This window comes from Streptomyces sp. NPDC048389 (genome assembly GCF_040706335.1).
In the GTDB taxonomy this organism is placed as follows: Bacteria; Actinomycetota; Actinomycetes; order Streptomycetales; family Streptomycetaceae; genus Streptomyces.
The window spans coordinates 113691-169244 of sequence record NZ_JBEZKP010000006.1 but is presented as its reverse complement, the minus strand read 5'-3'; the positions used below and the strand labels follow the sequence as shown (position 1 = coordinate 169244).

The following is a 55554-nucleotide window of genomic DNA, read 5'->3' as shown; positions in this document are numbered from 1 at the left end:
GGGCCGGGCTCCGCTTCCAAAGACGTACGACCTGACGATCACCGCATGCGAACCGACCACGGTGAGCCTGCTCCGGGACGCGTCCGGCCGGGAGCTGACCGTCCGGGTGGACCCCGCCAGGGGAACCGTCCTCCTCGACCGCAGCGCCTGGCCCCGGACCGGCAGGGAAGGGTCCGCCCCGATCACCGTGCACGTACCGAAGGGGCCGGAACTCGCGCTCCGGCTGCTCGTCGACGGCTCGCTCCTCGAACTCTTCGTCGCGGAACGGGCGATGGTCACCGAACGCGTCTACCAGCGCCCCGGCGACATCGCCGAGCTGACGGTCGACGGGCCGGGTGCCCGGGTCACCGGGTGGGCGCCGGTCCCACGGAGGCTCGGCTGACCACCGGGCAGGCCAGACGCCGGACGGTCGCGGGCGGCGTACGGCCGGCGTCGATGGCGTCCAGGAGCAGCCGGGCCGCCGCCTCCCCCATCGCCCGGTGCGGCAGCGCGACCGAGGTGAGCGGCGGGGTGAGGAACGCGGCCATGTGCTCCTGGTCGTCGTAACCGACCACCGACAGATCGGCGGGCACATCGATCCCGAGCCGGGTCGCGGCATGCAGGACGCCCGCCGCGACCCGGTCGTTGTAGCACAGGACGCCGGTGGGGCGGCGGCCCGGATCGACCCCGTCGAGCAGGCGCAGTGCCCCTGCGTACCCCGCGGAGATCTCCCCGCCGCCGCGCACGATCCACTCCTCGGGCACGGTGACGCTCTCGGCGCGCAGCGCGTCCCGGAAGCCGCGGGTACGTTCCACCGAGGCGATGTCGTCCACACCGCCGATCACGGCGAGCCGGCGGTGGCCCGCACCGAGCAGCAGCCGGGCCGCGGTACGGCCGCCGGCGCGCTCGGCGGGGACCACGGCGGGCAGGGAGTCGTCCTCGGGCAGGCAGTTGGCCAGAACGGAGTGGGTGCGGTGCAAGCCCTCGGGGACCCGCACCCGGCGCAGCGACATGGCCGCGTAGATGATGCCGTCCACCCGCCGGTCGAGCAGTTCCGCGACGGCCGCGTCCTCCTTGGCAAGGTCACCGCCGGAGTCGACGGTGAGCACGAGGTGTTCGCTGTCCCAGGCGGTCTCCATTGCGCCGCGCAGCAGCCGACCGGCGAACGGCGAGGACGCGATCTCGTCGGTGACCAGCCCGATCACGGCCGTACGGCGACGGCGCAGACCGCGGGCGACGGGGTCGGGGCGGTATCCCAGCTGGACGGCGGCCTGCCGGATGCGTTCCTGGGTCGCGGGCGAGAGGTTGCCCTCGGCGCGGCCGTTGAACATGAAGGACACCGCGGTGTGCGACACGCTGGCGAGCCGGGCGACGTCCCGCGACGTCGGGCGCCCGGTGCCCGTGCTCCTGCTCTCCTCGGCACCACCCACGCCGTCCTCCGCCCTCGCCCGGCCCGTCCCTGTCGATCACCGTCCACTCTATCCGCGGCGAGGGCCACGGCATACGGGAGATCCCCAGGGCCCCGAGGGGAGCCTTGATCGTCCGGCTTGATCACGGGATTCCGTGGAGGGCGAGGACGGTTTCGGGTTGGGCGTGAGCACGTCGGCCGCAGGCGATGCCGGCCCAGCCGGCCCGGTGGAGGGTGGCGCGGGCCAGGTCGCGCTGGGCGCTCATGACGACCGGGATGCGGGGGCAACAAACCTGGCCGGCGTCCTCGCCGAAGGTGACGTCTTTGGTCCGGTGGACGGTGCTCTCGATGATCCGGTGCCCGCGTGCCCAGGCCGCGGTCTCCTTCGCGATGGCCTGCTCGGCGCACAGGTCGGTGACTGCGTAGGCGGTCTCGGTCTGCCGCTTCTTCCTGCTGATGCCGCGGCGCTTGCGGCGAATGCGCACCATCTGGCGGGCATACGGGAAGAGCAGTGCGCTGACAGTGACGACCTTGACTTCGCGGATCTCCTCTCGGCCGTGCCCACGGTCGCGGGAGCGGTCCGGAACGGGGACCGACTCCAGGGCAGCGTACTCAACTGCCCTGCGGGGATGGCTGGTCGTTCTTCACCGACACCAGGTAGTGCGCTCGGCGGTCTTCAACGAGACAGCGGGCGTGGTCCTTCTGGGCGCGCAGGGCGTCCACCGCGGATTGCGCCCGTCCTGTGGGGAGCCCTGGACTCCGTCACGCGGGCGGTCCTGCGGCGCTACGCGGTGCCGGCTCCCTCCACGGTGGACGGCGTTCCTCCGGATTGCCGCGTCGTCCTTGTGGACACCCACGGCCCCGGCCGCCCTCGGTCGTGAAGTCACGGGGGCATCGGTCGCACCCGTCTCCGGACCGTCCGTCGGACCCGCCGGACCGGAAGGCGGGAGCCCGTCACCTCTCACACCCGTTTCACGACCGGCGTCGACGCACCTGGACCACCATGGTCTGAACCGGTCTACGCGCCTCATGTGGACCACCTGTCGACTGAGCGGGCTTCCTACGGGTTGGCCGTCGAGACGACGTAGACCCACGGATGGTCCGGTTCGGTCAGATCGACCGTGATGTCCTGGCTGGGGCGCGGGTCCTTCTGGGTGTGCACGGTGCCCGCCCACGCGCGGTCCTCGAGCCCGAAGTTCCAGCCGACCACTCCGGCGTCGCGGTCGCCGATGGTGACCTTGCCCGCCTCCAGCGCGCCGCGGCTCGTGCCCACGCCCTCGAGGAAGGCGTCGAGACCCTCGGCGGAGGTGCGGAACTGCACGTACAGCCGGCTGGTCTTCCAGTTGCTGGTCTCGAAGTAGGCGACCCGCGTGGAACCCTCGGGGATCGGCACCTCGAAGATGCGGCGCTTCATCAGGGAGGGCCAGAAATCGCGCAGGCCCTCCGCGGCGGACTCAGCCTGCTTGTCGCGGCCGCTCGCGCGGCTCTGCTCGGCGGAGATCACCAGATAACCGGCCGGGATGCCGATGAGGAGCACGATGACGATCGCGGTGATCCAGCGGCGCACGATCATGTGGCGCCGGCCCTCGGGGGTCGGCGGGGTCTGCGGTGTCGGCCGGCGGGTGGTCAGCGTTGTCATGACGGGGGTTCCTGGGTGAGGCGTGCGGAGCTCGGACTGCGCAGGGCCTGCGCGTAGCGCTCGTAGCGCTCATGGCGTTCCACTCGGCGACGGTTGGTGCGACGGAAGCGGCGCGCCACCAGCCGTGCGAGGTCGGCCGCGCCGACCATACCCGCTTCCGGGCCGAGCTGGGCCTTGGCGATCCGCGCCTCCGGGCGGTAGCCGCGGCCGGTCAGGTGGCGGCGGAACGCGTCCCTTGCGGGTCCGATCAGCAGGTCGTCGGCGGCGCTGACGCCGCCGCCGATGACGAAGCAGGAGGGGTCGAGCGCGGCGGCGAGATTGGCGATGCCGACCCCGAGCCACTGACCGATGTCCTGGAAGAGCTCGACGCACATCGCGTCGCCCTCACGGGCCAGCTCGGTGATCAGCGGTCCGGTGATGTCGCCGACGTTTCCGCCGACCCGCTCGATGATGCCGTACGCGACCGGGGAGTCGGCGGCGGCCAGTTCGCGGGCCTCGCGGACGAGGGCGTTGCCCGAGCTGTACTGCTCCCAGCAGCCGCGGTTGCCGCAGGGGCAGCGGTGGCCGCCCGGCACGACCTGCATGTGGCCGAACTCGCCGGCGACGCCGAACTTGCCGCGCTTGACCTGTCCGTCCTCGAGGATCGCGCCGCCGATACCGGTGCCGAGCGTGATCATGACGATGTGGTCCTCGCCGCGTCCGGCGCCGAAGCGCCATTCCGCCCATGCGGCGGTGTTGGCGTCGTTGTCGACCAGCACGGGAACGGCGAGGCGGGCGGAGAGCGCGTCCCGCAGGGGCTCGTTGCGCCAGGCGAGATGGGGGGCGAAGAGGACCTTGGAGCGGTCCGCGTCGACCCAGCCGGCCGCGCCGATGCCCACGGCGTGCACGTCGTGGCGGTCGGACAGGTCGAGGACCAGCTCGCAGATGGTGTCCTCGACGACCTTGGGGCTCTTGGACTTGTCGGGCGTCTCGGTGCGGACCTTCTCCAGAATGATCCCGTCGGCGTCGACGACGCCCGCCATGACCTTGGTGCCGCCGATGTCGATACCGACCGTGGGGACGCGCGGCGCGGTGAGATGCGAGCGCCGCTCCCGTGTGCCGACCGTCTTGAGGAGGGTGGCGCGTGCGGTGCCTCGGTTCGTGAAGTCGCGGTACGTACTCAAGTCGTCCCTGCGGGTCGTGGTGGCCGGTCCGGGTCCTCGGCGGGTGGGGTCCGGGCGGGTGGGGGTCCGCCCCCTCGATGCTAGTAGGCGGGCGGTCCCTCCCCCGAACCGTGCGTCACCCGGCGTCCCGGCCGCCGCCGGCCGGGTGGCCGCCGAGCCGGGTGGGCTCGGGGGCGCGTTCCAGCTCGTGGCGCAGGTCCTCCAGCTCGCTGCCGCCCGCCATCTGCCGGGTCAGCTCGTCGAGTGTGACGGTCTGCTTGGTGTGGCTCGCCGACATGACGCCGCGCTTCAGCAGCACGAAACGGTCACCCACGAGATAGGCGTGGTGCGGGTTGTGGGTGATGAGCACCACTCCGAGGCCGGCGTCACGGGCGGCGGCCACATATTTCAGCACGACGCCGGACTGCTTCACGCCCAGTGCGGCGGTCGGCTCGTCCAGCACCAGCACCTTGGCGCCGAAGTAGACGGCGCGGGCGATCGCCACGCACTGCCGCTCACCGCCGGACAGCGTCCCGATGGGCTGGTCGACGTCGCGCAGGTCGATGCCCATCCGCAGCAGCTCGGAACGGGTGGTCTCGCGCATCGTCTCGACGTCGAGACGCTTGAAGGGCCCCCTGCCCCTGGTCGGCTCCGAGCCGAGGAAGAAGTTCCGCCACACCGGCATCAGCGGGACGACGGCGAGGTCCTGGTAGACCGTGGCGATGCCGCGGTCCAGCGCCTCGCGCGGGCTGGTGAGCGAGGTCTCCTCGCCCTCGATGCGCAGCGAGCCGGCGTCGTGCCGGTGCAGCCCTGCGATGATCTTGATCAGGGTGGACTTGCCCGCTCCGTTGTCCCCGAGGACGCAGGTGATCTCACCGGCGCGGCACTCGAGCGAGACGCCTTCGAGGGCCCGGATGTTGCCGTAGTACTTGCTGACGCCGTCCAGCTCGACAAGGGCACTCATCAGGTGGTCGCCTCCGCACGCTTGCGTACCCATGCGTTGAGCAGGGTGGCCAGGAGGAGCATCGCTCCGAGGAAGAACTTGAACCAGTCCGGGTTCCACTCCGCGTAGACGATGCCCTTGCTGGTCATGCCGAAGATCAGCGCGCCGACCGCGGAGCCGATCGCCGAGCCGTAGCCGCCGGTGATCAGACAGCCGCCGATGACCGCCGCGATGATGTACGTCAGCTCGTTGCCGACGCCCTCACCCGACTGCACCACGTCGAACGAGAAGAGCAGATGCTGCCCGGAGACCCAGGCGGCGAAGGCGACGCCCATGTACAGCAGGATCTTGGTCCGCTTGACGGGAACGCCCACCGCGCGGGCCGCGTCGGCGCCGCCACCCACCGCGAAGATCCAGTTGCCGAAGCGGGTCCGCAGCAGGATCCAGGTGGCGAGCGCGATGAGTACGAACCACCACACGATGGTCGCCTTGACGGTCGTGTCGCCGACGGTGAACTCGCCGAAGACGCTCGATGCCGACCCGAAGCCCTCCATGTCGCCGATCGCCCTGGTGGAGACCGTGCCGCTGATCAGCTTGGTCAGGCCCAGGTTCAGGCCTGTCAGCATCAGGAACGTGCCGAGGGTGATGATGAAGCTGGGCAGCCCGGTGCGGGTCAGCACGAAGCCGTTGAAGGCGCCGAGCCCGAGCGTGAGCAGCAGCGAGACGAGCGCGCCGACCCAGACGTTGGCGGTCATCTGGTAGCTGAACATCGAGGAGATCAGCGCGGAGCTGGTCACCATGACACCGGCGGAGAGGTCGAACTCGCCGCCGATCATCAGCAGGGCGACGGGCACGGCCATGATGCCGAGCGTCGAGGCCGCGTACAGGACGGTGGCGAGGCTGGACGGCTGGAGGAAGGCGTCCGCGACGATCGAGAAGAAGACGAAGACGGCGAGTGCGCCGACGACCGAGCCCAGCTCGGGCCGGCCCATCAGTCTGCGCAGCGGCGAGGTGCCGAGCAGCCGCTCGTCCTGTCTCTGAGGTGTCCTGTCGGGTGTCGCCGGTGGTGCGACCTGGCTCATCGGGTCCCCCGCTCCGTGTATTCCTGAAGCTCGGCGGCGTCCTTCTCGGTGATGATCTGCGGTCCGGTCAGCACCGGCCGTCCTCCTCCGAGTACGTCGCCGTTGTACCGGTACAGCCACAGCAGGTCCACGGCCTGGTAGCCCTGGAGATAGGGCTGCTGGTCGACGGCGAAGCCGAGCGAGCCCTGCCGCAGTGCCCCGGCCACCCTCGCGTTGAGGTCGAAGGTGTCGATCTCGGCCTTCGACCCGGCGCTCTCCTTGGCCTGCACGGCCGCGTCGGCGAAGGGCGCGCCCAGGGTGACGACCGCGTCGATGGACCGGTCGGTCTGCAGCTTCGCCTCGATGGACGCCTGGACGTCGGGCATGTTGGTGCCGTCGACGTACAGGTTCTGCATCGTGCCGTCGAAGGTCTTCCTGGCACCGGCGCAGCGCTGCTCGTGGCCGACGTTGCCCTGCTCGTGCAGGACGCACAGGGCCTTCTTCCGGCCGCGTGCGTCGAGCTCGTCGCCGACGGCCTCGCCGGCGATGTTCTCGTCCTGGCCGATGTGGGTGAGGGCGCCGTACGCCTTGGACTGCTCGGAGCCGGAGTTCACCGTGATCACGGGGATGCCGGCCTTGCGGGCCTTGGCGACGACGGCCTTCATGGCGTCGGGTTTGGCGAGGGTGACGATGAGGCCGTCGACCTTCTTGGCGATGTAGGAGTCGACGAGCTGCGCCTGCTGCTGTCCCTCGTCGCTGTGGGCGTAGAGGAAGTTGATGTTGTCCTTGGCCGCGGCCTGCTCGGCGCCGTTCTGGACGATGTCCCAGAACGTGTCGCCGTCGCCCGAGTGCGTGACCATGGCGAAGGTCCAGCGGGGGGTGTTCACTGCGGCCTTCCCGGCTGCCGCCTGCGCCTTGCGGGCGTCCTCCGCGCGCTTTCCGCCGGTGCTGCTGCATCCCCCCGCGAGGGAGGCTCCGAGCACCGCCGCCAGCACCGCGCCCAGCGCGCGTACCCCTGTCCTTGCCCTTGCCACGGTGTGGTGCCCTTCTTGCCGTACTCGCCGTGCTGCCTGCCGCGGCCGGCTCCGAGGCGGAGCCGGCCGGCCGCCCAAGTATCGGTCATCGCTGGTCGCGGGGGAGGCGGCGGGGGCGGGGAGGCGGCGGCGGGGGCCGTGCGGGGCACGTCGGCCGCGTGCGTTTCGCGCGTTCACCGCGTGCGTTCGCGCGTTCACCGCGTACCGTCGGCCGTGAGCTTCTCGAGGGCGGGGACGTCCTTCTCCGTGACCAGGGCCGGGCCGGTCAGGACCGGCTTGCCGCCGCCGATCACGTTGCCGTTGACCTTGTTGAGCCACAGCTCGTCGACGGCGAGGTACCCCTGGAGGTAGGGCTGCTGGTCGACGGCGAAGGTGATCTCCTTGGCCTTCAGCCGCTTCACCACCTCGGCGTTGAGGTCGAACGTGCTGATCTCGGCCGTGGAGCCGGCGCCCTCCTTGGCCTTCACCGACGCGGCGGCGAACGGCGCGCCCAGGGTGACGACGGCGTCGATGTCCTTGGCGCTCTGCAGCTTCGCCTCGATGGAGGAGGTCGTGGCGGGCATGTTCGTGCCCTCGACGTTGAGGTTCTCCACCGTGCCGCCGAACGCCTTCTTCACGCCGGCGCAGCGCGCCTCGAGGGAGACGTTGCCCTGCTCGTGGATGACGCAGAGCGCCTTCTTCTTCCCCTGCTCGCCGAGCTCCTCGCCGACGGCCTCACCGGCCACCGACTCGTCCTGGCCGATGTGGCTCAGCGCGCCGAGCCCCTTGGAGAACTCGGCCCCGGAGTTGATCGTGACGACGGGGATACCGGCGGCGACCGCCTTCTTCACCACGGCGCCGACGGCTTCCGGCTTGGCGAGGGTGACGATGATCCCGTCGACCTTCTGGTCGATGTACGTCTGGATCAACTGTGCCTGTTCCTTGCCCTCCGGGTGCGCCGCGTAGAGGAAGTCGACGTTGTCCTTGCGTGCGGCGACCTCGGCGCCGGACTGGACGATGTCCCAGAAGGTGTCGCCCTGACCCGAGTGCGTCACCATGGCGATCTTCATACGGGGCGTCTTCGCGGCTTCGCCGCCGCCCCCGGCCGGCTTCCCGTCGGCCTCCTTGCCGCCGGAACTGCTGCATCCGGCGACGACGGCCAGGGCACATGCGGCGAGCAGGGCTGCTGCCGTGCGGGTGGTACGCATGGTGGGTCCGCCTTCTCTCCCGGCCGCCCGGTTGCGGCTGGGTGAGTTTCTACGGCCGCCCCGCGACCCCGTCAAGACTTTGTCCGAACATTCTTACCCGTGGACGAGGGGTTACGGGCGCACCAGGAGCTGGAACTCGAAGGCGTATCGCGAGGCCCGGTACACATGGGAGCCGAACTCGACCGCCCGCCCGGTGTCGTCGAACGTGGCGCGTTCCATCGTCAGCAGGGGCGCGCCGGCCGGCTCGCCCAGCAGCTCGCCCTCCTCCGGCGTCGCGGCGCGGGCGCCCACCGACTGGCGGGCGCTGTGCAGGGTGATACCGGCGGCGCGCATCATCCGGTACAGGCCGGTGGCCTCCAGCCGCTCGGTGCCGCAGTCCAGCAGGCCGGCCGGCAGATGGTTGCGCAGCCGGGCCATCGGCTCGTCGTGCGCGTAGCGCAGCCGTTCGATCCGCCGGACGTCGCTGCCCTCCGGTACGCCGAGCGCCGCTGCGACCTCGGCGCTCGCGGGCTCGACGAGGTTGTCCAGGACGACGGTGGCGGGCCGCTGACCGGCCGCGTCGAGGTCGTCGTAGAGGCTGCTGAGCTCCAGCGGGCGGCGGACCTGGCTGTGCACGACCTGGGTGCCCACACCGCGGCGGCGCACCAGCAGCCCTTTGTCGACCAGGGACTGGATGGCCTGGCGGACGGTCGGCCGGGACAGGCCGAGCCGGCTCGCGAGTTCTATCTCGTTGCCGAGCAGGCTGCCCGGGGTGAGGACTCCCCGCTCGATGGCCGATTCCAGCTGCTGCGAGAGCTGGAAGTAGAGCGGGACCGGGCTGGTCCGGTCCACGCCGAGCTGGAGCGACAGGGACGGTTCCGTCTCGTGTCTGGGCTGCTTTGGCACGTGAGGGAGCGTAGTCGCACCCCATGTTGACGGGAAGTCGTGAGGTTCGGTTGTCAGGACAAAGCCTTGACAGCGTGGCGGCCTCGCCTCCACCTTTGGGCCATGCGCATCGGACTCATCGGTACGGGCCGTATCGGAAGCTTTCACGCGGGCGTGCTGAGCCGCCATCGTGAGGTGGGTTCACTGGTCGTGGCGGACACCGACGCGGCCAGAGCCGCCGACGTGGCGGACCGCTGCGGGGCCACCGCCGCCCCCAGTGCCCATGAGATCTTCACCTGGGGCGTGGACGCGGTGGTGATCGCCTCGGCGACCTCCTCGCACGCCGAGCTGATCGCCCGCGCCGCGCGTGCCGGGCTCCCCACGTTCTGCGAGAAGCCGATCGCCCTGGACCTGCCGGGCACCCTGGCGGCACTGCGCGAGGTCGAGCAGGCGGGTACCGCGCTCCAGCTGGGTTTCATGCGGCGGTTCGACGCCGGGTACACCGCGGCCCGCGAGCTGGTGCGCTCCGGCCGCCTCGGCAGGCTGCACACCGTGCGGGCCATCACCTCCGACCCGGCGCCGCCGCCCGCCGCGTATCTGCCGCTGTCGGGTGGGCTGTACCGGGACTGCCTGGTCCACGACTTCGACATCCTGCGCTGGGTGACGGGCCGGGAGATCACCGAGGTGTACGCGACCGGCTCGGACGCGGGACACGCCATGTTCCGCGAGGCGGGCGACGTCGACACGGCCGCGGCGCTGCTCACGCTGGACGACGGGACCCTGGCCACGGCGACCGCCACCCGCTGCAACGGAGCGGGCTACGACGTGCGGATGGAGCTGGCCGGCGAGCTCGACCAGGTCGCCGTCGGCCTCGACGACCGTACGCCGATCAGCTCGACCGAGCCGCACGGCCTGCCGCCCGTCGACAAGCCGTGGCCCGGTTTCCTCGAGCGCTTCGCCCCGGCGTACAAGGCGGAGCTGGACACCTTCGTGCGTTTGGTGGCAGGCGAGGCGGAGAACCCCTGCGACGGCCGCGAGGCGCTGACGGCGCTGCGCGTGGCAGAGGCGTGCGAGCTGTCCCGCCGCGAGCGGCGGCCGGTCCGGCTGGAGGAGATCCCGGCGGACTGACTCGGCGCCGCCGTCACCGGGCCTGAAGCGGTCGCGCCGGTGGGTGGGAAGAGGTCATGCCGGCGGGGTGAAAGCGGTCGCGCCGGTGGGTGCAAAGAGGCCGTGCCGGCGGGAGAGGCCGCGCCGGCGGGAGAGGTCACGCCGGCCCGGCGGACAGGACCGTGCCCTGCGCGACGGCGCAGAGGGTCTCGTCACCGTCCGCGCCGGCGGTGAACAGATCGCAGCGGACGACGGCCTGCCGGCGCCCGCTGTGCACGACGGCGGCACGGGCGACCAGCGTGCGCCCGGTGGCGGGCCGCACGTACTGCACGGAGAACCCGCCGGTCAGTACGGCCGGACCGAGCGTCGTACCGGCGGCGAAGGTGATCGCGTTGTCGGCGGCGTAGGCGACCACGCCTCCGTGCAGAAAGCCGTTCTGCTGGTGCAGTTCCTCGCGGATGTCCACCTCCAGCACCGCCTCGCCGTCCCGGAAGGCGGAGATCCGTGCCCCGACCAGCCTGCTGAACGGCTGGCTGTCGAGTACCTTGCGGGCGGTCTCGATATCAAGTCCGTTCATGCGCGCGCTCCTTGGCCGAGTCGGTGCGGGTGGTCCGGCGAGCAGCGTACGCAGCCCGGCGGTTCCCTACCAGCGCACCGGCAGCCGCCGCACGCCGCGCATCAGGAGGCCCGGGAGCCATTCGTACGCGTCCGCCGTCTCGTCCAGCGCGAGGCCGGGACAGCGCTCCAGGAGGGATCGGACGGCGATCCGGGCCTCCAGGCGGGCCAGCGGCGCGCCGAGGCAGAAATGGATGCCGTGGCCGAAGGCGAGATGCCCGCGGGCGTCCCGGCGGATGTCGAAGCGGTCGGGGTCCGGGTGGCGGGCGGGGTCGCGGTCGGCGGCCGCCAGGCTGATCAGCACCATTTCACCCGGCGGTATGACCTGGTCCCCGACGGGTACGGGGGCGGCGCTGAAGCGGGCCGTGGCGGTCTCGACGGGGCCGTCGTAGCGCAGCATCTCCTCGACGGCACCGTCGAGAAGGGAGAAGTCGGCGCGCAGGGCGGCGAGTTGATCGGGGTGGGTGAGCAGGGCACGTACCCCGTTGGAGATGAGGTTGACGGTCGTCTCGTGGCCGGCGATGAGCAGGAGGTAGGCGAGGGCGCGCAGTTCGGCGAGGGAGAGGCGGTCGCCGTCCTCGTCCTTGGTGCGGATGAGGGCGGAGAGCAGGTCGTCCGTGGGGCCGGCGCAGCGCTTGTCCGCGATGAGCTCGTCGAGGTAGGCCCCGAGCCGGCGGACGGCGTCCTCCCCCGTCTCCGGGGAGGTCGGGGCGACGACCTCGTTCGACCAGGTGCGGAAGGCGTCACGATCGGCCGCGGGGACGCCGAGGAGTTCGCAGATCACGACAATGGGCAGCGGGAAGGCCAGCGCGTCGAGGAGGTCGGCCCGGCCGGCCGGGACCATCGCGTCCAGGAGGTGGTCCGTGATCCGCTGGACACGGGGCCGCAGCGTCTGCGCGCGGCGCGGGGTGAACTCCCGGCTGACCAGCTTGCGCAGCCGGGTGTGGTCCGGTGGGTCGACCACGAGCAGGTTGGGGCCGATGACCTGCTCGTCGAGCATGGTCGTGCCCATCGTCGCCGGGGACTTGGACAGCCGCGGGTCGGCGAGCGCGTCCCGCGCCTCCTCGTGGCCGACGATCAGCCAGAACTCCCCGCCGTCGGCACCGCGCACCCGGTGCGCCGGGGCCGAGACACGCAGCCGCTCGTAGTACGGATACGGGTCCGCGGTGAAGTCCGGCCCGTAATCGGCCAGCTCGACGATGGTCATGGCCTCAGGGTACGTCGGGCTCGTCGTCGACCGGCCCGGCGTCGTGCGTCAACAGCGCGATCCGGACACGGTGTTGAGGTCCGGTTCGGCCGGGACGCCGGAGCCGGGCGTCGTGACGACGGCCGCCCTCTCAGGGATGGCGGCGTTCTCCGCGCCGGACCGGCCCCGGCCCACGGCGAGGGCCACCTCCTGCTCGCGGTCGGCGAGCATGGCGAGACGGCCGGACGCGGCCGCTCTCCCGGTGCGAACCGCTGCCCGGCGCCCGAACCGCTGCCCGGTGCGAACCGCTGCCCGGCGCCCGAACCACTGCCCGGTGCGAACCGCTGCCCGGTGCGAACCGCTGCCCGCCATATGCGCATCCCCGGCGGGTGACCGCCGGGGAGAGCACCGGATCACCCGCGGCCACCTTGCGCACCGCCGCGACGACCTCCGCCGGGGCGTGTCCTTCGGCGCGAATCCCGCCCCCCGGCCCGCAGCGCCCGCAGGGCCCGCAGCACCGGGGGGACGGGCGCGGCTTCTCTCAGTAGCTGCCGTACGTCGGCCGGCCCGCCAGCTCGTACGTGTGGATCGCCGCACCGCTGCCGGTGGTGCGCGCCTCGACGTGCGTGAACGCGGTGGGTGTCGCGCCCTCCGGGAAGAGGCGCATGCCCGTGCCGAGCACGACGGGGAAGACGACCAGGTGCAGCGTGTCGATCAGGTCGTGCGCCATCAGGGTCCGCGCGAGTTTGCCGCTGCCGTGCATCTGGAGCTCGCCGTCGGTACGCTCCTTGAGTGCGGTGACCTCCTTGACGAGGTCGCCGCCGATGACGGTGGTGTTCTCCCAGTCGGCCGACTCCAGGGTGGTCGAGGCGACGTACTTGGGCAGGGAGTTGAGCTTGGACGCGACCGGGTTGTCGGGGTCGGTCTGCCGGGGCCAGTAGCCCGCGAAGATCTCGTAGGTGCGGCGGCCGAGGAGGAAGGCACCGACCTTGCCGAAGACCTCGTCGATGAACCGGCCGAAGTCCTCGTCCCCGTAGGGCACGGACCAGCCGCCGTGCTGGAATCCGCCGGTGGTGTCCTCATCGGGGCCGCCGGGGGCCTGGTAGACGCCGTCAAGGGTGAGGAACTGGGTGAGGCTGAGCTTCGCCATGGTTCGGTTGCCTTTCATCGTGTTTCATCGCGTTTCATCGGGTTCCGATGAGTGTCACAGCTCTGACCGCGCCCGGCCCTCGAACTCATCGGTGTGCCGAGCGCGATGTCCGATCACCGCCGGAACCGGGGCGCCGGACCCGGTGTGATGGAAGCCGCAACGACGTGGCGGATGGAGGCTCGATGGACGGCAAGGTGGCTCTGGTGACCGGCGGCAGCCGTGGGATCGGCGCGGCGACCGCGCTGCGGCTGGCGCGCGGCGGCGCCGATGTGGCGATCACGTATGTGGCGGGGAAGGACGCCGCGGACGACGTGGTCCGGCGGATCGAGGCGACGGGCCGGCGTGCGGTGGCGCTGCGCGCCGACGCGGCCGACGCGGCCGAGGCCGCAGAGGCGGTGGCCCGCACGGCCGATGTCCTCGGCGGGCTGGACATCCTCGTCAACAACGCGGGCGTCGGCGTACTCGGCCCGCTGGAGAGCATCACGGTCGTGGATGTGGACCGGGTGCTGGGGGTGAACGTCCGGGGCGTGTACCTCACGTCCCGCGCGGCCGCCGCCCGGATGGGGAGCGGCTCGCGCATCATCACGATCGGCACCTGCATGACCCGGCGCGTGCCGGGCCCCGGCGGCACGCTCTACGCGATGAGCAAGTCGGCGCTGATCGGTCTGACGAAGGCCCTGGCACGGGAGTTGGGCGAGCGGGGCATCACGGCGAACATCATCCACCCGGGGCCGGTCGACACGGACATGAACCCGGCGGACGGCCCGTACGCGGATGCGCAGAAGGCGGACACGGCACTGGGCCGCTTCGGCACCCCGGACGAGATCGCGTCGATGGTCGCCTATCTCTCGAGCGGCGAGGCGGCGTACGTCACGGGTGCGGAGTTCTCGGTGGACGGCGGGCACGCGGCCTGAGAGCCGCACGTCCGGGACGCCGCCCCGGGACGTGCGTGCGGGGCGCACCGTTGCTGTCGGCCGGTGCGCCCCGCAGGGAGGGAGGGTGTCGTACCTCCCCGTCCGTGACGGCTGGTCAGCCGCCGAGCTCCTGGTGGCGGGCGGTGAGACGGGCCGCGCCCTGTTCGGTCGGGGAGCCGAACAGTCGCAGCCGGGAGATGCCGCCGTCGGGGTAGATGTCGATCCGCACGTGGGTGCCGACCGCCGGGGCGTCCAGCACGAACCGGTGGTTGGTGTCGGGCTGCAGCCGGGTGCGTGGCAGGACCTCGCGCCACTCGGAGCCTTCCGCCCCGTCCCGTACGGACAGGGCCGCCCAGCCCGCGCTGTTGCCCTTGAGGTACGCGGTGTCGATCTCGACGGCGCGGATCTCCGAGTGGCCGGCCAGCCGGTAGCGGATCCAGTCGTTGCCCTTGTCGCGGCGGCGGCGGGTCTCCCAGCCGTCGTCCATCTTGCGGGAGCGGCCGGGCTGGACGGTGTTGGTGGCCGGCGAGTAGAAGCGGTCGGAGGCGTCCTCGACCTGGCCGCCGTTCTCCAGGGCGACGAGGTCGAAGGTGCCGAGGGCGGCCAGCCATGTCGGGTCGGGCACGACCTCGCCGTACACCCGCAGGCGGGCGATGCCGCCGTCGGGGTGCTGGTTGACACGCAGGTGGGTGAAGCGCTGCTCGACATCGACGGCGAAGCCGTTGGCGGCGTGGCCGCCGACGGCGGTGCGCGGGACGAGCGTCGTCCACTTCACGTCGTCGCCGAGGAGCTCCTCCGGGGAGGGCGAGCCGGCGACGGACGTGCCCTCGACCGACACGGCCTGCGGGTAGTTGCCCCGGAAGTGCGCGGTGTCGATGACGATGCCGCGCACGACACCGGGGGCGCCGAGGCGTACGAGCGCCCAGTCGTGGTCCTCGGCGGTGGGATGGGGCTGCTCGGCGGACACACCGCGGCGGCGGCGGGTCTCCCAGCCGTCCATGACCTTGCCCTTGTGCCCGAAGTGCTCGGGGTCGAACTCGGCGGGCTCGGGCTTCAGCAGGTTCTCGCGCTCGGCGAAGAACTCGTCGTTGGCGGCCACCACACCGGCGCCGAGGCGGCGGTCGGCGAGGTCGGTGTACCGGGCGAAGGGGAACCCCGACGGACCGGCGGTGCGGTAGTCGGCGTACGGATCGCCGCCGCCGTACGGGCTGGCGTCACCGGTGAAGGAGGGGATGGAGGATGCAGACACGGTTCAGTTGTTCCTTTCGAGCAGCCGGCCCATCGGCTCGGCCAGGTTGCCGTTCTCCATGATCCGCTCGCCGCGCAGCCACGTCGATCTGACGACTCCGTACAGTGTTCTGCCCGCGTACGCGGTCACCTGGTTGCGGTGGAACAGCTCTGCGGGGTCGACGGTGAAGGTCTGGTCGGGCGCGAGGACCGCGAAGTCGGCGTCGCGGCCCGCCTCGATGGCGCCCTTGGCGCTCAGACCCGCCAGGTCCGCGGGGGCCTTCGCCATCCAGCGGACGACGTCGTCGAGGGTGTGGCCGCGCCCCCGGGCCTCGGTCCAGATCGCGGGCAGGCCGAGCTGGAGCGAGGAGATGCCGCCCCAGGCGGATGCGAAGTCCGGGGTCTTGAGGTCGGTGGTGCAGGGAGAGTGGTCGGAGACGATGCAGTCGATGGTGCCGTCGGCGAGGCCCTGCCAGAGCGCGTCCTGGTTGGCGGCCTCCCGGATGGGCGGGCAGCACTTGAACTCGGTGGCGCCGTCCGGGACCTCCTCCGCGGTGAGCGTGAGGAAGTGCGGGCAGGACTCGACGGTGACGGCGACCCCGTCCCGCTTGGCGGCGGCGATCAGCGGCAGGGCGTCGCTGGAGGACAGGTGCAGGACATGGACGCGGGCGCCGAGCCGCTTGGCGTGCGAGATCAGGCCCTCGATCGCGGTGTTCTCCGCGTCCCGGGGCCGGGACGCGAGGAAGTCGGCGTACTTGGGGCCGCTCTGCTGCGGGGCGGCCGCCAGGTGGTGCGGGTCCTCGGCGTGCACGATCAGCAGTCCGCCGAACCCGGAGATCTCCGCCATGGAGCGGGCGAGCTGCTCCTGGTCGAGCTCGGGGAACTCCTCGACACCGGACGGCGACAGGAAGCACTTGAAGCCGAAGACTCCCGCGTCGTGCAGCGGACGCAGATCCTCGACGTTGGACGGGATCGCGCCGCCCCAGAAGCCGACGTCGATGTGCGCCTTGCTGCGGGCGACGTCCCGCTTGGTGGCGAGGTGGTCGGCCGTGGTGGTCGGCGGGAGCGAGTTGAGCGGCATGTCGAGCAGGGTGGTGATGCCTCCCGCGGCTGCCGCGCGGGTGGCCGTCCAGAAGCCCTCCCACTCGGCGCGGCCGGGGTCGTTCACATGGACGTGGGTGTCGACGAGGCCGGGCAGGACGACGTCGTCCCCGAAGTCCTCGAGCCGCGCGCCGGCCGGCACGTCGGCGTCGTACGGCCCCACCGCGGTGATCCGCCCGCCGGCGACGGCGACCGTCGCGGCACGCGTCCCCTCGGGGGTGATCACCCGCGTCGAGCGCAGGACCAGTTCCACTTCCACCTCGGACACGTCGGACACCCGCTCCCCTCACTTCCACTGCTCAGCGAAAATTCAACGAACTGTTGAAGGAGTCTTCCCCTCCGGCGTACGGCCGTCAAGACCCGCCCGATTCGGGCAGTGAGTCTTGTATGTTTCCACAAAGTGGAAGTACAATTCCATTTCAGGATGGTCGCTTCAACCGGATGCAGGCTCGCGCAACACCTCAGACACACGGACAAACATCCCCTGACCGGCCAGTACGCCCCTCGGCGGCCGATGTCCCCCCACACCTGCGCCCGGTAGGCTGCTGACTTGCCCTGCCTGCCCGAAAGGACCGCCGACGTGCCGACGTCCAGCGCCAGCGCCACCGACGCAGCCAAGCCCGCCGCCAGCGGCGGTGTGCAGTCCCTTGAGCGCGCCTTCGACCTGCTCGAACGAATGGCCGACGCCGGTGGGGAGGTCGGTCTCAGCGAGCTTTCCGCCAGCAGCGGTCTTCCGCTGCCCACCATCCACCGGCTGATGCGCACCCTCGTCGCCTGCGGATACGTACGGCAGCAGCCCAACCGCCGCTATGCACTCGGCCCCCGCCTGATCCGCCTCGGCGAGTCCTCGGCCCGCCTGCTCGGCACCTGGGCGCGCCCCTATCTCGCCCGCCTCGTCGAGGAGACCGGCGAGACCGCCAACATGGCACTCCTCGACGGCGACGAGATCGTGTACGTGGCGCAGGTGCCCTCCAAGCACTCGATGCGCATGTTCACCGAGGTCGGCCGCCGGGTGCTGCCGCACTCCACCGGGGTGGGCAAGGCTCTTCTCGCGCACACTCCGGCGGAGGAGGTGCGGGCGCTGCTGGCCCGTACGGGCATGCCGGCCGCGACCGAGAAGACGATCACGACGCCCGAAGGCTTCCTCGACGCGCTCGAGCAGGTCCGCCGGGCCGGCTACGCGGTGGACGACAACGAGCAGGAGATCGGCGTCCGCTGCCTGGCGGTCTCCGTCCCCGACTCCCCCACGGCCGCCGCGGTCTCCATCTCCGGTCCGGCGGGCCGGGTGACGGAGGCGGCGACCGAGAAGATCGTGCCGCTGCTCCAGGAGGTCGCCCGCGATCTGTCGGCGGCGCTGGCGAACACCAACGGTCAGGGCTGACAGGGGCGCGTGGCGCCTGCGGCGGGGTTGTCCCCCCACCCGCCCCTTCCCGAACCGGGTCCGGGCGGAGCCCGGTTCGGGTACCGCCCGGACCGGCTGATTTCGCGCAGCGGAATCCAGCCTCGCCGGGGGCACCTCCCACGGCCGCAAGGCCGTAGGGGGAGATCGAGGCACGGGGGTCCGGGGGCAGAGCCCCCGGTTACGGGAAGGAGCGGGGAGGGCAAACGGCCCGCCGCAGGCGCACCCGCACACGGCCGGGCGGTGTCACCGTCACCCCACCCGCACCCCCAGCACACCGTCCCGCATCGACGCGACCGCGTCCGTCCGTTCCAGATGTGCCCGGTCGTGCGTCACCAGCACCGTCGCCGTCTCCCGCTCCCGGGTCAGACGCACCAGCAGGTCCAGGACCGCCGCGCCCCGCTCATGGTCGAGCGCGCTGGTCGGCTCGTCGACGAGGAGCACCGCCGGATCGTTCATCAACGCGCGGGCGATGTTCACCCGTTGACGCTGGCCGCCCGAGAGCTGGTGCGGTCTGCGGCCGGCCTCGTCCACGAGCCCCACGGCATCGAGCAGTTCCAGGGCCCGGCCGCGTGCGGTGCGCGCGGCGCGACCGGACATGTGGGGCATGACCTGGAGCTGTTCGGCCGCCGTCAGCGCGGGCAGCAGGTTCGGCTGCTGGAAGACGATGCCGATGCGCTCCCGTCGCAGCTCGGCCCTGGCCGCCGCCGTCAGCCCGGCCGTGTCGGTGCCGTCCACGACGACCCGGCCGCTGTCGGGTGTGACCAGGGTCGCGGCGACCGCCAGCAGGCTGGACTTGCCGGAGCCGGAAGGTCCGACGACGGCGGTCAGCGAGCCGGCCGGCACGTCGAGCGAGACCCCGTCGAGCGCGGTGAGCCTGCCCCGGCCGTCGGGGTAGGTGAGGGTGATGCCGTCGAGCAGCAGGGTCATCGGGCGCTCCCGAGTGCGGTCAGGGGGTCGACGGCGGTGATCCGCCGGATGGACAGGGCGGCACCGGCCGCGCCGAGGACGATCATCACGGCGGCGGGCACCAGCACGGTGGGCGCGTCGAGCACGAAGGGCACGTCCGCGCCGCTGATCAGCGCCCCGGCGCCGGCCGTGAGTGCGGTACCGAGCAAGGTGCCGGCGGCGAGCATCACCACGGCCTGCCCGAGCGCGTCACGCAGCAGATGGCGGGTGGAGGCGCCGAGCGCTTTGAGCACGGCGACGTCGCCGCTGCGCTGGATCGTCCACACCGTGAAGAAGGCGCCGACGACGAGCGCCGAGATCACGAACAGGAAGCCGCGCATCAGCTGCAGCGAGCCGTTCTCCGCCCGGTAGGAGCCGATGGCGTCCAGGGCGTCGTCGACGGTGCGGGTCTGCGTACCGATCGCCTCGTCGGCCGCGGCGGTGTCGGCGCCGCCCGTGGTGGTCAGCGCGATCACGGTCGCCGCCGGCCCCTGCGCGATGCGCTGCCAGTCGTCGAGCGCCGTCCACACCACGGGGGTGTGGGAGTACGAGGCGTCTCCCTCGACGGCTGCGACCTCGGCGTCCAGGGTGCCGAGCCGGACGCGGTCACCGGCCCGCAGCCCCAGCTCGTCCGCGGCCGGTTCGGAGAGCACCACCTCACCGGGCCGCACGGGACGCGGCGCGAGCCCGGCCGACGGCTCGCTGCCGAACGCGGAGACGGCGGCCGTACGCCCCCCGGCGGTCGCGTCGAGGGTGCGGATGCCCAGCGGGGCCGCGGCCGTGACGCCGGGGCGCGCCGCCCAGTCGTGCCACTGGCTCTCGGTGACGGCCGAGTGCGCGAACGACACCGGCCGACCGCCCGGCGGCGCGGCGAAGACGATGCGGTCGGCGGGAAGGCCGGTGAGGGCGGAGGTGTTCTCCCCGGCCAATCCGGCGGTCAGCCCCGACAGCAGGCCCACCAGCAGGGTGATCAGCACGACGACCGTGCCCATCAGTGCGAACCGTCCCTTGGCGAAGCGAAGGTCTCTCCATGCGACGAACATGGCTCCCAGCCTGGTGCGCGCGGCGCGGCAGGGCATCGCGCGCCGGTGTGCATCCGTCTCAACCTTTTGGTTGAGCCGCTCGCTCCGCGCCCTGCTTACGCTGGAGTGACCATGGACTCCTCCTCCCGGGCCCTCACCCCCGTCGTGCGCGTGCTGCGCCTGTGCCTGCACGCACTGCTCGCCGGGCTGCTGGCACTGGCTGCCGTACGGGCCGTCACCGGCGGCGCGCCGCAGGCGTACGCGGTGGTGGCCGCCGCCGCGCTCGTCGCCGCGGTGTACGCGGCCGGGGTCCTCACCCCCGCCGTGCACCGCTCGCCCCGCGCCGCCGCACTGTGGCTGGCGGCGCTCGGCGCGACGTGGCTGGCGCTGCTGGTCCTGTCCCCGGAGGCCCTGTGGGTGGCCTTCCCGCTGTACTTCCTTCAACTGCATCTGCTGCCGGTGCGGTGGGGCCCGGCCGCCGTGGCCGCGACGGCCACCGCCGCGATCGCGAGCTTCCTGCTGCACGGGCAGGCCGTGACCCCGGGCACCTTCATCGGACCGCTGCTCGGCGCGGCCGTCGCGGTGGCGACCGTGCTGGGATACCAGGCGCTGTACCGGGAGAGCGAGCGCCGCCGCCGGCTGATCGAGGAGCTGGTCGCCACCCGCGCCGAGCTCGCCGCCGCGGAACGCACGGCCGGAACGCTGACCGAACGGGAACGGCTCGCCCGTGAGATCCACGACACGCTCGCGCAGGGGCTGTCCAGCATCCAGCTGCTGCTGCGCGCCGCCGAGCGCGTGCTGGACGAGGACGCCCCGGCGTCACGGCATGTCCGGCAGGCGCGGCGCGCCGCGCAGGACAACCTGGCCGAGGCCCGCCGCTTCGTACGGGCCCTCTCCCCGCCGGATCTCGAACGCGGCTCGCTGGCCGGCGCGCTGGACCGGCTGTGCGCCGGCGCCCACGGACCGGCGGTGCGGTTCGGCGTCAGCGGCACTCCCGTCGCACTGCCGACGCCGTACGAGGTGGCGCTGCTGCGCACGGCGCAGTCGGCGCTCGCCAACACCGAGCGGCACGCGGCCGCGTCCCGTACGGAGATCACGCTCAGCTACATGGACACCTCCGTGTCGCTGGACGTCGTCGACGACGGCCGTGGGTTCGACCCCGAGGCGACGCCCCGCGGTGACGGCGGGAACGGCGAGGACGGCGGGGACGGCGGCTTCGGGCTGCGCGCGATGCGCTCGCGTGCGAGTTCGCTCGGCGGGACGCTGAGCGTCGAGTCCGCGCCAGGCCAGGGAACGGCCGTCGCGCTGATCCTGCCGCTGCCCGCCCAGATCCCTGAGCGCGCCGCGTGAGCGGCCCCGTCCGGCTGCTGCTCGCCGACGACCACCCCGTCGTACGGGCGGGGCTGCGGGCCGTCCTCGACACCGAGGCCGACTTCGAGGTGGTCGACGAGGCGGCGACCGCGGACGCTGCGGTGCGGCGCGTGGCCGTGGGCGGCGTCGACGTCGTGCTGATGGACCTCCAGTTCGGCACCGGCATGCACGGATCGGAGGCGACGGCGGCGATCAGCGCGCTGCCGAACGGTCCGCGGGTGCTGATCCTCACCACGTACGACACGGACGCGGACATCCTCGCGGCGGTGGAGGCGGGGGCAGCGGGCTATCTGTTGAAGGACGCGCCACCGGAAGAGCTGGCCGCGGCAGTCCGCACGGCGGCGGCCGGCCGGTCGGCGCTGGCCCCGGCGGTGGCGCACCGGTTGATGGACCGTATGCGGACGCCGTCGGCGGCGCTGACCAAGCGGGAGCTGGAGGTACTGCAACTGGTGGGCGACGGCCTGTCGAACCTGCAGATCAGCAAGAGGCTGTTTCTGAGCCAGGCGACGGTGAAGTCCCATCTCGTGCACACCTACGCCAAGTTGGGCGTGGACTCCCGCACGGCGGCGGTGGCCGCGGCAACGGCGCGGAGGCTGATCAGACGCTGAACCCACCGGCCGGAAACCGGCGCCGGGGACCGGCGCGGCCGGGGGCGTACGCCGTCCCAGGCTCGTGCGACGCGATGGGTTTCCGCTCCCGCGGCTCGGGCAGCCGGGTGGATGCAGCCGACGAAAGGACCGACATGAGTGCCGGAGAGAAGGCCAAGGCCAAGGCCGAGCAGGTTGTCGGCAGGTTGGTGCGGAAGGCCGCCCACGCCATGGGCAAGGAGACCACCGCCGCCAAGGGCGCGGCCCTGGAGACGCGGGGCAGGGCGCGCGACGGCAAGGAGAGTGCGAAGCGCGGCTTCAGGCGCTGACCACGTCACCGAGTGCGGCCGTGTGCCCCTGCGGCGCACGGCCGCACTCGGTGAACCCGCCACACCGCTGCCGACACACGGCGTACCGGATCCGTGCGGAGCACGAAGCGGTACGAGGTGCGCATGGTCGCACAGACCGTGGACTCCGACGTGGACGGGTTCATCCCACCGACGGGCGGGGCATCCGTTGTTCGGCCGCACGACGGGGGCGTCCCACCGACCGTGGGGGGCACCCGTCGTGCGGCCGCAAACGGCCGTTCACGGGCGCGCCTCGGACGCCGGAAACCCGGGCACCGACACCGCAGGCTCAGACGCGCTGCTGCGGCGGGACCTCGCCGAAGAGGTCCACGGCCGCGCGGACCTGCATCAGTGCGGGCGACAGTGCGCTGACGGACCCGATCGCACCCGCGATCAGCAGCAGCGAGCGGCGCATCCGGGGGACCTCCGGGTCGCCGGCCGCCACCATCGCCGCCAGTACGGCCAGTTCGTCCTCGGCGATGCCACGGTCGCCGAAATCGGCGGGATGCCCGGCGAGTTCACGCCGGAGCCTGGCGACCGCGGCCCGCAGCTCCGCCGCCCTCGGATCCTCGCCACTGCCTCTGCCCGTCACCCGCGTCTGCCCCACGCTCCGCAACAAAGCCCAGCCCCTCGCACGTCCTTGTGCACGTCCCTCGGTTCCCCCGGGGACGCGTTCGACCGCCCGCGGGGTGCGGGCCAGTTAACGCCATCCGGCCCTCACCGCGCCACCTCGCGGACCTAATTCAGGACTACGGAACGGGGTCCATCGTGTTGCGCCACACCGTCACGTCGACGGTGATGAACCGGCTGGCGTCGTTCTCCGAGGACTTGCCCTGGTACGTCACGAGCCCGACATGACCGGAGTCCGTGAGGACGCAGATCTGGGAGCCCTTGGAGAGCAGCCCCATGTCGATGGTCCTGGTGTAGCGCGTGTCGCTGCGGCAGGTGTCCAGGTCTCCGGTCTGGCCGGTGCGCAGCAGGATCATCCTGGCGTTCTCGGTGTCGATCCGGCTGATGCTGCCCTCGTACTCGAGGTCCGGGTTGGAGTCGTCGTCGAGCGGCTTGACCGGATCGTGGTCGAGGAAGATGTGGTAGTTGTCCACGATGTCGAGCCCGGTGTACGTCTTGGGCTCCGGCGCGGGCACCGTGTCTCCCGGTGCGGTGTCCAGATCGTCGCCGTCCGCATCCGGCGCGGGGGTGTCGCCCGAAGGGGTCTGCTGTTCGGGAGTACCGTCCGCCGACGCTCCGCCCTTGCTCTCGCTCTGGCTCTGGCTCTGGTCGCTGTTGTCCTTGTCGTCGCCGGAGAGCGCCAGGTACGCGCCGGCTCCTGCCGCGCCGCCGACGGCCAGGGTGACGAGGACGGCGACGGCGAGGTTGCGGATCTTGTTCTTCTTCTTGGGCGGCGTGGCGGCGGGGACGGGCGTGGCGACGGTGCCGTACGGCTGCGGGCCGGTGTGCTGCTGCGGGTGCGGCCCCGTCTGCGGGTACCCGTAGCCGGGGGCCGGCTGAGCCGTCTGCGGGTAGCCGTACGTCGGCTGCGTGGGCGGCTGCTGATGTGCGGCGGGCTGCTGCGGCTGGACCGGCGGCTGCTGGTAGGTCTGCGGCGCGGGCCCGAAGCCGGCCGGCGGGGTCTGCGGCGCGGCGTGCGCGGTCGGCGCGTGGGTCGGTGCGGCCGCCACGGGTGCCGGGGCCGCCACGGGCGGCTGACCGCCGGCAGGGGTGGCCGGCGGGGAGGGCGCGGCCTTGCGGGTCGTGATCTCGGCGGCCACGACGCTCGGCAGCCACTCCTCCGGGCGGCGCAGCACGGTCTCGCCGTTGGCGGCCTGGCAGATGGTCAGGATCTCGGCGACCGACGGCCGGCTCTCCGGCTTCTTGGCCATGCAACGGGTCACCAGCTCGCGCAGCTGCTCGGGGAGTTCGGTGAGGTCCGGCTCCTCGTGCACGATCCGGTAGAGCACGCCGTGCGAGGTGCCCTCGCCGAACGCCGCCCTGCCGGTCGCCGCGTATGCCGCGATCTGACCGAGGGCGAAGATGCCGGTGGCCGGGGTGACCTGGCTGCCGGCCGCCTGTTCGGGGGCCATGAAGGAGGGCGTGCCGATGGTGACGCCGCTGCTGGTCAGCGATGCGGCGTCGGCGGCCCGGGCGATACCGAAGTCGATGACGCGCGGGCCGTCGGCGGCGAGGAGGACGTTGGCGGGCTTGAGGTCGCGGTGGACGATGCCCGCGCCGTGGATGATCTGCAGCGCCTCCGCGATGCCGGCGACCAGCAACAGCACCGTCTCGACGGGCAGTTTCCCGTGCTGGGCCACCGCGTCGGCGAGGGAAGGACCGGGCACGTAGGCCGTGGCCAGCCAGGGCTGTTCGGCCTCGGCGTCGGCATCGATGACGGGTGCGGTGAACAGGCCCTGCACGCGCTGTGCGGCCTGGACCTCCTGGGCGAAGCGGCGCCGGAACTCGGCGTCCTGGCCGAAGTCCGGGCGGATCACCTTGATGGCGACCGCGCGTCCTCCGGGCGTGTACGACAAGTACACCTTGCCCATACCGCCGGCGCCGAGGCGAGCGGCGATCCTGTATCCGGCTACATGCTTCGGATCGTCCTCACCCAGCGGCTGGAAGACCGTTCCCCGGTGTGCGCGGCCACTCATCGACTCTTGATCCCCCATGACGAACCTCGGTGTTGACGGTGCACCTTGTCCAAGGCGGCACCCCGCTCTCCACGTCGGACGACCGGCACCGCGGGGCCGGTCGCACGATCGCGCGGCCGGCCTCCGTCCGGCGCAGCGCCGAAGCCGCGCCGTCCGCGTATTCGCCCGCTTTCGGGATAGGAAGTCCTCATGCCGTCTTCTCGGACCTCGTCCGCGCCCCAAGGACCGGCCGTCGCCGGATTGTTGCTCGCGGCGGGCGGTGGCCGACGTCTCGGCGGCCGGCCGAAGGCGCTGCTGGAGCACCACGGCAGACCGCTCGTCGAGTACGCGGTGCGGGTGCTGCGCGAGGGCGGCTGCGATCCCGTGCACGTGGTGCTGGGCGCGGCGGCGGACCGGGTGCGGCGGGAGGCGGATCTGTCCGGGTGCGTGGTGCGCGACAACCCGGACTGGGAGGAGGGGATGGGCTCCTCCTTGCGCGTGGGGCTCTCGTCGCTCGCCCCGCCCGGCCCCGTGGACGCGGCGCTGGTGCTGCTGGTGGACCAGCCGGGGATCGGCGCGGAGGCGGTGGCGCGGGTGCGGGCGGCGTACCGCTCCCGTGCCTCGCTGGTGGCGGCGGCGTACGGGGGGCGGCGTGGGCATCCGGTGCTCTTCGGTGCGGACCGGTGGGCCCGGATCGCCGAGAGCGCCGTGGGCGACCGGGGCGCGCGGAGCTATCTGGCGGCGCACGCCGACGACATCACGCTCGTCGAGTGCGCCGACGTGGCAGAGGCGTACGACATCGACACCCCGGAAGACCTGCGCCACCTTCGGTGAGCGGCGTGGCACGGTGCGCCACCTTCTGTCGACCCGGAGAATCTCGATATCAACAAACCATTGAACTTCCACTATGCGGTAACTACTATCCACTGTTCAGAAGCGCCTGACCGCTCGGACGGCGCCCTCGGCCGTACACCGGAGCCCCTGGCACTCAGTGCCGTCCAGCGGCGAACCGGCGGCCGCACGGCGGGTCCGCGCACAGCCCGTGAAGCTCGCGAAGGAAGTGACAGCTCATGTCCGCACCAGCGCCGTCCCCGCTGGCAATCGTCGATGCCGAGCCCCTGCCCCGGCAGGAAGAGGTCCTTAACGAGGCGGCCCTCGCGTTCGTGGCCGAGTTGCACCGGCGCTTCACCCCGCGCCGTGACGAGTTGCTCGCCCGCCGCGCAGAGCGCCGCGCCGAGATCGCCCGTACGTCCACGCTGGACTTCCTCCCGGAGACCGCCGCGATCCGCGCGGACGACTCCTGGAAGGTCGCCCCGGCGCCCGCGGCCCTGAACGACCGCCGCGTGGAGATCACCGGGCCCACGGACCGGAAGATGACCATCAACGCCCTGAACTCGGGTGCGAGGGTCTGGCTCGCCGACTTCGAGGACGCGTCCGCCCCCACCTGGGAGAACGTCGTCCTCGGCCAGCTCAATCTCATCGACGCGTACGAGCGCCGGATCGACTTCACCGACCCGAAGTCCGGCAAGTCGTACAACCTCAAGCCCGCAGAGGAGCTCGCGACGGTCGTGATGCGGCCCCGCGGCTGGCACCTCGCCGAGCGCCACCTGACGCTCGACGGCACACCCGTGCCCGGCGCCCTGGTCGACTTCGGCCTGTACTTCTTCCACAACGCCAAGCGGCTGCTGGACCTCGGCAAGGGCCCGTACTTCTACCTGCCGAAGACGGAGTCGCACCTCGAGGCCCGGCTGTGGAACGACATCTTCGTCTTCGCACAGGACTACGTGGGCGTCCCGCAGGGCACCGTCCGCGCGACCGTCCTGATCGAGACGATCACCGCGGCGTACGAGATGGAGGAGATCCTCTACGAACTCCGCGACCACGCCTCCGGCCTGAACGCCGGCCGCTGGGACTATCTGTTCTCCATCGTCAAGAACTTCCGTGACGGCGGCGAGAAGTTCGTCCTCCCGGACCGCAACGCGGTGACGATGACCGCCCCGTTCATGCGGGCGTACACCGAACTGCTCGTGCGCACCTGCCACAAGCGCGGCGCGCACGCGATCGGCGGCATGGCGGCCTTCATCCCCTCGCGCCGCGACGCGGAAGTCAACAAGATCGCCTTCGAGAAGGTCAAGGCCGACAAGGACCGCGAGGCCGGCGACGGTTTCGACGGCTCCTGGGTCGCCCACCCGGACCTCGTGCCGATCGCGATGGCCTCCTTCGACGCGGTCCTCGGCGACAGGCCGAACCAGAAGGACCGGCTGCGCGAGGACGTCACCGTCGCGCCGGGCGACCTGATCGCCATCGACTCGCTCGACGCCGACCCCACCTACGAGGGCCTGCGCAACGCCGTCCAGGTCGGCATCCGGTACATCGAGGCGTGGCTGCGCGGCCTCGGCGCCGTCGCGATCTTCAACCTGATGGAGGACGCGGCGACGGCGGAGATCTCCCGCTCCCAGATCTGGCAGTGGATCAACGCGGGCGTCGTCTTCGAGAACGGCGAACTCGCCACGCCCGAACTGGCACGGAAGGTCGCGGCGGAGGAGCTGGCCGCCATCCGCGAGGAGATCGGCGCGGAGACCTTCGAGGCAGGCAACTGGCAGCAGGCCCACGATCTGCTGCTGAAGGTCGCCCTCGACGAGAACTACGAGGACTTCCTCACCCTTCCCGCGTACGAGCAACTCGCCGGCTGACCCGGCCCACCGCCTGACGCACCGCCCCCGGTACCGCACAGCACCGGGGGCGGTGCGCCGGGCGGCCCCGGTGCTGTGCGGTACCGGGAGCGGCTACGAATACCTCGACCGGGCGCAGCCGGCGACAGCGCACCGCTGACCGCGGCGCGGGGCCGGGATCACGCTGACCGGCGGGGCCGGGGCGGTCAGAGCCGGCAGGCCCCACGCACGGCGCACGGTGTCGATCACGATGCGCGTGCTGTGCGGGGAGACGATGAGCTCGAGCCGCGCCTCGGCCAGTACCTGGGGGTGGCCGTCAGGAGTGCTGCGCAGAGCGGCCGTGCTCCGCTGCTCGAACGCCGGCGGCGTGAACACCTGGAGCAGTGTGAGGGCGAAGTACACGTAGGCCGAGGCTTCGTCGATGAGCTGCCTGGCCGCCTCGGGCAGTGGGGGCGCGCCGGAAGTCCCCGACGACCCCAGAGCGGCGAAGACCTCCAGTGTGTGCAGCAGACCCTCCGTCCGGTGCGGACAGCTATGACGCAGGTGCTCCATGACGTTGCGGCAGCCGGTCAGCACATCGGCGTTCAGGGCACTCAACGGCTGCTTCGCCAGGAGCGCGCGAAAGCCGGTCAGGGTGTCCGACAGCTCTTCGACGACGATGAGGCAGGAGATGTCCGCCAGTTCGACGGAACGGGTGCTCTCGTGCAGTTCGATGATGCGCCGGCCGTAGCGGATGAGGTCGCGCGGCACACCGCCGGACAGTGCGTGGGCCAGCAGCACATACGGCCGGGTGAGCCCGGGCGCCCGCCTGTCCATGATGGCTGTGGACTCCTCGAGATCCCCCGGTCGCACATGGACGACGTCGTCCAGCGAGCTGTCCGTCGCATCACGGTGGGGCATTCCTCTGCGGACGAACGCCGCTCCCACGTCCTCGGCGACGGAGATCACGTAGTGGACTCGGGGAACACCGAGGATCGCCTTGACCTCACTGAGGAAGGCGAGCGCCTGGAGGTCGGAGCCCAGACGGTCGAGCTCGTCGATGCACACCAGCGTCCTGCCGCCCTGCATGTGCGTCTGGACGGCTATGCCCGTCAGCACGGCCCGGAAGCCGTCGACCAGTTGGGGAAAACTGGGCGGGACGCTGGAGAGTGCCGACGTGTGCGCACCCGCCGGGCTCGCCATCTGCGCAACACCGAGGGTGAGTGCGGCCGATGTGCTCTGAACGGTCCTCAGCTGGTACAGCTGGTCGCGGCACTGCCTCACCAGCGCAGGCTCGGCGGCCCTGGTCCGCCACCGCGAGAGCCGCAGCAACAGCAGACCGACGACGAAGGACGCAAGCCGGACCGGATTCCCGCCCTCGACGAGCAGCGCGTACGAGTGCTGGTTCCAGAGCAGCAGGAATCCGGCCAGGGCCGCACAGCCCAGTGCCGCCGCCAGGGCGAACCGGTGGACACGGATCCGGTGTCCCTGGATCTCCACCTCAATACCCAGGGAACGGATCAATCCGAAGAGCGCGGTCAGCAGCAACACGAACACTTCGCCGAGGACGAACTGCGGTCGGAGAGCGGCCACGTGATCCCGCACAGCGGGGTCGAACCCCAGGCTGACGAAGGGACCGGCCAGCAGGACCAGTCCCGCCAGGAGCAGAAGCAGCCCCGGCACGGCGCGCAGCCGGTGACGCCACCTCTCGGACGTCCGCAGATGCCAGAGGAAGAGGCCGGCGCAGGTGACGAGCAACCCGGCGCCGACGCGCTCCCCGTGCCAGACCGCCTGGATCTGCCCGTCGGACCAGTGCCACAGCGTCTCGGTCCACGCCCCCAGGGCGCCGTGGTGCCGGTCCCACGCCGAGCGGGCCGCCGCCGCAGAACCGAGGACGACGAGGGCGGCCGCGGGCACGGCGAAGAAGAGCCGGCGCCGCAGGGAGCGAACCGCGTTCCCGGCCCGGCGCCGTAAGCGCACCCATCCGGAGAGGCGCGCGAGCTGCGGCACCTCGTAACCGGCGTGTCTGATCCAGTCCTCGCAGGTCCGGATACAGACGGCGAGCACGAAGTCGTAGGGCGTGTACGCGGCGGGCACGGCGACCCGCACGGCGAAGTCGTGTTCCCGGACACAACCGTCGAGCAGCGTGGTCTTGCCGACACCCCGGGGTCCGCAGAGTGCGATCGTCCCGCCCGAGAGGAGGGACAGCTTGTGTTCGAGCTCCCGGGCCGCGGCGGCAGGCACCACGTACTCGGCCCCGTGCGAAGACCGCAACCCATCGTAGTTCTCCGGCAGCAGGACCGAATGCGGGTCGTCACCGAGGAGTGCCTCGGTCACCAGAAGCATGACGGGCCGGGTGCCGTTGTTCTGCAGGTCGTAGGCCCACTGCGCGGTCGCCATTCGCAGACGCACGGCGAGTAGGGGGATACCGACGCCTCCGACCAGCACGACCAGCTGCGCCGCCAGGTTCCAACGTGCCGGCACACTGCTCCAGACCCAGAGGGCAGGAGGTGCGAGCAAGACGCCCACACCCAGGGCCACGAGCGCATCCAGCTCTTTCGGCAAGGTGCTGAACAGAACGATCCAGCCGACCGTGGTCAGCGTCGCCAGCAGACAGAACCAGGCGCAGTAGGTGCGCAGATCCAGCACGACGTCCGCCCGAGCCCCGGCCACCCCCAGTCTGGCCTCCGCCAGCACTTGCTTCACCTCCCGGTACGTCAGGTGACTGTTGCGGCACCGCCCCAGCGCGCGCTCCACGTTGGCGTTCAGATGCATGGCCGCTCGGACCGTCTCCGCGGTGACGGTCGGCCGCGCTTCCAGCCGGCGCCCCATCTGCGGGCTGTTCAGGCAGGCGTCGACCGCCTTCCGGTAGACAGCCTCCTCAGCGGCGTCCTCCCAGCCCGTGAAGGGAGGATCCGGCGTGACAGAGCGTTGTGTCATGACACCCTCCCCGTAATCGCGGGGGCCGAGTGTAGTGGCCTGTACTCGTCGCCGACGGCCGTAACGGCAAACCGTGTTGCGGCCGGATCGCCGGCGGCGGGTCGCGGCTCGGAAAAGCCGGCGCACATCCGGGTACGTCCGCAGTACCGTGCCGGCCATGGACGACGACAACGACGGTCTTTTCGGAGCTCGGGTCGCCACGGCCTACGACGAGTCGTCGGCGGACATGTTCGCCCCCGGCCGCGTGGGCCCGGCGGTGGACGTCCTGGCGGGACTCGCCGGTGACGGCCGGGCCCTTGAACCGGGCGTCGGGACGGGCCGTATCGCGCTGCCGCTGGCCGCCCGCGGGGTGCCGGTCCACGGGATCGACATGTCGCGGGCGATGGTCGCCCGCATGCGCGCCAAGCCGGGCGGTGACGCGATCGGCGTGACGATCGGCGACTTCGCGACGGCGCGGGCGGACGGCACGTTCTGTGTCGCGTACCTCGTCTTCAACACGATCATGAACCTGACGACGCAGGCGGCGCAGGTGGCATGCTTCCGCAACGTGGCGGCTCATCTCGAGCCCGGCGGCTGCTTCATCATCGAGGTGGGTCCCGGATCTGCGGAGCCTGCCGCACGGCCAGGACACCGTTCCGTTCCATGTGAGCCCCACACGGTGGGCGTTCGACCTCTACGACACCGCCACGCAGGCGATGAGCTCGAACTACGTCGAGGTCGTCGACGGTCGCGGCGAGTACCGGTCGATCCCCTTCAGACACGTCTGGCCGGCGGAACTCGACCTGATGGGCGAGCTCGCCGGTCTGCGGCTGCGCGACCGGTGGGACGGCTGGACGGGCGAGGCGTTCACGAGCGAGAGCCGTCAGCACGTCCCGGTCTGGGACAAGCCCGCCGGCTGACCTGCCCTGCCCCGCCGGCCGGCCCGCCTCAGCCCTCCCCCGGGCTCTGCGCCCCACCGTCGGGGAGCCCCTGTTCCGTCCAGATCGTCTTGCCGGAGCGGCTGTAGCGGGTGCCCCACCGCTGGACCAGCTGAGCGACGATGAACAGGCCCCGGCCGCCCTCGTCCTCGGCCGAGCTGTACCGCAGATGCGGGGAGGTGTGGCCGGCGTCCGCGACCTCGCACAGCAGGGTCCGGTCGCGGATGAGGCGGATCTGCAGCGGCCCCTCGGCGTAGCGGACCGCGTTGGTGACGAGTTCGCTGACGACGAGTTCGGTCTCGAACGCCATCGCGTCGAGGCCCCACGCGTCCAGTTGCCCGGTGACGAGTTCCCGTGCGTGACCAACCGCGACCGCTTCCGCCGCCAGTTCCCACACCGCCACCTGCCCGGCGTCCAGCTCGCGCGTGCGGACGAGGAGGAGGGCCGTGTCGTCGGCGGTCGTACCGCCGGGCAGCAGAGCGGCCACCACCCGGTCGCACAGATCCTCAAGCGGCACGTCGCGGTGGTCGGCCAGGACACGCCCCAGAGTCTCGAGCCCCTCGTCGATGTCGCGGTCCCGCGTTTCCACCAGACCGTCGGTGTACAGGGCGAGCAGACTGCCCGCCGGCAGCTCCAGGTCCGTCGCCTCGAACGGCAGTCCGCCCAGCCCGAGCGGCGGCCCCTGCGGAAGCTCGGGAAAGGAGCACGAGCCGCCGGGGCGCACGACCGCCGGCGGCAGATGCCCCGCCCGGGCCATGGTGCAGCGCCCGGACACCGGGTCGTAGATCGCGTAAAGGCAGGTCGCGCCGGTGGTCACGTCGGGATGCGGTCCCCCGGCGACCGGTGTGCCCGCCGTCGTACCGGGGCGGTCGCCGCCGGACTCCGCCGGTTGTGTGTCCGGCGCGGGGACCACCAGGTCGTCCAGCCGCGTGAGCAGCTCGTCCGGGGCCATGTCGAGTTTGGCGAGAGCTTCGACCGTGGTGCGCAGCCGTCCCATGGTGGCCGCGGCGGGCAGTCCGTGCCCGACGACGTCACCCACGGCCAGGCCGACGCGGGCTCCGGAGAGCGGGATGACGTCGAACCAGTCGCCCCCCACCCCGGTGACGTCGTCGGTGGGCAGATAGCGGTGGGCGAACTCGACCGCCGAGTGCCGGGGCAGATGCTGCGGAAGGAGTTCGCGCTGCAGGGTGAGGGCGGCGGTGTGTTCGCGCGTGAAGCGGCGGGCGTTGTCGATGGACACCGCCGCGCGCGCCACCAGCTCGTCGGCGAGCGCCACCTCTCCGTTGTCGAAGACGGCCCCTGGCCCCGTACGGGTGAAGGTGACGAGACCCAGCAGCCCTTCGCCGACGCGCAACGGCACGACGAGCACGTTCTCCACGACCACCCGGCCGCCGGAGGACAGGCTGCGCAGCTGGGGGGAGCCGGGCGGGTATTCGACGACGCGACGCGACGCGCCCCCCGACCTCGACGTGACCCTGAGGAAGCCGCCCCGCTGCCCCCAGCCGTCCGCCGGGTCCCCGCCCTGGAGCACCCACGGCGCCAGATCGACGTCCACCTCGGGGGCGAAGCCCGGGACCGCCACACCGGCGAGCTCCCGTGCCGTGACCACCGCGTCCAGGCTGGTGCCGACACTGCGTCCGGCCGCCACCAGCAGGGCGAGCCGGCTCTGCGCCTCTTTGCGGTCCGTGATGTCGAACGCGTCCTCGCAGACGCCCAGCACCCGGCCGTCGGCGTCCTGCAGCCGGTAGTACGAGCACGACCACAGGTGGTCGCGGCCGGGGTCGCTGGGCACCTGGCCCAGGAAGTGCACGTCGAGGACGGGTGCGCCGGTCTCGAGGACCTGGCGCATGACGCCGTCCAGTGTCTGCGGGGGGCCCTCGGTCACCAGTGTGCCGCCCGGGTACAGCTCGTCGGCGCGCATTCCCCGGTACTGTTCGAGGGGCCGGCCGATCTCCTCGCCCGACGCGGCGTTCGCCCAGGTCAGCCGGAGATCGGTGTCGTAGATGGCCAGCCCGATCGGCGACTGGGTGGCCAGTCCGTCCAGCATCGCCAGCCGGGACTCCCACAGCCGCAGCCGCTCCGACTCCGCGAGGACCAGGATCCGCGCCGCGGCACCCCCGCCGGCCAGATCGCACGCAGCCGCCTCGACCGGGATGACGCGGCCGTCGCGGTGGCGCGCGAGACGGGTCTCGTGGCCGGGGACGGCGGCCAAGGGCAGCGCGCCCTCACTGTCCGGCTCACCCCGCGCACCCTCACGGTCCGGCTCACCCCGCGCACCCTCACGGTCCGGCTCACCCCGCGCACCCTCACTGTCCAGCTCACCCCGCGCACCCTCACTGTCCGGCTCACCCCGCGCACCCTCACTGTCCGGTTCGCACAGGAACACGTCGGCGGGCTTCCCGACGATCTCGTCCGCCGGGTATCCGAGCAGTTCCGCGGCGGCCGGGCTCCAGCCGATCACCGTGTCGCGGGCATCGAGCACCACCGCAGCGGCGACGGCGACATCGAGGGGGCCACGGAGGTCTCGGTCCTCCGCCGCCTCCCACGCCCTCCAGGCACTCGCCACGTTCCATGTGCTCGCAGCCTGCACAGCACGGTTCATCATCTTCAGAATCTGCCCGCCCCTGCCGTTGCACAAGGCGGCGGGCGGGCGGCGGGGCCGGTCACCGGCGGTGCTCGTCCTCCTCCACGAGCCGGGCCGGGCCGGGTCGGGTCGGGTCGGAAGAACCAGTTCTCCTCGGACACGAGCTGAGGTTCGGTTCCGTAGTCGGGGCATCGGCCGTCGACGAGGTCCTCCGTGGCGTAGAACTGCTCGCAGCCGACGCAGTACAGCCCCTCGTAGTGCTTGCGGTAGAGGTCGCCGGCGTCGGCGCACCGCCGCCACAGGCGCTCGACGCCGGCCCGGTGGCGGGGATCGCTGCTGGTGCGGATGAAGTCGTCGAACGACAGCGCCAGCGGCTCCCGCAGCCCGGCGAACGCCGCCGCGTTACGGTCCACGAGCTCTTGTACGCCGACGCCCTCCGCCTCGGCAGCGAGGACGTTCTTCAGGGAGTTGTCGTCCGTACCGGTGAGGAAACGGACCTGGTCCCCGGCCTGTCGGCGATGGCGTGCGAGCACGTCCGCCTGCACCAGTTCGAGGGCGAAGCCCAGGTGGGGGCGGGCGTTGACGTACGGGATGGTCGTGGTGATGTACGTACGTGTATCGGTGGTCATGGGAAGCTCCTCCTCTCCCGAGGCGGGCTCCGGCCTACACACACGCAAGAGGCCCCGTCCTCGGGGCCTCGGCACGTCACTCGTCCGTCTCAGCAGCCCCGTCTGCGGGGCATCATGCGGAACGCGTGCGTGATCATGCGGGGAGGTTAGCAGCACGGCGGCCGGTACCGGGAAGGCTTTCCCGGCGAGTGACGGCAGACGGGCTCCACGGCAGGTGACGGCGGCCCGGTCCGTCCCGGTACCGGGCCACTCATCAAGGACCGGCGTTCATGCCCCGGCCCGTTCACAACAGACTCCCCGCTCATGCCCCGGCCCGCATAACGTCGGCGCACAACGGACTCGAGCCCTGTCGACCGGGCCCGTTTGACCTGTCCCTGAGACCGCTGAAAGGGTCGGGCCATGGCCACGTTCCACGCCCCTGACAACACCGTGCTCGCCTACCACGTCTTCGGTGACGGCGTGCCGCTGATCTGCCTGCCGGGCGGCCCCATGCGGGCGTTCGCGTACTTCGGCGACCTCGGCGGTCTGGCGGCAAAGGGCCATCAGGTTGTCGGGCTCGACCTGCGTGGGACGGGCGCATCCGAGGCCGGCGCCGACCCGGCGTCGTACCGCTGCGACCGCCAGGTCGGCGACGTCGAGGCGCTGCGCACGCACCTCGGTCTGGACAGGATCAGGCTCCTCGGCCACTCGGCCGGGGCCGAGTTGGCGACGCTCTACACGGCCCGCCACCCGAAGCGCGTCTCGGAACTGGTGCTCGTGACGCCCGGCACCCAAGCCGTCGGCGGGCAGGTCACCGCCGAGGACCGCTTGGAGACGGCCCGGCTGCGGCGGGACGAGGAGTGGTTCCCGGCTGCCTACGAGGCCCTGGAGGCGGTCACTCAGGGGCGGGCGACCCAGAGCCACTGGGAATCCGTCGCACCATTCACCCACGGGCGGTGGGACGCGGCGGCCCAAGCGCACCGGGCGGCGGGCGCGCACCAGCGGAACCAGGAAGCCGGGGCGCTGTACGACGCGGAGGGCGCCTTCACCCCGGCGGCGACCCGCCAGGTGCTGGCGGGCTTCGAAGGGCGGACCCTGTTGCTGGCCGGGGAGTTCGACGTGGCCGCACCGCCGCGGGCGGTGGCCGCGTCCGCCGAGGCGTTCCCCCGGGCCGAGACCGTCGTCCTGCCCGGAGCCGGCCACTTCCCGTGGCACGACGACCGTGAGCGCTTCGTGCGCGCTGTCACGGATTTTCTGGGCTGAGCGCTGCAGCGGCGGCGGGCGCACCGCCGCGTAGGCTCGAAAACCACGTACGGCCCGGAAGGAAGGTGACCATGCCCCGCCCCGCCCCCGCACGCCCAACCGCACCGCAGTCGGTCGACCGCGCCCTGGAGATCCTCGACGCCGTGGCGGACGCTCCGGGACCGGTCGGGGCGAAGGCCCTGGCCAGGCAGCTGGGCTGTTCGCTGTCGACCGTGTACCACCTGCTGGGACCGCTGACAGCCCGCGGCCACCTGGTCCGGACCGCTGCCGGCTACGCTCCCGGGCCACGGCTGGCCGCGTTGCACCGGTCGTACCGGAGGCATCTGGGGATCGGTCCGCAGATTGCCGAGCTGCTGCCCCGGCTGCGGCGGGCCACCGGAGCGGAGGCGTACTTCACGGCCTACCGGGACGGCCGGATCGTCATGATCGACAGCACGGTGCCGGTGACGGACCTGAACCACCCCTTCCCGCCCGGACCCGAGACCCGGGCACACGCCACCGCACACGGCAAGGTGCTGCTCGCCGCCCTGCCGAAAGCGGCGCGGCGGCGCTACCTCGCCGAGCACGGCATGGGCCGGTTCACCGACCGTACGATCACGACGGCCGAACGCTTCGAGGGGGAAGTCGCGCAGGTACGGGGACAGGGTCTCGCGGTGTCGATGGGCGAGGCGGACCCGGAGTTCACCTGCCTGGCGACCACGCTGCCGCGGCCGGCCGACGGCCCGGACGGTGTGGTGCAGGCGGTGTCGGTGTCGCTGCCCACCTCGGACTTCCGGCGCCGGCACGCAGAGATTCGGGCGGCACTGGCACGGGCCGCGGCGACCGTGCTGCGCTGAGCGGAGAGCCGTTTTCCGGCAGAGCCGGAATCCGGCGCGCCGGAAGTGGCCGTCCGGTGTCTGTGGCGCCACTGTGGACGGCATGATCTTCATCGCCGTCAGGTTCACCGTCCGTCCCGAGTACAGCGACCGCTGGCTCGACATCGTCGACGACTTCACGCGCGCGACCCGCGCCGAGCCCGGAAACCTCTTCTACGACTGGTCGCGCAGCGTCGACGACCCCCACAGGTTCACGCTCCTGGAGGCGTTCGCCGACGCCGACGCGGGCGCGGCGCATGTGGCCTCCGACCATTTCCGGGCCGGCATGGAGTCGATGGCGGCGGCGATCGCCACCACGCCGGAGATCATCAACGTCGAGGTCCCGGGCCAGGGCTGGAACGAGATGGCCGAACTCAAGCCGGCGCGGTAGGCCACGGCTTCAGGCGCCGCCTGCTCCGGCCACGGCGGCGGTCCCGCTCCCGGCTCCGGCCGCGGTCCCGGCGGCTCCGGCTCCGGCTCCGGCTCCGGCTCCGGCTCCGGTGGGACCGTGCCGCATCGGCCAGAGCAGTGCCTGGGCGACCACGACCCGCTTGCCGTCGAAGGTGACGTCGGGGCCTTCGTGCAGTTCGTAACCGAGGGCCGGCGCCTCGCTCACCCGCCGGCAGAACGACTCGTCGTCCGGGCCGGTCAGTACGCGGTACACGGGCAGCCCGTCGGGTGGTGTGCTCATGGGCGCAACGATTTCAGAGGTCCTGGATCCGCCGGAAGGGACGGTCCGCCTCCAGCGCGAACGCGACCTCCAGCAGGGTGCGTTCGTCGCCGGGACGGCCGGAGAACATGACGCCGATGGGCAGCCCGTCCTCCGTCGCGCTCGTGGCGGGTACCGAGACCGACGGCGTGCCGACGACGTTGTTGACCGGGGTGAACGCGACGTACGCCAGGATCCGCTCGATCAGCGCCGGATAGGGGACGACCGGGCTGAGATGGCCGATCGGCGGCGTGGTGTGGGCGAGCACGGGCGAGAGGACCAGGTCGAGACCGCGGAACGCCGCCGCGTACGCCTCCCTCGTGCGCTTCAGTCTCCGCAGCACGCCCGGAGTGCGCTGCCAGCCCTTCAGATACGTTTCACGCAACCCGCGGCTGAGGCCGTCCATGCGGCGCCGGTCGAAGTCCGCGCCGAGCGTGCGGCCCGTGACACCGATCAGGAACGACAACAGGCCCCAGTAGGCGAGGAAGTCCTCGGTGAAGCGGGGGTCGAGCTTCAACTCCACCGGTTCCACGGTGTGTCCCAGCCGCTCGAGCGTCGCCGCCGTCTCCGTGACGGCCGCGCGGGTGGCGGCGTCGGATCGCACCCCGTTGGGCGAGTCCAGCAGAAGACCGATGCGGAGCCGCCGTTGTGAGGGTCCCTCGACCGGGCCGAGGGGCGGCAGCTTCGGGTTGCGCCAGTGCGTCTCCGCTGCGGCGAGGAACGCGGCGGTGTCCCGCACGGACCGGCTCACGATGCCGTCGGCGACGATGTCCAGCGGCAGTTGACGGCCCTGCGCGTTCGCCACGACCCGCCCACGCGTCGGCTTCAGCCCGACGAGGCCGCAGCAGGCGGCGGGGATACGGATGGAGCCGCCGCCGTCGTTGGCGTGCGCGATCGGCACCGCTCCGGCCGCGACGAGCGCCGCGCTGCCGCCGGAGGAGCCGCCTGCCGAGTGGGCCGTGTGCCACGGATTGCTGACGGGCGCGGCGTCCTCGTACTCCGTGGTCGGACTGAACCCGAACTCCGGGAGCCGGGTCTTGCCGAGCACCGTGACGCCGGTGCTCAGGAGTTGCCGCGTGAACGGCGCGTGCCTGCGTGCGCCCCTCGGCGCGAACGCGGCGCTGCCGTGCCCGGTGGGGAGCCCCGCGTAGTCGGTGTTGTCCTTGACGAAGGTCGGCACACCGGTGAAGACACCGCCCGCCCCGTAGCCGTGCGCCGGGACGTCGAGCTGCACCTGAACGGCGTTCAGCCGAGCCTCCACGTCCCTGACCCGCGCCGCCGCGTCCCGTGCGACCTCGACGGCGCCGATCTGGCGGCGACGGATCGCCTCGGTGAGCCCGACGGCATCGTGCTCACCGAGGGCGTCGTCGCGGAAGGCGTGCACCGTGGTCGGTTCCTCGGAAGTCGTCACTGCTGGCTCCGCCCGTGAACGCGTCGATGGTTGCCCGCCATCATTCCCTACCGGCGAGTAGCGCGCGAGGTTCCGGAGAACACGATCGCGACGGCCGGTGAAGCGGCTTCCGCCGTGCCCGGCCGGCGGAAGCAGTGGCCGACGTCCACCGCCGGCACCGGTCGCCGGCCCGCGCTGCTGCTCGGCCTCGCCGTTCGCGAGTACCGCTCCGCGGCGTCGGCCCTGTGGATGGGGGTCGGAGTTGTGATCTTCCCCAGTGCGTGTACGCGGGTGCCGTGTACACGCGCGCCGCGATCTCGCCAAGCCGGTGAAGACGCCGGATGTGCGTATCGAGGTGATCGGGGCGGAGCAGGCGCACGTGCCAGGCCCGGGTTGCTCGAACCGATGGGCGTACACCGGGAGCATCGCCGTCACGGCTACGGCAAGGCGATCACCGTCGCCTCGGCGGCCGCACTCCGGGAGCTGGGCTCCTCGAGCGCGATGGTCTGCACCCCGAGCTCCAACGTCGGCGCCGTCGCCACCTACACGTCAGCCGGCTTCCAGCCGCTCCCCGAGGTCCGGGACCGATTCCAGGACGCCGTGGCCGCGTTGCGCTGACCGACGGCATCGCGTCGTCCTGCGGCGTACCCGGCTCGCCGAGGGTGCGGCAGGTGCTGCGCATCGGTGCTCAACCCGGCGCGGGGTGCGGGCTGTCACGGGGCCCGCTCCCAGCGCGGCGGCGTCGGTTCAGCGTGGTGCTCGGATGCCGTCGATGATGCGGGTCCAGTTGTCTCCGCCGTTTCCGTCGTCGATCGCGCGCCGGTGGTGGGCCTGGACGGCCAGGGGGAGGGCGAGGTCGAGGCCGAGGGACCTGCCGGTGTCGACGATGTGGTCGGCCGTCGCTCCCATCATGGTGACCGTGCTGAGGTCACCGGGGGTGCTCTCCGGCGTCCAGTGCGGTGCCCGGGGTCTCTTCGCCGGCCGTCGTCATGGCGCCGATCGACGGTGAGGGCGAGCAGCTCCGGTAGCGCTTCCTGGGCCTTCGGCGTCCGTCGGCGCCGCACCCCCGCGTCCGTCCGACACTGCTGCCGGACGTGCGCAGCGTGCGGAGCCGGAGCCCGCCGGGGCCACCGGCCTGTTGGCTGACGGCGGGCTGGGTGCAGGACAGTTCCCTGGCGACGGCGCTGAGGCTGCCGGCGCGGCATACGGCGACGAAGACGCGCAGATCATCGAGAGTCATCAGAGTGCCAAGGTATTCCTCGGGTAGCTTCCATGAGCCTCTTCAGCGGCCACTCCACAGGGTGAACGGCGCCTTGAGGGTGACTGCTCTCCGGCCTGCGGCAAGACCGGATGCATGCGGTCGCAGTCGTCACCCGATCGGTGGCCACTCTGAAAAGGCTCAATAAGACCCTAGGATTGACTGGGGAGTTGGGACTCGCGAGGATCCTCGTGGATCCAGGGCGCCAACCTGGACCGCGTGACGGCGCGCTCCAGGTGCCGACCCACCCGCGTACGCCCAGGGTCTCCGGGGCCCCGGTCCGGGCCGGTGTCCCGTGCCCGTTCGGGACGCCGTGTGTGCAAAGTGCCGAAGAACTCAGGAGCGCCGGAGCGCGCGCGGCTCTTATGATCACGAGCGGGACGGGGCTCGTAGCGCAGTGGTTGTCGCGCCTTCACCGCATGTGGGAGGACGCCGGTTCGAATCCGGCCGGCCCCGTTCCGTTGCCCGTCGCGGCACAGCGGAGGGTCCCGGACCGACCCTGTATCTCCGCACCCCGTCAGTGGTCCCAGTAGTCGCGCCGCGGGAGTGCGGCCCACATGTCGGGCGGGCCGACGACGGGGCGAGGGTCGGTCGGGCGCAGGCCCGCGTAGGCGCAGGAGTAGGCCACCGCGTGGTGATGGCAGACATAGGAGGCGAGCACCTCCTCCGGCGTGTCGCCCACGTCCGGCGCACCGCCCGGGTGAAGGTCCGATCCCTCGATGACGCCGTCGCGGGCGGTACTGCCCTGGTCGCCGCTCTTGGGGTTGGCGTAGAGGCCGTAGCAGACGGTGCCGGCGGACAGCCGGATCAGGACGCCCGTCATCGCCGGTGCGTACCCCCACGGCTGGGTGACGACGCAGCCGCCCGGCACGGTCGTCACACCGATGATGGGGAGGATCTCCTCCAGGTCGTACTCGTACGGGTCCTCCAGCAGGCCGGCCACCTCCGCTGCGCGCGCGGGCCTCGCCTCCAGGCGCCGTATCGCCTCTGCGGCGTCGATACCGGCCACGCACGCCAGGCCCGTGCCGTCGTAGTAGAGGTCCCCCAGTGCGGCGACGAGCCTTCTGCCCTCCTGTGCCGTCGCGCGCTCCGCCTCCGTCAGCCCCCGCTCCCCCTGCGGCACGGCGAACAGGTCCGGCGTCGGTCCGGCCAGACTGAGCCGCCCCGGCGACCAGCCGCCCATCAACGGCCGCCAGGGATCGGCTCCGGCGTCGACGAGAGCACGCGCGTTGTCCGGCCGGCCGGCGACGACGGCTTCCCACAGGGCGGTGCTCCCGGCGTCGAGCGCGTCGACGTCCGCGACACGTCCGGCCAGTTCCGCGACGACTTCCGGCGAGCCGAACACCGCTGCCCGGTGCAAGGCCCGTCCCCCGCCCCACCGTTCCGGGTCCGCCCCCTCGTCGAGGCGCCGCCGGATGTCGTCGTGGTCCTGCCAGCTTCTCCAGTCCGTGTTCGCCCAGCCGTCGTTCCGACCCGTCACCGTGCCCCCTCCGACGCCGATTCGGACGGTTCCGCGCCCCGTCGCGCATACAGACACCATCGCAGCCGGGTCTGACAGCGACGACGGACACGGCCACGGTCCCGCACCCGGCCCGGGTCCGGCTCGGTCCGCCCCGCGCCCCCGCCGGGCCGTCGTCCTGCGTGGTGGGAGACTGACCGGCCGGGAACAGCACAGAGGGGCGGACGAGAACGTGCGACTGCGACGGGGGCGCGCAGGTCTGGCGGGCCTGCTGATGGTGACCGTGCTGACGACGACGGCGACCGGCTGCGGCACGCTGGTCCTGCGGGACCAGGGCCCGCTCCCGCCGCGCTCTTCGGGTCCGCCGCTGCCCGTGGACGTCGTGGTCTCGGATCTGACCTCTGCGCTGCAGGCCGAGGGCGTCACGCTGGAGCGGATGCCGCAGAAGCTCATCACGGTGGAGTGTCACGAGTATGTGCGCGGGGAGCACAAAGCGGCGACGGCGGATGCCGGGTTGAAGGCCGGGTTCGCCCGGGCGCGATCGGACCACGGATGGGTGTCGGAGCCCGGCGACGGGAAGAACGGCCAACTCCTCATCCGCAAGGGCAACTGGACGGCCACGGCCCGGCTTTCCGGCGACGGCGCGCCGGGCACGGCCGGTTCCGCCACGGCGTCGGTCCTGGTCGTCCTGGGTTGCGACGGCGCCCTCTCGAAGTCCCGCTCCCGCACCGACTCTCCGGCGCCGTCGCCCGTGCCTTCCCCGTGACCTGAGACGTCGATGCGTCGACGGTGGCCGGTGCGAGGCTCGGGACGTCATCTACCTGCCGCTCCGCCGCCATGACGCTGATTCACCCGCCGGGGCGGCGATGAGCGGCCCGCTGCCCGCCCCGGTCCGGGCCCGTACGGGCCGGGGCCGGTCGTCTTCGCGCCGCGGGCCTCAGAACTCGGCCCGCGGGCGCCTCAGAACCGAACCCCCCGCCCCGGGCGGCGAGCCTCGGCCGCTCTAACGGACCACGACGGTGCGCTGCGCGGAGAAGGCGCCCCACTTGCCGTCGGGCAGCCTGGCCCTGAGCTTGATGCTGTAGCGCGTGCCGGGTTCGTCGGTGACGGTCATGGTGTACGTGGCCGTCCCGGCGGGCGGCTGGGCGCCCCAGACGATCGTGGTGGCGGGCCTGCCGTTCAGATGGAGCTGGTGCTCCCTGACCGGGGCGCCGGTCTCCGGCGGGGTCCACCGGAGCTCGATGCCGCCCTTGCGGACGGTCGCCTCCAGGTCGGTCGGCGCCGTGTTCGCACTGTCGTCGCCCGGCGCCGAAGGGGTGGTCAGGTCCACGGAGTTGCTGTCCGGCGACGAGTTCTCGGCGGCGTCCCGGGCCCGGACGGTGAAGGTGTAGACGGTGCCCGGCCGCAGGCCGGTGACGCGGGCACTGGTCCGCGTGCCGGTGACGGTGTGGACACGGGAGTCCTCCTGGTAGACGTCGTAGGAGGTGACGCCGGTGTCGTCGGTGGCCGGCTGCCAGGTCAGGGTCACCGACGTACCGCTGTCCGTACGGCCTTCGACCCGCTCCGGCCGGGTCGGGTCCCGGTGGTCGTCGGGCGCGGCGGAGGGTGTGGTGACGGATGCGGCGGCACTGGTCCCGGACAGGTTCCCGGCGGCGTCACGCGCCCGTACGGTGAAGCTGTAGGCGGTCCGCGGGGCCAGGCCGTCGATGTCCACCATGCGCTTGGTGCCCGGCAGGGTCATGACCTTGGTTCCGGCGCGGTAGACCTCGTAGCCGGTCACCCCCTTGTCGTCGGCGGACCTGTCCCACATGACGTGCACGGAGGTGGCGCTGCCCGCCTGGGCGGTGACGCCGGAGGGTGTCATGGGCGGCCTGTCGTCCTCGGCCTCCCGCGTGGCGCAGGCGGCGAGCAGCAGTGCGGCGGAGCAGACGAGCACGGCGGGTGCGGGGGGTCGTTGCACGGTCGGGCCTCCGCGTACGGACGACGAGGATTGGTCCAGACCTGTATCCCACAGCTCGCCCGTCCACCACAAGACGTCTTTGCCGGGCCTCATGGCTTCCTTATGGCTTCTTGAAGAAGCCCTTACGACAGGCCGCACGCGCTTCGAACCGGCTTACGATCTCGGCAACCCCCCACCGTGATCCCGGTGGACGCAGCGGCGCCCACCGGGATCACGAACGCACAGCCGATCACGCACGCACAGCCGTCTTCCATCCGAGGTGTCGTTCTCATGGGTTCTCGACGAGCCGCCCGCCCCCACGCCCGTTCCCACGCCCGCCCCAAGGGCGGAACGCGGGCCCGGAGCGCCGTGCTGGCCCTCGGCGTGCTCACCGTCACCGCCGGGGTCGGAGTGACGCTGGCCACCGGCGGCGGGGACGACGCGTCGGCCCGGGTGGAGACCAACGCCGCCGCGAGCACCGCCGAGCCCTCCGAGGAGGGCGCCTCGGCCGCCGATACGTCGCCGCTCCCCACGCCCACTCCCAGCGCGAGCCCGTCGCCGAGCACCGGCGGCGCTGCCTCCGCGAAGCCGAAGCCGAAGCCGAAGCCGAAGACCGTGCCGAGCCCGACGGCCGCGCCCAGGACAAAGGCCCGGCCGACGGCGGCCGCACCGGGAGGCGGTGACGGTACGGGCGGCTCGGGGTCGGATTCGGGCTCCGGGGCGGGCTCAGGCGGGTCCGGCACCTCGGGGGGCTCGGGCGGCCTTGACGCCGACGGCCCCGAGGCGCAGGTCCTCGCGCTCGTCAACCAGGAGCGGGCCTCGGCCGGCTGCTCTCCGCTCACCTCCAACGCCGAGCTGACCCGCGCCGCCGACGACTACAGCGACGTCATGGCCCGCAGCGGCGTGATGTCCCACACCGGGCCCGACGGCTCCACGATGACCACCCGCGTCGAGGCCGCCGGATACGAGTGGTCCACGCTGGGCGAGAACATAGCCCGCGGGCAGGCCGACGCCGCCTCCGTCATGAAGTCGTGGATGAACAGCCCGGGGCATCGCGCGAACATACTCAACTGCTCGTTCAAGGAGCTCGGCGTCGGTGTCCACTTCGGTGACGGCGGCCCGTGGTGGACGCAGAACTTCGGCGCCGGCCGATAGCCCGCAAGGGCCGGCCCGGGGCGGCCGGTCACGGCAGCCGTACGGGCCGGACACAGCGCCGTATGGCGGCGGGCATCAGTACCCCGGCAGCCCTCTCCTCCTTTGTTGTGCCGGCCGGCCCGGCTGACGAGGGCCGTACTGCATGCGGGACCCGGATGCCGGGGCCGCGCAGGTCGAGCTCGAGGGCCGGCCTTCGGCACGGCTGCTCCAGGGTGTCGAGAAACCTGGGAAGCCGGAGGAAGGCCGCGTGGTCACGGGCGTCAGTAGCCGGGAGGGCCAAACCGGAGGCGTAGGTCAGGGCCATGCCGGAGGCGTAGGTCAGGGCCATGCCGGAGGCGTAGGTCACGCCAGCCCGAACGACACCCGCACCCGCGCCCCGCCCATCGGGGAACGGCCGATCTCCAGTTCCCCGTCGGCGGCCTTCGCCGCCCGCGCCACGATGTCCAGGCCGAGGCCCGTGCCGCCCCCACCGCCCACGCTGACGCCACGGGTGGGCGCCGCCTCGGGGTCGGCGACACCGGGACCGGCGTCGTCCACGGTGAGCAGCGCAAACCGGTCGCGGCGTTCCACCCGTACGGCGAAGGCCGTGCCCTGCGGGGTGTGGCGGAAGACGTTGCCGATCAGGGCGTCCACCACCGCGGCCAGGTCGTCCTCTGCGAACCGCACGGGGGTGGGGCGCGGCGTGAAGGAGCGCTCGCAGACGCGGTCCTGCTGCGTGGCGAGAACCGACCAGAAGTCCAGCCGCATCGCGACGACCTCCGCCACCTCGCAGGGCCGCCCCGTCGGCCGGCCCGTGGCCGGGCCTGCCGCGAGCGGGGTACGGGCCGCGGTGATGATGGAGTCGAGTTCCGCCTCCAGCTGCGACACGGCGTTGGTGATCCGGCGGGCGCCGGGCGACGCGCCCATGAGGTCCGCCTCGAGGTAGAGCGCCGTCAGCGGAGTACGCAGCCGGTGCGAAAGGTCGGCGACCATCTCCCTTTCGATCGCCAGCAGTTCCACCACCCGGTCGGCCATGGTGTTGAACGCGGCGCCGGCGTCCTGCAGCTCCGGCGGCCCGTCCGGCTCCACCCGTACGTCCAGGTCGCCCGACCCGAGAGCCAGTGAGGCCCGCTTCAGGCCCTGCGAGGAACGCACCACCCGGGCGCCGAGCCGGTCGGCGACGATCACGGAGCCGCCCACCAGCCCGACGGCCAGCAGCGACATCACGCCCCAGGAGGCCCACACACCGCGGGTCAGGTCCGCGGCGGGGACGTACGCCTCGACGACCGCGACCCGGTCCTCCGGCAGCACCACGGGCTGGAGATAGACCCAGCCCTCCGCGGTGTCCATGGCGAGCGTCTCCCGTTTGCGGACGGCGCGGTCGAGCGCGGACCGCGGGGCGTGCGGGGTGCCGACGAAGCCGCCGTCCGGAAGGCGTACGGCCAGCTGATCGCCGGAGTCGAGCTCGGCGACCGCCTGGTGGACGTCGGCCCGCCGCGTGGTGAGGGCGAGCACCGGCGACAGGGCGGCGGCCCGCTGCTCGGCGGCGGTGGTCACCCGGTCGCGCGCCTGCTCGCGCACCAGCAGGGCGAGGGGGATGAGGAAGGACAGCGCGACCATCGACGTCACGGCCAGCGCGATCCCGGCGAGTGCGCGTCTCATGAGGGTGACGTGACCAGTTTTATCCCGATACCGCGCACAGTGTGCAGATAGCGGGGATCCGACGCTTTTTCACCGAGTTTCCTGCGCAGGGCGGAGAGATGGACGTCCACCGTCTGGTCCTCCAGATAGGGCTGCTGCCACACGTCCGCGAGGATGCGCTTGCGGGACATGACCTGATCGGCGTGGGCCGCGAGATAGGCGAGCAGGTCGAATTCCCTCCGTGTCAGGGCGAGCTCGCGTCCGGCCAGGTGCGCGGTGCGGGCCGTCGCGTCGATCCTGAGCTCGCCGACCTGCACGACGGGCCGCCGGTCCCCACCCTCCGTGGCGTCGGACGGCCCGGAGCGGCGCAGCACGGCGGCGAGCCGGGCCGCGAGCTGGCCGCCGGAGAACGGCTTGACCATGTAGTCGTCGGCGCCGGCGTTGAGCAGCCTGATGATCTCCGTGTCGTCGTCGCGCGCCGTGGCGACCAGGACGGGCACCCGCGAGATGCCGCGGATCATCCGCAGCACGTCGAGCCCGTCCAGATCGGGCAGCCCGAGGTCGAGCACGACGATGTCGGGCGGGCTCTGGGTGACTTCGCGCAGCGCCTCGAAGCCCTGGTGGGCGGTCTTCACCGCGTACCCGTGTCCGGTGAGGACCTCGATGAGCGCGGCCCGGATGACAGGGTCGTCCTCGACGACAAGTACGGAGGCCATGAGCAGGCACGTTAGCCGGTCCGTCAGTATGGTGTCGTGTCCCGCCTCCCGCGCTATCTGCTCATCTGGCTGTCGTGCACCGCGGCCAGCGTCACGGCCGTGATGATCACGGTCCATTTCGTGGTGGGTTCGACCAGGCCGACGGCACCGGTCGCGCAGTCGGCACCGGAGGGCTTCCTCGGCTCCCCGCAGTCGTCCTCCCCCGCCGCCGGCCCCTCGCCGTCCCCCAGCCCCCGGCCGACGCCGAGCGCGCGCACGCCGTCGCCGACCCCGTCGAGTACGGCCGAGAAGCCGCGCCCGAAGACGCCGACCCCGGCGGCCCGCACCACCCCGCCGCCCCCGAAGGAGCCACCCGCGCAGCCCACCGGCGACCTGGGCGGCTGCGAAGAAGGCGGCTCCGGCGTGCACACCATCTCCTCCCAGGGCGGAAAGGCAACCGTGCGCTACGGCAGCGGCGGGGTGTGCCTCATCTCCGCCGTCCCCAACCAGGGCTTCACGGTCACCACCTCCCAGACCGCCCCACAAACCCTGACGGCCACCTTCTCGGCCGCCCGCCACCGCTCGGAGATCACGGCGACCACCGAGCCCTCGGACCGGGCGAGCGTCCGCGAGACGTCGTTCTGAGCTCCGCCCGGGGCAGGGCCCGGGTGTCAGGGGATGCGGGTGCCCGTGCCCGTGACCCGGACGCGCTTGTCGTCCTCGCGGAGTTCCACCGTCAGCACGCCCGGGCGGCCCATGTCGGCGCCCTGGTGGAGGGTGAGCACCGCCGTCTCGGGGACCAGCCCGATCTCGCGGGCGTACGCGCCGAACGCGCCGGCCGCCGCTCCCGTGGCCGGGTCCTCCACCACGCCGCCCACGGGGAACGGGTCGCGAACGTGGAAGACGCTCTGCGACTCCCGCCACACCAGCTGCGCCGTGGTCAGGTCCAGCCGTCGCATCAGCGCCTCGAGCCGGTCGAAGTCGTACGCGAGGTCAGCGAGCCGTGCGCGGGTCGCGGCGCCGAGCACCAGATGCCGTGCGCCGGCGAAGGCGATACGGGGCGGCAGGGCCGGGTCCAGGTCGGCGGCCGGCCAGTCGAGCGCGGCCAGCGCCTCTGCGAGGTCCGCGTCCGCGATCGGCTCGCTGTGCGGCTCGACCGTGGTCAGCGTCGCCCGCAGCTCACCGCCCTGCTCCGTCACCGTCACGGGCACCGTCCCGGCGCGCGTCGAGAAGACGAGGTCCCCGGTCCCGATGCGTTCGCCGAGGGCGACGGCGGTGGCGACGGTGGCGTGCCCGCAGAAGGGCACCTCCGCTCTGGGGCTGAAGTACCGGATGGTGAACGCCCTCCCGGGCTCCCCGTCGAGCCCCTCGGGCGGTGCGGTCAGGAACGCGGTCTCGCTGTATCCGAGATCCGCGGCGACGGCGAGCATCCCGGCGTCGTCGAGCCCCTCGGCGTCGAGCACGACGCCCGCGGGGTTGCCACCCTCCGGATCCCGGGAGAAGGCGGTGAATCGCAGCACTTCGGTCGTGGTCGTCATGATCGCCGGAACGCCAGGGCGGGGCGCTTTGTTCCCACGTCCCCGTGCCGTCGGGATCGCCGTCCGGGCCGCGTACGGGACGGCAATCCCGGTGGCGCCGCCGCGCGGCGCACTGACATGATCACCGCCGGAGCGCCCCCGCGGGGGGTGAGAGCGTGGGGAGCGGTGACCGTGGACGTCTTCCGGACGAAGGACGGCCCGGTGCGCGGACGCCGGGTGGCGGACGGCGACGTGGTGGCGGTGCTCGGAGTGCCGTACGCCACGCCGCCGTTCGGAGCCGCGCGGTTCCGGGAACCGCTGCCGGCCGAGCCCTGGCGGGAGGTACGGCGGTGTACCGGCTACGGGCCCGTCGCGCCGCAGTCGGCCCAGCTGCCGGGGGCGCCCGCGTGGTCGCCCGGCGACGAGGACGTCCTGACGCTCAACGTCTGGACACCGGCGGACGCGGCCGAACTGCCCGTGCTGGTCTGGATCCACGGCGGGGCGTACACCTTCGGTTCCTCCGCGCAGCCCGACTTCGACGGCACCGTCCTGGCCCGTGACGGCCGCGTGGTCGTGGTGACGCTCAACTACCGGCTGGGATTCGAGGGGTTCGGCCATGTCCCGTCGGCCCCCGCCAACCGCGGCCTGCTCGACCAGGTCGCGGCGCTGCGCTGGGTGCGGGACAACATCGGGGCGTTCGGCGGTGATCCCGGCAACGTCACCGTCGCCGGGCAGTCCGCCGGGGCGACGTCCGTCGCCTGCCTGATGGTGATGGACCGGGCCAGGGGCCTGTTCCGCCGCGCGATCGCGCACAGCGCGGTGGGCCCGTGCTTCTCTGCCGCTCTCGCGCGGGACATCACGGCGAGGGTCGCGGCGGCGGCGGGCGTGCCGGCGACGGAAGACGGTCTGGCGGCCGCCTCGCCGAAGGCCCTGGTGACCGCCTCCGACGATGTCGTGGACACCTTCCGCCGCGACGCGGCGTCCGGCCATCTCCATTACGACCCCGTGATCTACGGCCCGGTGGTCGACGGCGAGGTCCTGCCAAGGGAGCCGCTCACCGCCGTGGCGGCGGGCGCCGCGTCGGACGTGGACCTGCTGGTGTGCCACACCACGCAGGAGTGCTGGTTGATGGACGCCGTCGGCAGCGGCCCCGGGATCACCACACCGGACGGGCTGGATCGGTTCGCCGCCGACTTCGGGCTGCCCGAGGGCCTGGTCGCCGGCTACCGGGAACTCATGCCGGACGCCCCCGTCGCCGACATCCACCTCGCGGTCTTCGGCGACCTGCTCTTCGCCGAGTACAGCAGCCGGCTCGCCGAGGCACAGGCACGGGCGGGCGGACCCGCGTACTCGTCACGCTTCGACCGGCGGCGCACCGGGCCCGGCGGCGAGGTGCGGGCCTGGCACTGCGCCGACGTGCCCTTCGCGTTCGGCAACCACACCCTGCCCGCCGTCGAGTTCCTCATCGGCGGCCCGCCCTCCCCCGCGGACCACCGCCTGGCCCGAAGCATGGTCGCGGCGTGGGCGGCCTTCGCCGCGACGGGCGAACCGGGCTGGCAGCCCCTGGGAACGACGGGCACCGGGCCGGTCCACGTCTGGGCCCCGGACGACACCCGGGACCGGCCTCCGCTACCGGACACCCGGGCACTGTGGCGGGACGCCGAGTACCGGCCGCTGGGGCTTTGAGGGGGCGCGGCGCGGGCTCGTGCACAGCCCCGACGAGCAGTCGGTCACCGACGCATCCAGTGTGGCGTTCGCCTTGTGGCCGGCCCAGGTCCACCAGCGGGCGTAGCCGCCGCTCACACGGGTCACGACGGTGCCCCCGGGATGCACGGCGTCGATGAAGTGATCACAGGTCTCGGCCAGCGCCGCTGTGGCCCGCTTGGTCGAGGTTGACCGGCGGCTCGGTTCCGAGCAGCACCTCGCGCTCCGCTCTTGTCAGCTCGAACAACGTGGCGCGTCCGAATCCCAGGGCGGTCCGTCTGGCCTTCCCGCCGCTGTCGCTCGGCTCGACGTAGGAACGCGGCCCGCACCGTCTCCACCGGGATCTCCCCCGGCCCCTTCGGCTGCATCGACATCCGCACCCACCCCATACGACAACGTCGGCCTTCAAGACCCAACGGGTCTTGAAGGCCGACGTCACGCCAGGCCCCGGATCAACCAACAGCATCGGACATCGGCGGAGCCTTCCTCTATTGTCCGCGCGGACGCTGTCAGCGAGCGGATGTTGCCCGAACGCGCGCTGTCGGAACGGACGCCGCTAGAACGGACGCCGTCAGAGCGGGCGGGGAAGGGAGAGCAGGGTCATTCCTCTTCCGGCCTCCTCCCTCCTCAGATCCGGCCGCGCGCTCAGGACCGTCTCCGCAAGCGGAGCGCTCACGAGCAGCCGGTCCGGGAAGACCGACGGCGCCTCTCCCTCGTAAAGCACCGCGGCGTCCCAGTCGCCCGGGTCGCTCGCGCCCTGCCGGTCGACGATCACGGCACGGGTCGGCGTCGGGAGTCCCGTCGCCGCCGCGACGACGGCCGCCTCGACCGTGTCGGACTGCTCCGTCGTGAGGCCGTCCAGCCAGAGCGTCTGGATCTCGCAGCCCAGCGGTTCGTACGCGTACTCGTCGACCACGTCGACGTCCGCGGAGAACCACCAGTTCATCGTGATGGACGCGATGCGCAGTCCGAGAAGGCGGCCCAGCTCCTCCCGGCGCATGGGGACGCTCTCCCCCTCGACGTCGAGGACCACGGCCGTGCCGTGCGCGGGGTGCACGAGTCCGATGCCGTGCGACGCGAACAGCTCCGCCTGGGCGTCGAAGACCGATGTGGCGCCCGACTCCCGGTACCACCGGATGAACCCGTCAGCCATGGCTAGCAGCTCGGCAGCGTGAAGATGTGCACATTCTCTTCTCCGAAGACCTTCTTGGCCTGCTTGATCGCGGATTCCGGCGTGTTGTCGGCCAGGTAGTAGACCGCCTTCACCCCGGCCTCGTCGGCAGCGTACTTGTTGATCTTGAGGGCCTTACCGAACTTGGACGGGTTGGCCGCCTTGGCGCCGCCGCCGACGTAGATGTACTCGCCGTTCGGTCCGATGACGTCGAGGCCGCTGGATCCCACATTGGGCATGACGATCTTGATGTCCTGCCCCTTGTCGTCCTTGGCCACCTTGCCGCCGACGAGCTTGGCGATGTACTCCTCCCGCTTGAGGCCCACGTTCTCCGCGTCCTTGCCGCCTCCGGACATCACCGCGAACGCGCGGTGTGTTCCGCCGGCCGACAGCAGGGAGCTCCGCGCGACGGGGCCGTTCTTCTTCTTGCCCGTCACGCAGGCCGGAAGCTTCTTCCACGCGGTGTCGAGGACGTCGTCCGCCTTGTCGACCAGCTTCTTGGCCGCGGCCGACTTGTCCAGGAAGTCGTCGATCCCCCAGATGATCTTGCCGAGCTTCGGAAGCTTGGAGACGATCTTCGCGGCCTTGGCCCAGGGCAGGTTGGTGACGACAGCCCACAGGCAGGTCGGGATGTCGGGGTCGTCCCAGCACTCCTTGATCTCCTCGGCGGCGAGTTCGACGAGGAGATCGGCGCCGTTCTCCATCAGGTAGTCGAGCAGGTCCTGCTGCGCGAGCGCGCGGGCCGCCTCGTACTGCTCCTCGGTGATGCCCGCGGCCTCGAGCGCCTTGCGTTCGCCCTCCTCCAGGGAGTAGGAGCCGTCGGTCTTTTCCTTGCTCTTGGCCGCCTCCTCGCGGGCCTTGCGCTGCTGCTCGCGCTGGTACTCCTCGGCCCGCCGGGCCGCGGCGTCCGCCTCCTTGGCGTAGGTGCCGGCGTTCTTCGCCGCAGTCTCGGCCGATGTGGCGTGCTTCTCGGCGGACTCGGCGAGCTTGGCAGCGTCGGCGGCGTCCTTCTCGGCCTGGGTGGCCGCCCCCTGCGCGACGCTCGCCTCCTTCTCGGCCAGAGCGGCGGCGCTGCCTGCGGCCGCCGCCTGGTTCTCCGCGTCGGCGGCGGCGCCGCGGGCGCGCTGGGCCTCGGCCTCGGCCTGGGTCGCGGCGTTGCGTGCCGCCGCCGCGTCCGCGAACGCCTGGTTCGCGGCCTGGCGGGCCAGCTTCGCGTCGGCCTGGGCCTGCGCGTCGGCCTCGTTGGCGCGTGCCGCGGCGGCCCGGGCCTTGGCGCCGTCCTCAGCCGCCTGGGCCGCCGACTTCGTCGCGGCCACCGAGGAGCGTGCGGCGTCGGCGGAGGAACGTGCCGCGGCGGCCGCCGCCTTGAACGCGGGCGCCACCTGGGCGTTGGCGCGTGCCGCGGCGGCTGCGGCCGCGTCGGCGGCCTTGGCCGCCTCCGCTGCTCGGGCCTCGGCCTTCGTGGCCTCGGACGCGCCCATGCCGAGAGCGGCCTGCGCCACCTCGGCGGCGAAGTCGGCGTCCACGTCCGCGCCGGTGAACGGCGCGGTGAGGAGGATCGCCGTGTTCGCCGGGTCGGCGATGCCGGCGGCGGTGGTACGGGCCGATGTGGCGGCCTGGGCCGCGGTGGTGGACTGCAGGCGGGCCATGGCCGCTTCGCGGGTAGCGCCCTCCGCCTCCTCCCGGGTGCGGTTGGCCGCCTGGAGCGCCTGGTTGGCCTGGATCGCGGCCAGTCCGGCGAGACGCGAGGCCTCGTGCGCGGCGATGCCGGCGCGGGCCTCCTGCGCGGTGGCCTCGGCCGCCTTGGCGTTGGCCCGCTGCGCCGCGGCGCGGGTGGCCGCGGCCTGGGACTCCGCCCGGTTCGCCGCCGCGTTCGCCGCGGAGGCCGCGGCCTCCGCCCGGTTCGCGGCCGCGTTCGCGCGGGCCGCGTGCGCGGTGGCCTCGCTGGCCGCCGCCCGCGCCCGCGCGGCCGCGCCGGCCGCCTCGATCGCCGCCGAACGCGAGCGCACCGCCGCGCCGGAGGCATGGTTGGCCGCACCGCGGGCCGTGCCGGCCGCCGTACCCGCCGCGTCGGCGGCGGACCGCGCCTCGGTGGCCGCCGCGCGCGCTGTCTCAGCGTGCTCGGTGCCCTTCGCCTTGGCGGCGAGCGCCGCGGTCGCCTTGGCCCTGGCCTCTTCGACCCTGTGGGCGCGCTCGGCCTCTACAGCCTTGTTCCGGGCGTTGCGGGCCTTGGTCTCCTCGCCCCGGGCCAGCTCGTCGGCCTTGGCGGCGATGCCCTCCTGGGTCTGCGCCCGGGCCCGCTTCTCGGCCGCCACGGCGGCCGCGGCCTGGGCGTCGGCCCGCCTGGCCGCCGCGGTCCGCGCCTCCGCCTCGGCACGCGCCCGTGCCTGGGCGGCCGCCTCACGCTCGCGTTCCGCGCGTACCCGCGCGGCCGCGGCCAGGTCGCGCTCGCGCTCGGCGACCGCCCGCTGCTCGGCGGCGATCCTGGCCTGGCGCTGTGCCTCGATCCGCGCGTCGCGGGTCTTCCTGGCGTGGTCCCACGCCTGTTTCTCGGCCCGCTCGGCCTCGATGCGCGCCGTGCGGGACTTGGCCGCCGCGTCCGCCGCGATCTTGGCCTGCCTGGCCGCCGCGTCCGCGAGCCGGGCCGCCGTCTTGGCGTGCTGCTCGGCGTTGGCCCGCCACGCGGCGGCCTGCCGCGCGTGCAGCTCGGCCTGGTTCTTGGAATTCAGCCCGGCCGCGTCGGCGGCCGTGGCGTCCACTGCGTGCTGTGCCGTCGCCGCCGCCTGGGCGGCCGCGTCGGCCGCGGCCGCGATACCGGACGCGACCTCCGACCACTGCATGCCGTGCTTCAGACCGGTCTCCACCAGCACGTCGGCCTGCACCTTGGCCTGCCCGGCGGCCACCTGCGCCTGCTTCACGGCCGACTGGGCGATGCCGACCTGCCGGGCGATCTCCGTCTTCACCGGCGCGTAGTCGGACAGCCGCTTCCCCGCACGGTCGGCGGCGAGCATCCGGTCGGCCTCACGGGACTGCGCGGCCGCGGCGTTCATCGCGTTCGCCGCGGTCTTCAGCGCCTTCACCGCGCTGCCGTGGGCGGCGATCAGCTTCGTACGGGCCCCGGCGGCGCGGGCGGCGTTCGCGGCCAGCTCGCGCAGCCGCTCCGCCGCCTCCAGCGCCTCCTTCTGCGCCTTCTCGTGCGCCGCCCGGTCGTCCGCGTCCTTCTGCGCGGCGACGAGGTAGCCCTTCTCCAGGAACTCGGCGATGACCTGGTCGTCGCCCGTGGCCAGAGCCGCCTGCGCCGCCCGCTTCACCTCGGGGCCGCCGACCGCGGCGAGCATCTCGACCCGCTTGCGGTTCTCCGCCGCGCGTTCCGCGTCGTTCTGCTCGGTGGCCTTGTCACGCTGCCGTGCGATCTCGGCGCCGAAGGCGAGGAAGTCGGCGCGGTCCTGCGCCGTGCCCTTCAGAACGCGTTCGACCTCCGCGTTGAAGAACGGGCCGCCCGTGCCCCGCATCGCCTCGATCTGACGGCGATGGGCGACGTCGGCCGCGTTCCTCTTGTCCTTGGCGCGCTGCCGCGCCTCGGCCTCTCCCCGCTCGAGGAATTCCCGGATCGCGTTCGGATCGGTGCTCTCCAGCGCCTTCCTCGCGGCCTCGCGGACCTCCTCCTCCTCGTCGAACTCCGCGAAGTCCTCCACGAGCTGCCGGTCGCGTTCCGCGCTGATCTCGTCGAGCGCGGTGCGGGCCGGGGAAGGCCCCGTCTTCGGTAGTCCGGCCAGTAAGGGTTCGAGCGCGACCGTGTCCGTCGGCCGCTGGGTGACGACGGCACCGGCCTCCCCCGCCGTGCCGGCGAGTACGGCCAGAGCCATCACGGCGGACAGTGCCCTGCCCACCCTGCCGGGCCGGCGCCCGACCGTGCCTCCGGCCCGCGGCCGGAATCTTCCTCTCACGGGAAACCCCTTCAACGTCAACGAACGCGTCGGCGAGAGAACCGAGCGAAGAGACAGCCCCTGCCCTCGGTGGGTGGGCAGGGGGAGACGGGCCTCGGCCGGTGGCGGACGAGACCCGCGGTACGGGCCCGGCGGCGCGCGCCGGGCCCGCGACGTCAGCCCTTGACGCGGTGCTCGCCGTCCCGGGCGCGGTCGGCCATGTCCTTCCAGAAGGCGGCCGTCTCGCCGGCCTCCGTGTGCTCCCGGGTCCAGTCGCCCTGCCGAGCGTCGGCCGGGGCGGCGATCTGCGCCCAGATGCCGTCCGCGCTCTCCTTGGCG

50 protein-coding genes, 1 tRNA gene and 6 pseudogenes (2 of these 57 running past the window's edge) are annotated in these 55554 nt (G+C 72.4%); 19 read left to right on the top strand and 38 right to left on the bottom strand.

Annotated elements, in window-relative coordinates; translation table 11 throughout:
* Positions 1 to 382, top strand: the end of a protein-coding gene (locus AB0903_RS07290; protein WP_366699850.1) for a glycoside hydrolase family 32 protein. It extends 1001 nt beyond the left edge of the window; 382 of the gene's 1383 nt are visible here — the last part of the coding sequence; the start codon falls outside the window, past its left edge; it ends in the stop codon at positions 380 to 382.
* Here the strand turns inward: AB0903_RS07290 and AB0903_RS07285 are convergent.
* From AB0903_RS07285 to AB0903_RS07245, 9 genes are all read right to left on the bottom strand, one after another.
* Complete coding sequence (locus AB0903_RS07285; protein ID WP_366699849.1) at positions 345 to 1409, bottom strand: LacI family DNA-binding transcriptional regulator; 1065 nt, start codon at positions 1407 to 1409, stop codon at positions 345 to 347. The two genes, AB0903_RS07290 and AB0903_RS07285, sit on opposite strands and share 38 nt — an antisense overlap.
* Before the next feature lie 121 nt (positions 1410 to 1530).
* Positions 1531 to 1875: a hypothetical protein gene (locus tag AB0903_RS07280; RefSeq protein ID WP_366699847.1), complete on the bottom strand. Its 345-nt coding sequence runs from the start codon at positions 1873 to 1875 to the stop codon at positions 1531 to 1533.
* Positions 1876 to 2447: 572 nt separating this feature from the next.
* Positions 2448 to 3026, bottom strand: a complete 579-nt coding sequence (locus AB0903_RS07275) for a hypothetical protein (protein WP_366699845.1) — start codon at positions 3024 to 3026, stop codon at positions 2448 to 2450.
* Positions 3023 to 4189, bottom strand: coding sequence for an ROK family glucokinase (locus tag AB0903_RS07270; protein ID WP_366699843.1), 1167 nt, complete (start codon positions 4187 to 4189; stop codon positions 3023 to 3025). The genes AB0903_RS07275 and AB0903_RS07270 overlap by 4 nt, the downstream gene beginning before the upstream one ends.
* A 115-nt stretch (positions 4190 to 4304) precedes the next feature.
* Complete coding sequence (locus AB0903_RS07265) at positions 4305 to 5132, bottom strand: ATP-binding cassette domain-containing protein (protein ID WP_366699841.1); 828 nt, start codon at positions 5130 to 5132, stop codon at positions 4305 to 4307.
* A complete protein-coding gene (locus AB0903_RS07260) occupies positions 5132 to 6193 on the bottom strand; it encodes an ABC transporter permease (protein WP_366699839.1) in 1062 nt (353 codons plus the stop codon). The genes AB0903_RS07265 and AB0903_RS07260 overlap by 1 nt, the downstream gene beginning before the upstream one ends.
* Complete coding sequence (locus AB0903_RS07255; RefSeq protein WP_366699837.1) at positions 6190 to 7206, bottom strand: sugar ABC transporter substrate-binding protein; 1017 nt, start codon at positions 7204 to 7206, stop codon at positions 6190 to 6192. The genes AB0903_RS07260 and AB0903_RS07255 overlap by 4 nt, the downstream gene beginning before the upstream one ends.
* 194 nt (positions 7207 to 7400) lie before the next feature.
* On the bottom strand, positions 7401 to 8393 hold the full coding sequence (locus tag AB0903_RS07250; RefSeq protein WP_366699835.1) for a sugar ABC transporter substrate-binding protein: 993 nt from the start codon (positions 8391 to 8393) through the stop codon (positions 7401 to 7403).
* A 111-nt stretch (positions 8394 to 8504) separates the two neighbouring features.
* Positions 8505 to 9224 (bottom strand): GntR family transcriptional regulator, encoded by a 720-nt coding sequence (locus AB0903_RS07245; RefSeq protein ID WP_366699913.1) that lies wholly within the window; start codon positions 9222 to 9224, stop codon positions 8505 to 8507.
* A gap of 156 nt (positions 9225 to 9380) precedes the next feature.
* On the opposite strand from AB0903_RS07245, the gene AB0903_RS07240 reads away from it, so the two are divergent.
* Entirely contained in the window at positions 9381 to 10385 is a 1005-nt protein-coding gene (locus AB0903_RS07240) for a Gfo/Idh/MocA family oxidoreductase (protein ID WP_366699833.1), read from the top strand.
* 136 nt (positions 10386 to 10521) lie between these two features.
* Here AB0903_RS07240 and AB0903_RS07235 read toward each other — a convergent pair whose 3' ends face one another.
* From AB0903_RS07235 to AB0903_RS07215, 5 genes and pseudogenes are all read right to left on the bottom strand, one after another.
* Complete coding sequence (locus tag AB0903_RS07235) at positions 10522 to 10941, bottom strand: PaaI family thioesterase (RefSeq protein ID WP_366699831.1); 420 nt, start codon at positions 10939 to 10941, stop codon at positions 10522 to 10524.
* A gap of 66 nt (positions 10942 to 11007) precedes the next feature.
* The gene (locus AB0903_RS07230) at positions 11008 to 12186 is read right to left on the bottom strand and encodes a cytochrome P450 (protein WP_366699829.1); all 1179 of its coding nucleotides are present in this window, start codon (positions 12184 to 12186) and stop codon (positions 11008 to 11010) included.
* Between the two features lie 48 nt (positions 12187 to 12234).
* Positions 12235 to 12396 carry a hypothetical protein gene (locus tag AB0903_RS07225; RefSeq protein ID WP_366699915.1) on the bottom strand — a complete coding sequence of 54 codons (162 nt, stop codon included), beginning with the start codon at positions 12394 to 12396 and terminating at the stop codon, positions 12235 to 12237.
* 151 nt (positions 12397 to 12547) lie between these two features.
* Positions 12548 to 12677: pseudogene (locus tag AB0903_RS07220) on the bottom strand (DNA-binding response regulator); the annotation flags it as partial.
* A 29-nt stretch (positions 12678 to 12706) separates the two neighbouring features.
* Positions 12707 to 13315 (bottom strand): dihydrofolate reductase family protein, encoded by a 609-nt coding sequence (locus AB0903_RS07215; RefSeq protein ID WP_366699827.1) that lies wholly within the window; start codon positions 13313 to 13315, stop codon positions 12707 to 12709.
* Positions 13316 to 13497: 182 nt separating this feature from the next.
* Between AB0903_RS07215 and AB0903_RS07210 the strand changes: the two genes are divergently transcribed.
* On the top strand, positions 13498 to 14229 hold the full coding sequence (locus AB0903_RS07210) for an SDR family oxidoreductase (protein WP_366699825.1): 732 nt from the start codon (positions 13498 to 13500) through the stop codon (positions 14227 to 14229).
* A gap of 115 nt (positions 14230 to 14344) precedes the next feature.
* On the opposite strand, the gene alc is transcribed toward AB0903_RS07210, so the two are convergent.
* Both alc and allB read right to left on the bottom strand, forming a co-directional pair.
* A complete protein-coding gene (alc, locus tag AB0903_RS07205) occupies positions 14345 to 15478 on the bottom strand; it encodes an allantoicase (protein ID WP_366699823.1) in 1134 nt (377 codons plus the stop codon).
* Between the two features lie 3 nt (positions 15479 to 15481).
* Positions 15482 to 16825 (bottom strand): allantoinase AllB, encoded by a 1344-nt coding sequence (gene allB / locus AB0903_RS07200; protein WP_366699911.1) that lies wholly within the window; start codon positions 16823 to 16825, stop codon positions 15482 to 15484.
* A 312-nt stretch (positions 16826 to 17137) separates the two neighbouring features.
* Here allB and AB0903_RS07195 point away from each other — a divergent pair, with 312 nt between their 5' ends.
* Positions 17138 to 17938, top strand: coding sequence for an IclR family transcriptional regulator (locus tag AB0903_RS07195; protein WP_366699821.1), 801 nt, complete (start codon positions 17138 to 17140; stop codon positions 17936 to 17938).
* A 270-nt stretch (positions 17939 to 18208) separates the two neighbouring features.
* On the opposite strand, the gene AB0903_RS07190 is transcribed toward AB0903_RS07195, so the two are convergent.
* Entirely contained in the window at positions 18209 to 18886 is a 678-nt protein-coding gene (locus AB0903_RS07190; RefSeq protein WP_366699819.1) for an ABC transporter ATP-binding protein, read from the bottom strand.
* Positions 18883 to 19947 (bottom strand): FtsX-like permease family protein, encoded by a 1065-nt coding sequence (locus AB0903_RS07185; protein ID WP_366699817.1) that lies wholly within the window; start codon positions 19945 to 19947, stop codon positions 18883 to 18885. Before AB0903_RS07185 ends, AB0903_RS07190 begins: the two co-directional genes overlap by 4 nt.
* Before the next feature lie 111 nt (positions 19948 to 20058).
* On the opposite strand from AB0903_RS07185, the gene AB0903_RS07180 reads away from it, so the two are divergent.
* From AB0903_RS07180 to AB0903_RS07170, 3 genes are all read left to right on the top strand, one after another.
* Positions 20059 to 21276: a sensor histidine kinase gene (locus AB0903_RS07180; RefSeq protein WP_366699815.1), complete on the top strand. Its 1218-nt coding sequence runs from the start codon at positions 20059 to 20061 to the stop codon at positions 21274 to 21276.
* On the top strand, positions 21273 to 21905 hold the full coding sequence (locus AB0903_RS07175) for a response regulator transcription factor (RefSeq protein WP_366699813.1): 633 nt from the start codon (positions 21273 to 21275) through the stop codon (positions 21903 to 21905). The genes AB0903_RS07180 and AB0903_RS07175 overlap by 4 nt, the downstream gene beginning before the upstream one ends.
* 134 nt (positions 21906 to 22039) lie before the next feature.
* Positions 22040 to 22213, top strand: coding sequence for a hypothetical protein (locus AB0903_RS07170; RefSeq protein ID WP_366699811.1), 174 nt, complete (start codon positions 22040 to 22042; stop codon positions 22211 to 22213).
* A gap of 307 nt (positions 22214 to 22520) precedes the next feature.
* Here AB0903_RS07170 and AB0903_RS07165 read toward each other — a convergent pair whose 3' ends face one another.
* Positions 22521 to 22847: a DUF5955 family protein gene (locus AB0903_RS07165; RefSeq protein ID WP_366699909.1), complete on the bottom strand. Its 327-nt coding sequence runs from the start codon at positions 22845 to 22847 to the stop codon at positions 22521 to 22523.
* Positions 22848 to 22980: 133 nt separating this feature from the next.
* Positions 22981 to 24876 (bottom strand): serine/threonine-protein kinase, encoded by a 1896-nt coding sequence (locus AB0903_RS07160; RefSeq protein ID WP_366699809.1) that lies wholly within the window; start codon positions 24874 to 24876, stop codon positions 22981 to 22983.
* 189 nt (positions 24877 to 25065) lie between these two features.
* Here AB0903_RS07160 and AB0903_RS07155 point away from each other — a divergent pair, with 189 nt between their 5' ends.
* Both AB0903_RS07155 and aceB read left to right on the top strand, forming a co-directional pair.
* Positions 25066 to 25689 (top strand): nucleotidyltransferase family protein, encoded by a 624-nt coding sequence (locus AB0903_RS07155; RefSeq protein ID WP_366699807.1) that lies wholly within the window; start codon positions 25066 to 25068, stop codon positions 25687 to 25689.
* 236 nt (positions 25690 to 25925) lie between these two features.
* A complete protein-coding gene (gene aceB / locus AB0903_RS07150; protein ID WP_366699805.1) occupies positions 25926 to 27548 on the top strand; it encodes a malate synthase A in 1623 nt (540 codons plus the stop codon).
* Between the two features lie 93 nt (positions 27549 to 27641).
* Here aceB and AB0903_RS07145 read toward each other — a convergent pair whose 3' ends face one another.
* Complete coding sequence (locus tag AB0903_RS07145) at positions 27642 to 30446, bottom strand: hypothetical protein (RefSeq protein WP_366699803.1); 2805 nt, start codon at positions 30444 to 30446, stop codon at positions 27642 to 27644.
* A gap of 157 nt (positions 30447 to 30603) precedes the next feature.
* On the opposite strand from AB0903_RS07145, the pseudogene AB0903_RS07140 reads away from it, so the two are divergent.
* Positions 30604 to 31345: pseudogene (locus tag AB0903_RS07140) on the top strand (class I SAM-dependent methyltransferase).
* A gap of 28 nt (positions 31346 to 31373) precedes the next feature.
* Here AB0903_RS07140 and AB0903_RS07135 read toward each other — a convergent pair.
* From AB0903_RS07135 to AB0903_RS07120, 4 genes and pseudogenes are all read right to left on the bottom strand, one after another.
* The gene (locus AB0903_RS07135) at positions 31374 to 33410 is read right to left on the bottom strand and encodes a SpoIIE family protein phosphatase (protein ID WP_366699907.1); all 2037 of its coding nucleotides are present in this window, start codon (positions 33408 to 33410) and stop codon (positions 31374 to 31376) included.
* Positions 33344 to 33667, bottom strand: a complete 324-nt coding sequence (locus tag AB0903_RS07130) for a hypothetical protein (protein WP_366699905.1) — start codon at positions 33665 to 33667, stop codon at positions 33344 to 33346. The genes AB0903_RS07135 and AB0903_RS07130 overlap by 67 nt, the downstream gene beginning before the upstream one ends.
* A 58-nt stretch (positions 33668 to 33725) precedes the next feature.
* A pseudogene (locus AB0903_RS07125) lies at positions 33726 to 33965 on the bottom strand (PAS domain-containing protein); the annotation flags it as partial.
* A 5-nt stretch (positions 33966 to 33970) separates the two neighbouring features.
* Positions 33971 to 34576, bottom strand: a complete 606-nt coding sequence (locus AB0903_RS07120) for a class I tRNA ligase family protein (protein WP_366699801.1) — start codon at positions 34574 to 34576, stop codon at positions 33971 to 33973.
* Positions 34577 to 34975: 399 nt separating this feature from the next.
* Between AB0903_RS07120 and AB0903_RS07115 the strand changes: the two genes are divergently transcribed.
* The 3 genes from AB0903_RS07115 (at position 34976) to AB0903_RS07105 (ending at position 37063) form a co-directional block, all read left to right on the top strand.
* Complete coding sequence (locus AB0903_RS07115) at positions 34976 to 35818, top strand: alpha/beta hydrolase (RefSeq protein WP_366699799.1); 843 nt, start codon at positions 34976 to 34978, stop codon at positions 35816 to 35818.
* 71 nt (positions 35819 to 35889) lie between these two features.
* Complete coding sequence (locus AB0903_RS07110; RefSeq protein ID WP_366699797.1) at positions 35890 to 36654, top strand: IclR family transcriptional regulator; 765 nt, start codon at positions 35890 to 35892, stop codon at positions 36652 to 36654.
* 82 nt (positions 36655 to 36736) lie between these two features.
* On the top strand, positions 36737 to 37063 hold the full coding sequence (locus AB0903_RS07105; protein WP_366699795.1) for a putative quinol monooxygenase: 327 nt from the start codon (positions 36737 to 36739) through the stop codon (positions 37061 to 37063).
* Between the two features lie 9 nt (positions 37064 to 37072).
* Here AB0903_RS07105 and AB0903_RS07100 read toward each other — a convergent pair whose 3' ends face one another.
* Together AB0903_RS07100 and AB0903_RS07095 are read right to left on the bottom strand one after the other, a co-directional pair.
* The gene (locus AB0903_RS07100; protein WP_366699793.1) at positions 37073 to 37363 is read right to left on the bottom strand and encodes a DUF1737 domain-containing protein; all 291 of its coding nucleotides are present in this window, start codon (positions 37361 to 37363) and stop codon (positions 37073 to 37075) included.
* A gap of 13 nt (positions 37364 to 37376) precedes the next feature.
* On the bottom strand, positions 37377 to 38792 hold the full coding sequence (locus tag AB0903_RS07095; protein WP_366699791.1) for an amidase: 1416 nt from the start codon (positions 38790 to 38792) through the stop codon (positions 37377 to 37379).
* A gap of 363 nt (positions 38793 to 39155) precedes the next feature.
* On the opposite strand from AB0903_RS07095, the pseudogene AB0903_RS07090 reads away from it, so the two are divergent.
* Positions 39156 to 39389, top strand: a pseudogene (locus tag AB0903_RS07090) (GNAT family N-acetyltransferase); the annotation flags it as partial.
* Positions 39390 to 39518: 129 nt separating this feature from the next.
* Here the strand turns inward: AB0903_RS07090 and AB0903_RS07085 are convergent.
* Both AB0903_RS07085 and AB0903_RS07080 read right to left on the bottom strand, forming a co-directional pair.
* Positions 39519 to 39811: pseudogene (locus tag AB0903_RS07085) on the bottom strand (NAD(P)-dependent oxidoreductase); the annotation flags it as partial.
* A gap of 98 nt (positions 39812 to 39909) precedes the next feature.
* Positions 39910 to 40011: pseudogene (locus tag AB0903_RS07080) on the bottom strand (LysR family transcriptional regulator); the annotation flags it as partial.
* A 400-nt stretch (positions 40012 to 40411) separates the two neighbouring features.
* Between AB0903_RS07080 and AB0903_RS07075 the strand changes: the two are divergent.
* A tRNA-Ala gene (locus AB0903_RS07075) sits at positions 40412 to 40485 on the top strand.
* A gap of 61 nt (positions 40486 to 40546) precedes the next feature.
* On the opposite strand, the gene AB0903_RS07070 is transcribed toward AB0903_RS07075, so the two are convergent.
* A complete protein-coding gene (locus AB0903_RS07070; RefSeq protein ID WP_366699789.1) occupies positions 40547 to 41509 on the bottom strand; it encodes an ankyrin repeat domain-containing protein in 963 nt (320 codons plus the stop codon).
* Positions 41510 to 41720: 211 nt separating this feature from the next.
* Here AB0903_RS07070 and AB0903_RS07065 point away from each other — a divergent pair, with 211 nt between their 5' ends.
* Positions 41721 to 42254 carry a hypothetical protein gene (locus AB0903_RS07065; RefSeq protein ID WP_366699787.1) on the top strand — a complete coding sequence of 178 codons (534 nt, stop codon included), beginning with the start codon at positions 41721 to 41723 and terminating at the stop codon, positions 42252 to 42254.
* Between the two features lie 237 nt (positions 42255 to 42491).
* Here AB0903_RS07065 and AB0903_RS07060 read toward each other — a convergent pair whose 3' ends face one another.
* Positions 42492 to 43448 carry a fibronectin type III domain-containing protein gene (locus AB0903_RS07060; RefSeq protein WP_366699785.1) on the bottom strand — a complete coding sequence of 319 codons (957 nt, stop codon included), beginning with the start codon at positions 43446 to 43448 and terminating at the stop codon, positions 42492 to 42494.
* A gap of 270 nt (positions 43449 to 43718) precedes the next feature.
* On the opposite strand from AB0903_RS07060, the gene AB0903_RS07055 reads away from it, so the two are divergent.
* Positions 43719 to 44582: a CAP domain-containing protein gene (locus tag AB0903_RS07055; protein ID WP_366699783.1), complete on the top strand. Its 864-nt coding sequence runs from the start codon at positions 43719 to 43721 to the stop codon at positions 44580 to 44582.
* Between the two features lie 28 nt (positions 44583 to 44610).
* Here AB0903_RS07055 and AB0903_RS07050 read toward each other — a convergent pair whose 3' ends face one another.
* The 3 genes from AB0903_RS07050 to AB0903_RS07040 are packed head-to-tail and all read right to left on the bottom strand — an operon-like array spanning position 44611 to position 46918.
* Positions 44611 to 44910 (bottom strand): hypothetical protein, encoded by a 300-nt coding sequence (locus AB0903_RS07050; RefSeq protein WP_366699781.1) that lies wholly within the window; start codon positions 44908 to 44910, stop codon positions 44611 to 44613.
* A 14-nt stretch (positions 44911 to 44924) separates the two neighbouring features.
* Positions 44925 to 46223 (bottom strand): ATP-binding protein, encoded by a 1299-nt coding sequence (locus tag AB0903_RS07045; RefSeq protein WP_366699779.1) that lies wholly within the window; start codon positions 46221 to 46223, stop codon positions 44925 to 44927.
* Complete coding sequence (locus tag AB0903_RS07040) at positions 46220 to 46918, bottom strand: response regulator transcription factor (protein WP_366699777.1); 699 nt, start codon at positions 46916 to 46918, stop codon at positions 46220 to 46222. The genes AB0903_RS07045 and AB0903_RS07040 overlap by 4 nt, the downstream gene beginning before the upstream one ends.
* Positions 46919 to 46954: 36 nt before the next feature.
* Between AB0903_RS07040 and AB0903_RS07035 the strand changes: the two genes are divergently transcribed.
* A complete protein-coding gene (locus AB0903_RS07035) occupies positions 46955 to 47542 on the top strand; it encodes a hypothetical protein (RefSeq protein ID WP_366699775.1) in 588 nt (195 codons plus the stop codon).
* A 26-nt stretch (positions 47543 to 47568) separates the two neighbouring features.
* Here AB0903_RS07035 and AB0903_RS07030 read toward each other — a convergent pair whose 3' ends face one another.
* A complete protein-coding gene (locus tag AB0903_RS07030; RefSeq protein WP_366699773.1) occupies positions 47569 to 48435 on the bottom strand; it encodes a PhzF family phenazine biosynthesis isomerase in 867 nt (288 codons plus the stop codon).
* Between the two features lie 171 nt (positions 48436 to 48606).
* Here AB0903_RS07030 and AB0903_RS07025 point away from each other — a divergent pair, with 171 nt between their 5' ends.
* The gene (locus tag AB0903_RS07025) at positions 48607 to 50100 is read left to right on the top strand and encodes a carboxylesterase family protein (protein WP_366699771.1); all 1494 of its coding nucleotides are present in this window, start codon (positions 48607 to 48609) and stop codon (positions 50098 to 50100) included.
* Between the two features lie 589 nt (positions 50101 to 50689).
* Here the strand turns inward: AB0903_RS07025 and AB0903_RS07020 are convergent.
* The 3 genes from AB0903_RS07020 to AB0903_RS07010 form a co-directional block, all read right to left on the bottom strand.
* On the bottom strand, positions 50690 to 51271 hold the full coding sequence (locus AB0903_RS07020; protein ID WP_366699769.1) for a hypothetical protein: 582 nt from the start codon (positions 51269 to 51271) through the stop codon (positions 50690 to 50692).
* A gap of 2 nt (positions 51272 to 51273) precedes the next feature.
* The gene (locus AB0903_RS07015) at positions 51274 to 55155 is read right to left on the bottom strand and encodes a hypothetical protein (RefSeq protein WP_366699767.1); all 3882 of its coding nucleotides are present in this window, start codon (positions 55153 to 55155) and stop codon (positions 51274 to 51276) included.
* A 236-nt stretch (positions 55156 to 55391) separates the two neighbouring features.
* A protein-coding gene (locus AB0903_RS07010; protein WP_366699765.1) for a hypothetical protein crosses the window boundary here: on the bottom strand, positions 55392 to 55554 show its 3' portion. Its footprint extends 926 nt past the window's final position; 163 of the gene's 1089 nt are visible here — the last part of the coding sequence; its start codon lies beyond the right edge, outside the window; the stop codon is at positions 55392 to 55394.

Bases quoted from the DNA above. Each gene is read 5' to 3' on its own strand.
- AB0903_RS07280 (WP_366699847.1), bottom strand. From the start codon at position 1,875: ATGGTGCGCATTCGCCGCAAGCGCCGCGGCATCAGCAGGAAGAAGCGG.
- AB0903_RS07275 (WP_366699845.1), bottom strand. From the start codon at position 3,026: ATGACAACGCTGACCACCCGCCGGCCGACACCGCAGACCCCGCCGACC.
- AB0903_RS07265 (WP_366699841.1), bottom strand. From the start codon at position 5,132: ATGAGTGCCCTTGTCGAGCTGGACGGCGTCAGCAAGTACTACGGCAAC.
- AB0903_RS07260 (WP_366699839.1), bottom strand. From the start codon at position 6,193: ATGAGCCAGGTCGCACCACCGGCGACACCCGACAGGACACCTCAGAGA.
- AB0903_RS07250 (WP_366699835.1), bottom strand. From the start codon at position 8,393: ATGCGTACCACCCGCACGGCAGCAGCCCTGCTCGCCGCATGTGCCCTG.
- AB0903_RS07240 (WP_366699833.1), top strand. From the start codon at position 9,381: ATGCGCATCGGACTCATCGGTACGGGCCGTATCGGAAGCTTTCACGCG.
- AB0903_RS07235 (WP_366699831.1), bottom strand. From the start codon at position 10,941: ATGAACGGACTTGATATCGAGACCGCCCGCAAGGTACTCGACAGCCAG.
- AB0903_RS07230 (WP_366699829.1), bottom strand. From the start codon at position 12,186: ATGACCATCGTCGAGCTGGCCGATTACGGGCCGGACTTCACCGCGGAC.
- AB0903_RS07225 (WP_366699915.1), bottom strand. From the start codon at position 12,396: ATGCTCGCCGACCGCGAGCAGGAGGTGGCCCTCGCCGTGGGCCGGGGC.
- AB0903_RS07215 (WP_366699827.1), bottom strand. From the start codon at position 13,315: ATGGCGAAGCTCAGCCTCACCCAGTTCCTCACCCTTGACGGCGTCTAC.
- AB0903_RS07210 (WP_366699825.1), top strand. From the start codon at position 13,498: ATGGACGGCAAGGTGGCTCTGGTGACCGGCGGCAGCCGTGGGATCGGC.
- AB0903_RS07190 (WP_366699819.1), bottom strand. From the start codon at position 18,886: ATGACCCTGCTGCTCGACGGCATCACCCTCACCTACCCCGACGGCCGG.
- AB0903_RS07185 (WP_366699817.1), bottom strand. From the start codon at position 19,947: ATGTTCGTCGCATGGAGAGACCTTCGCTTCGCCAAGGGACGGTTCGCA.
- AB0903_RS07180 (WP_366699815.1), top strand. From the start codon at position 20,059: ATGGACTCCTCCTCCCGGGCCCTCACCCCCGTCGTGCGCGTGCTGCGC.
- AB0903_RS07170 (WP_366699811.1), top strand. From the start codon at position 22,040: ATGAGTGCCGGAGAGAAGGCCAAGGCCAAGGCCGAGCAGGTTGTCGGC.
- AB0903_RS07160 (WP_366699809.1), bottom strand. From the start codon at position 24,876: ATGAGTGGCCGCGCACACCGGGGAACGGTCTTCCAGCCGCTGGGTGAG.
- AB0903_RS07155 (WP_366699807.1), top strand. From the start codon at position 25,066: ATGCCGTCTTCTCGGACCTCGTCCGCGCCCCAAGGACCGGCCGTCGCC.
- aceB (WP_366699805.1), top strand. From the start codon at position 25,926: ATGTCCGCACCAGCGCCGTCCCCGCTGGCAATCGTCGATGCCGAGCCC.
- AB0903_RS07145 (WP_366699803.1), bottom strand. From the start codon at position 30,446: ATGACACAACGCTCTGTCACGCCGGATCCTCCCTTCACGGGCTGGGAG.
- AB0903_RS07135 (WP_366699907.1), bottom strand. From the start codon at position 33,410: ATGCTGGACGGACTGGCCACCCAGTCGCCGATCGGGCTGGCCATCTAC.
- AB0903_RS07120 (WP_366699801.1), bottom strand. From the start codon at position 34,576: ATGACCACCGATACACGTACGTACATCACCACGACCATCCCGTACGTC.
- AB0903_RS07115 (WP_366699799.1), top strand. From the start codon at position 34,976: ATGGCCACGTTCCACGCCCCTGACAACACCGTGCTCGCCTACCACGTC.
- AB0903_RS07110 (WP_366699797.1), top strand. From the start codon at position 35,890: ATGCCCCGCCCCGCCCCCGCACGCCCAACCGCACCGCAGTCGGTCGAC.
- AB0903_RS07105 (WP_366699795.1), top strand. From the start codon at position 36,737: ATGATCTTCATCGCCGTCAGGTTCACCGTCCGTCCCGAGTACAGCGAC.
- AB0903_RS07100 (WP_366699793.1), bottom strand. From the start codon at position 37,363: ATGAGCACACCACCCGACGGGCTGCCCGTGTACCGCGTACTGACCGGC.
- AB0903_RS07055 (WP_366699783.1), top strand. From the start codon at position 43,719: ATGGGTTCTCGACGAGCCGCCCGCCCCCACGCCCGTTCCCACGCCCGC.
- AB0903_RS07050 (WP_366699781.1), bottom strand. From the start codon at position 44,910: ATGGCCCTGACCTACGCCTCCGGCATGGCCCTGACCTACGCCTCCGGT.
- AB0903_RS07045 (WP_366699779.1), bottom strand. From the start codon at position 46,223: ATGAGACGCGCACTCGCCGGGATCGCGCTGGCCGTGACGTCGATGGTC.
- AB0903_RS07040 (WP_366699777.1), bottom strand. From the start codon at position 46,918: ATGGCCTCCGTACTTGTCGTCGAGGACGACCCTGTCATCCGGGCCGCG.
- AB0903_RS07030 (WP_366699773.1), bottom strand. From the start codon at position 48,435: ATGACGACCACGACCGAAGTGCTGCGATTCACCGCCTTCTCCCGGGAT.
- AB0903_RS07020 (WP_366699769.1), bottom strand. From the start codon at position 51,271: ATGGCTGACGGGTTCATCCGGTGGTACCGGGAGTCGGGCGCCACATCG.
- AB0903_RS07015 (WP_366699767.1), bottom strand. From the start codon at position 55,155: ATGGCTCTGGCCGTACTCGCCGGCACGGCGGGGGAGGCCGGTGCCGTC.